The following is a 57,671-nucleotide window of genomic DNA, read 5'->3' on the forward strand; positions in this document are numbered from 1 at the left end:
CCACTCGTTAGTTGCGAAAAGCTACGTAAATAATTTTTAAATTTATATATGTGTTAAGCCCGCCTTATATACAATATTCGCACGCATTTAAAACACAGGGTATGTGAATATGAAAGTCGCGAGTAAGTCAATGATAGTGCTTATAGTCGCCTTGGCGTGTATTGGTTTAGTTATTACAAATCAAGGCTCTAATGGGCAAAGTGCGAATGCCTCGCAGGTTTCATTAGACGCTCCAGGGAGGAGTAGTATGCAACAGCTATTCAAACAACATCAGGCTACTTACGAAAGTCGACAACAGGCCTTAGCCGAGCTTGATGATGGCGCGTTACGTGAGCTTTTATCTTATGAGGCGCGTAACGCCTACTTTTCTACTATTAATACCTTTCACTTATACGGCCAGCCAGGTGATATTGAGTTTAGCTTACCGCGCGTATACAGGCTGTCTGATTATGCTGATGTAACATCATTGCAGCAGGCTTTTGTCGGCAGTATTCAAGCCTTTAACACGCATAATAACCCGTTATGTATGCGTCACACCGGCAACCAGGGCATGCAGATTCAGCGTCCTTTTCGCTTGCCGATACGTCACCGCGTTGACTATAAAAACATTGAACTCGCAAACGGTGAAATACTAACCTTGCCGGATACGCATCAGCGTGAAACCCAAGCTGAGCGAGTGATTCTGGCTGGCGATACCTATTGCTATCTTGGCCAGGATGAAGACGCCGAGCCGCCGGCAGTGCGCTTACAGGGTGAGTTTAAGGCCCAACTACCCAGCGACGTCATCACCTTCAATTTCAGTGCAAACGATGTTGGACAAACCTTCGAACAGGGTGGCGTGCGTGTTTTGCTAGAGGCTTTTGGCACTGTTTCATTCGCGTTGAGAATTGAAACCGACGAAGGCAGCACCATTGAATGGCTTGACCAGGATATAGTGACCGATGCCCAAGATAGCCAAGGTCACTATTTAGCCCATGTACAGAGCGAGCGTGATCCGCTTTATGTGTATGAACGCATCAATACTCTGTTAGATGATTTATTTCAACGCCTGGCACAGAACGATTTGGACTATGACACGGCGCTGGCCGAGCTAGAGGCGCTCGATAGCGAGCTTGCGGCTGCACGTGGCGATGCTCAGTTCGTTGCCAGTAGCTTTAACGGCCCCGTTGCGCAGGGGCAAGTGACGTTACTGGTTTACCGCGAAGATAGCCAAATCGTTGAGCAAGCGTTAGATATTCCGGTGCATAATATGCCGACGGCTCATCGGGCGGACGACGGTTTGGCGCAATTACCCGAGATTGAACCCACTGCACCCGTTTACTCAGGCCAACTACCCCTACGCGCTGAGCGCACCGAACTTGAGGCTGACGAATTAGCCGAGGCGGTGCAAGTGGCACGGCACTTAATGCCAGGAGACGTAAGCCACGTTGAACTTGATTACCCTGGGCAAGTCGCGTGGTATTACCCACCCGTGCAAAGCGACTTACTGATCGACCGTCGTAATCGCATGTGGATGCCGACCATGGCGCTTTTCGAGTTTTTCGATGTTGAGGGCAATCCAGTTAAAGACCCTGAGCAAAGCAACCTGCAAGCGGAAAAGCTAGGCTTTGAAGTAAATTCAAAAACGGTGCAGTCGATCCATATGATTGGGCGCTTCAACTATGACCCTGAGCGCTTTACGGGCGTACCCGTTAGAATGACCGCACAGGTTCATATGGCGCTGGCAAGTAACTTGACCAAGCAAGCATACGCAGTGGATGAATTACCCGTAGGGATGAGCTTTGAGCACAACCGTTTGGTGATTGATTACTCGGAATTTGAGCCAGTTGAGTCAAATTCGTCACCTAACTTGCGACGCAATCATGTATTTGCACGTGACGAGCAAGGGTATCTTTCAGAGATGACATTCCACAGTTTACAGGGCGCAGGACAATCAAGCGTCGATGTGTATTATTTTTACGGCCAGCCCTCTAGTATTGAGGTCTGGTATTTAGGTGAGCTGGATACGCCTGTGTACCCTATAGATGTGAGCCTTGATTAATCACGCCTATGCGAGTGCCAGGCCTGGCCTGGCACGTATTGTGGACGCAGCAGGCCCACTACATTTTGGGAGTTTTCGGGGTTAGGCCACCACCTCAGACCATATTGTTTGAGACGATGGCGTATATTGCACCGTCGATCCAGCCCACATTCGGAAAAAGGCTCGTCGTCTATCCAAATTAAAGAGGTTGAAAGATCTAATGCTTCTGCGGCTCGCAATTTCATTCCATTTTACGCTCTAACGTTTAAAATCAGCCGTGCCAAAGGCATCGGCTGGATTGTTAGATGCTTATCCTCTTTCCTCTTCGAGTCTTTTTGCAAACTTTGTTATTTCTCTTGCGAACTTTTTTAGAAATTTTGGGTCGGATGGTATTTCAAAACTAGTGTATGAATCTCCAGCTTTATTGCCAGCATAGTGCATTATTGCCGTTGCGTAGTCATACGTTATATAGATCCCGCTTGGGTTCATATTGAACTTCTTCTCTCTGCCAATAACCAGAACAGAAAAATCATTGGGAAGTGGAATAAAATGGCCTTTTTGATTTTTCAATGTCTACCTCTGACTGTAAATTATTTGACATCTAACGCCTAAGGCACCGGCAGCAAAACCAGAGCGAAGCGGCGGTTTCGATGTCCGGTGCCTTTATTTGTTAGGCGACGATGCTGGATATTTAGCGCCATATTACTTCGCCCGGACCATTACTACTTGGAAACTGCCACCCCATATGAGTTACAGTATTTATTACGGCACAGATTAACTCTACTGCATGCTTTTGAACCTGGTTCAGAAAAGCAACATCAATTGATGTTTCAAAAACCTCTTTCTGGCCATTTACAAAGAACGGAGTTGACGCCCCGTTACTATCTGGCATACGCCATGAGCCATGACACAAAACATTACGTATTTTCGATGCGGCTCGAAGGTCATTTATTAAGTCATCAAGATTCTCTATTGTCGCGTTTGAATTATCGCGTACAGATTTTCCGTAGGTGTTTATTAACGCGCCAAGCTGATCAGACAGGGATCTCTCTAGCTTAGGAACCCACTTTGAGTATGCTTCTTCGATTTCAGCTTCGCTGTACTCCGTAGTAGCGGTAAAAGCGAAAATAGCTTTTACCAACACTTCTTCGAGGAACCCAAATGTGGCAACTGTTCTACCCAAACACTCCCAAAATTCTGTCCCATGAGCATGTGTAGGAAAACCCACAGGTAGAGTGTTTTGATTTACGACGCTTTTGACTGGTTCCTTAACTGTCATCATGCCTCCGAGTTGAGTAATCGCCTAACGCCGCCATAAACGGCGCGAGCTTGCGAGCGTCCGGCGACCGTAGGGAGCGAATTTAATGGCTTTGTTATACCCACTGCACACTCTCAATGATGGGCTCCCCGCCGGTTCTCACCTTTACAAAAATGGCAAATTGGTACCCCAATTGCTCCTTAAAAGCATGTAGCTTTTCTAAATCGTAATCATCAGTCTCTTGACTGGTAGTCTTTTTCATCTCTATGACAACAAAGTTATCATCCGTACCTCGACGATGAACGATAATGTCTGGGAATACAGTCGTAGCCTGGGTGTCGTCGGACAGAACTCTTCGCCTTCTTATATTCAGCCTCTTTGGATCATCATGATTGCGATTGTATTCACAATCTACATTCCATCCGGGAAAAAATGGCTCCAGATAAGACGCCAGCCTATGAGAGATAGATCTTTCGTTAACATCCATAACGAGAATAGCACTGTCAGATCGCAGCAATTGCTCCAATGCGTTGTCCAAGGCCGACTCTACTATCTCTCTCACTGGCAGATTCCTACTAGCTATAACAGGTATTAGACGGCGCGTCCTATGATTGGATGAACGCGCCAGCATGTTTACTTAGCAAATGTAGCCTACCTTTTCGTGTATAACCACATGATTCTAAATTTAATTAATATTAATTAGACTCTATTTGCAGAATTGGCAATCTTGCGCATTTTGCAAATCCCAATAATTTTGTATGTATATCCACCGGTAGATAAACACCAAATGGATATGCAAAGCAGGCCTCCGAAACTAATGGATCTTGTGAAAGCTGTCATGCGGGTAAAGCGCAATAGCCCACGTACTGAAAAAACATACTGTTACTCGATACGTTACTTCATTCGGCATCATGGAGTACGACACCCAGCCAGTATGGGCCCTTCTGAAATCCAAGCTTTTCTGGAGCGCCTTACCGTAGCGGGATATGCAACTGCAGCTACAAAACCAAGCGCTTAATGCTTTAGTATTTCTGTATCGCCATTTCATTGATATGCCATTGGGTGATATTGGCACCTTTTCACGAGCTAAACGCCCGCGTCGATTACCTGTCGTGCTTTCTCACGAAGAGGTCATGCGCGTGTTAAATCGAGTGTGTGGGCCTATGAATTTGATGGCCATCCCCTGACCTGAGGAAGGAATTTGCCGGTGTGCGCAGCCTTTTAGGCTAAAAAGCTAAAACGAAACCACGCTACCGCCACGGCACAACCAGGTTACGTAAAACGCTCCAGTTGCGACCGTGTGTGACTCATTAACCATACCTTATTGATAAATTTGGCTTAGGTCACGTACCAATGCAATAAAGTGTTGCCTTTGAGGCCAACAGTTTGTGGGTTGCATTGATCTGGTACCGCTGCGCGGTACTTTCGCGGGTGCCTCGCTTCGCTCGTTACCACGCGCTACGAAAAGCCCTCGATCATTACCGGCTTACCGCTGGCCTTCCTTCGCAAATCCGATTAGCCTGCTAATTCACTATTAAGGGGTTGGCATGCAAGAGACAACTTCTCGGCAACGCTTGGCGGGCGTGCTGATTTTGCTTGGTTTGATCGCACAGATTATTGGTTTTACCGGCTGGTTGAGCACTGCCCATGCGGTGAGCTATTTGCTTTGGGCGGCAGTTATGTTGCTGTGGCGAGATATTCCTAAGCGTTCGCGCATTCAGGCCGGCGTGCTGATTGCGCTAGGCGCTGGCATGTTGCTGGTGGCGCGGTTTGTGTATGGCGCCGATGTCGATTGGCCTGCCATGTTGCAGGGCAACTCGTTTGTGGCGGCTATGTTGGTGGGCGTTAGCTTTATCTCGCTGATTGGTAAGCAAGGCAATAAGGGCGCAACGGGAAGCCGCGTGACTGGTGCGGGGGGTATTCTGCGTACTTGGTTGGGCGTTCACTTCCTGGGTACGATTTTAAATCTCTCTACCGTGTTTATGGTCGGCGATAAGCTCGCCCGGCGCGGGCCGCTGACGACGCCTCAGCTGTTGGCGCTTAATCGTGGGCTTTCCAGTGCGGCCTTATGGTCGCCTTTTTTTGCCTCTATGGGGGTAGTGATCGCGCTAGTTCCCGACGTTGAATACGCGCAAATTGCCGTGGTGGGCTTTCCCATGGCGATGCTGTCGGGGCTGTTAACCACCCTGGAGCTTAGGCGGCGGTTTGATCTCAGCGAGGTGGATGGCTACTCACTGGCACCGCGCAGCCTGTTAATGCCGGTAGGCATGGCGGCGTTGGTGATGCTGTTTCACTTTGTGCTCACCCCTGCCCTGACCATTGTCAGTATTATTACCTTTCTGCTGCCCAGCGTTGCGCTGCTAAGTAACCTCCCCCATGGGCCCAAATTTACCCTGCGACGGATTCGTCAGCACACCACTACGCGGCTACCCGCCATGCGCGGGGAGATTTCGCTATTTTTGGCGGCAGGTTTATTAACCATTGGCCTTTCGACACTGGTAACAGCAGCAGCTGGCAACGACTGGACGTTGTTCACCCGCTTTGGCGCACCCCAGGCGATGGTTAGCTTTGTAGCGATTACGCTGAGTGCACTTGCAGGTTTACATCCCATTATTGGGGTGTCGGTGTTGGCCTCAATACTGAACCTGCAGAACGGAGAACAGACCGTATTTGCGTTTGTAGCGTTAACATCTTGGGCGGTAGGCACCAGCGTGGGCCCGCTTTCGGGGATCAACCTGTCACTGCAGGGACGCTACGGAGTGAGCGGTTACCGAATGATGAAAAATAACCTCCTCTACGCAGCGGTAATGAGCCTGCTCTCGCTGGGAGCGATTGCAGGCGTCAGTTTACTGGTTAGCTAATCGATCAGGTCTCAACGATTTTGCTAGGGAAGCGGTAGAAGTAGCGATGTCCGCACTGGTGGCAAGGTTCCAGGCGCGCCACGGTGGGCAGCATCACCTGAGCATCGCAATGGGTGCAAGCCATTAGGCCGGGCGCGGCCATTTCGCCTTCGCAGTAGTCAGCGCGGGCGGCCTCTAAATCTTCCTCAAAGCGCTCGCGTTCGACCACGCTACGGTCGGCAATCGAAAGCAGCGACTCCGCCACACGACGTGAAAGGCCGTCAATATCGATACCCAGCCAGCTGGCCACCTGCTTGCCAGTGTCGGCCATGTAGTAGCGCATATCTTTCAGGTCACGCTCTACCCAGGCGCGCAGCAGGGCTAGCTCGTCTTTGGTGTACTCTTCCAGCTCCGCTTCAAACTCGACCGCGTCGTCCAGATCCTTCTGTAAGTTTTCCCAGGTTAGGTCGTTAGCGCCCCCCTGCATCCGCTCTAGCAAGCGTTCGTAGCCTTCGCGTAGGCGATTGTCATTCTGCTGTTCACTCATGGTGCCTCTCCTTTTGTCGACGCGTGCAGTTACCTATCATCGGCTTACCGTTCAAGGATACACCCGCATAGGATACAATCGACCTCACTTATCTGACAGATGTCATCTAACATTCACTTTGCGCCCCTTTTGGGCGAATACGCCAAGGCATTAATAAACCGATGGACGCACACTACAGCCCTCGTGATATCGAACGCGACGCCCAGCAGTACTGGGACAAACATCAGTGCTTCAAAGCCGTAGAGGACGCGAACCGCGAGAAGTTTTACTGCCTCTCCATGTTCCCCTACCCCAGCGGCAAGCTGCACATGGGCCACGTTCGTAACTACACTATCGGCGACGTTGTGTCCCGTTACCAGCGCATGCAGGGTAAAAATGTCATGCAGCCCATGGGCTGGGATGCGTTTGGCATGCCCGCGGAAAACGCCGCCATCCAGAATCAGGTGCCGCCCGCCAAGTGGACCTACCAAAATATCGACTACATGCGCAATCAGTTGAAGGCATTGGGCTTTGCCTACGACTGGAGTCGCGAGTTCGCCACCTGCGATACCAGCTACTACCGCTGGGAGCAGTGGTTCTTCACCAAACTGGTGGAGAAGGGCTTGGTGTATAAGAAGATGTCGACGGTGAACTGGGATCCGGTTGATCAAACCGTCCTCGCCAATGAGCAAGTCATCGAAGGCCGCGGCTGGCGCTCCGGCGCGCTGGTTGAGCGTAAAGAGATCCCGCTGTGGTTCTTGAAGATTACCGACTACGCCGATGAGCTGCTGGCCGACCTGGATAAAGTCGAGTGGCCCGAGCAGGTCAAAACCATGCAGCGCAACTGGATTGGTAAATCCCGCGGTGTCGAGCTGACCTTTGATGTTAAAGGCGCTGATGGTCAAGCCAATGAGCCGCTAGCGGTCTATACCACTCGCCCGGATACGCTGCTGGGCGTTACTTATGTGGCGGTTGCCGCTGGCCACCCGCTAGCCAAGCAGGCGGCCGAGCAGAACAGTGAGCTTGCAGCTTTCTGTGATGAGTGCGCCAGGGGTGGCACTTCCGAAGCCGAGATGGCCACCAAAGAGAAAAAAGGCATACTCACAGGTCATGTGGCGGTTCACCCGCTGACCGGCGATGAAGTGCCTGTTTACGTAGCTAACTTCGTACTGATGGAGTTCGGTACCGGCGCGGTGATGGCGGTACCCGGCCACGACCAGCGCGATTGGGAGTTTGCCACCAAGTACGGGATTGCCATCAAGCCGGTCATCGCTGATGAAAGCGGCCAGCCTGCCGACGTTTCTGAGGTGGCCTACGCTGAATACGGCAAGCTGGTCAATTCAGGTCAGTTTGATGGCCTTGATTTTGAACAAGCCTTTGATGCCATTGCCGCCAAACTGGCTGAGCTTGGTCGTGGTGAAGTCAAAACCAACTACCGCCTGCGCGATTGGGGCGTTGCCCGCCAGCGCTACTGGGGCGCGCCGATTCCGGTTAAATACGGCCCGGAAGGTCAAACCGTGCCGCTCACCGATGACGAGCTGCCGGTCTCGCTGCCTATGGAAGTCACCGTCGATGCCTCGGGTTCGCCGCTGAAAAAGATGCCGGCGTTCTCTGATCTGGGCGATGGCTGGACGCGTGAAACTGACACCTTCGACACCTTTATGGAGTCCTCCTGGTACTACGCGCGCTTCTGCTGTGCCGATAACACCGAAGCCATGCTGGACGAGCGGGCCAACTACTGGCTGCCGGTTGACCTCTACATTGGCGGTATCGAGCACGCCATTCTGCACTTGCTGTATGCGCGCTTCTTCCACAAGCTGATGCGTGATTTCGGCCTAGTGGATTCCGACGAGCCCTTCCAGCAGCTGCTGACCCAGGGCATGGTGATTGCGGAAACCTTCTATCGCACTACCGATAACGGCGGTAAGCAGTGGTTCAACCCCGCTGACGTGGAAGTGAAGCGTGATGACAAAGGCCGCCCTCTGAGCGCCATTTTGATGAGCGACGGCGAGCCGGTGGAGATGGGCGGCATCGAGAAGATGTCCAAGTCGAAAAACAATGGCGTTGATCCGCAGTCAATGATCGACAAGTTCGGTGCCGATACCGTGCGCCTGTTTATGATGTTTGCCGCGCCGCCGGAGCAGTCGCTGGAGTGGTCGGATTCGGGCGTAGAAGGCGCACACCGCTTCTTGAAGCGCTTGTGGCGTCAGGTCAACGAGCACTTGGCCGTCGGCACCCCCGGCAAGTTGGATACCAGTGCACTCAATGACGACCAAAAGGCACTGCGAAGGAAAACCCACGAGACCATCAAGAAAGCGAGCGATGACATTGGCCGCCGCACCACTTTCAATACCGCCATTGCTGCGGTGATGGAGTTGTCTAACGCCATCGGCAAGTTCGAAGATAGCTCTGAACTTGGTCTGGCGGTGAGTCGCGAGGCGCTGGAAGCCTGCGTACTGCTGCTCTCGCCGATTACCCCGCACCTGTGCCACAGCCTCTGGGAAGCGCTTGGCCACTCTGGCCCGGCCATTGAAGCACCGTGGCCAGCTCTTGATGAGACCGCCCTTACCCGCGATAGCATCGAGCTGGTGGTGCAGGTTAACGGTAAGCTGCGCGCTCGCCTTGAAGTACCTTCAAGCGCGGATAAAGCGTCTATCGAAAAACTCGCCATGGAACACGAAAACGTACAGCGCTTCCTTGAAGGGAACACCGTGCGTAAAGTGATCGTGGTGCCTGGCAAACTGGTTAACATCGTGGTGAGTGGATGAATCGACGCACTTTTCTAACCACAAGCATCGCCGCCTCGGCGGCGGTGCTGCTCAGCGGCTGTGGGTTTCATCTACGCGGCCAAGCATCGCTGCCTACCCTGCCGCCCCTGGCCTTAGAGGGCGATACCAATAGTGCCGTCGCCCAGCAGGTCGCCTCACGCCTCCAACAGCTAGGCACCCAGGTAGCCTCTGATGCGCCCTGGCGGGTTACGCTGGGCACACCCGCCTTAAGCGAACGCCGTTTGGGAGGTGATGGTCGGGCAAGCCGCGAACATGAGTTAGTGCTCAGCATTCGCCTCTCGGTACAGGAGCGAGCGTCCAATGCCTATCACATCAATAACCAGACCCTGTCGACAGATACACGTATTCGGGTCAGCGATGACGACCTGCTCAACCGCGAAACGCTGATGATGGAAGCGGAACAGACGCTTGCACGCCAGCTGTCTCAGCAAATCATTGAGCGTCTGACCTACGTTGAGGGCATGCAGTGAAGGTATTTGCTGATCAGCTGCCCGCTGCGTTGGCAAAAAAGCTTCCCCGCGTAGTGATTGTCGCAGGCGATGAGCCCTTACAGCATCGCGACGCCTGCGATGCGGTGAGGGCTGCCGCGCGTCAGGCAGGCGTTGAAGAGCGTGAAGTACTCGACGTTGAGCCCAATTTCGCCTGGGGTCGCTTGATGGAGATGTCGAGCAATCTCTCGCTGTTTGCGACCAGCAAGCTGCTGGAGTTGCGCTTAGGCAATCACAAGTTGGGCCAGGAAGGCAGTAAAGCGTTAGCGCAGTACGCCGAAACCCTGGATAACAGCGATGACGTTTTGCTTATTGGCATGGGCAAGCTGGACGCCAAGCAGCAGAAAAGCGCCTGGTTTAAAGCGCTGGATAAGCACGGCCTGTTTGTACCGGTATGGCCAGTGGACGCTTCCCGCTTAGGCTATTGGCTGCGGGATCGCGCTTCGCTGCACGGTCTACAAATTGATCTGGAAGCCGCTCGCCTGCTGGGTGAGCGCACCGAAGGCAACCTGCTGGCCGCCGACCAGGAACTGCAAAAACTGGCGCTGATTCATCCCCAGGGCACCCGCTTGAATGTCGAGAGCATCGCCCAGGGCGTGGAAGACAGCACCCGCTTTGATGTCTTCAATTTGGCCGATGCCTGCTTGAAAGGCGAGCCCAGCCGCGCTTCGCGCATTGTGAATGGCCTGCGCAGTGAAGGCGTTGAGGCGCCTATTGTGCTGTGGGCGCTTAGCCGGGAGCTACGCACTTTGCTTTCGTTACAACAGCACCTGGATCAGGGCCAGAGCTTTGAGCACGCCTGCAAAACCCAAAAGCCGATGATTTTCGATAAGCGCCGCCCCGCTTACCAGAAAGCGATTGGCCGCCTGCCCATGAAGCGTCTGCATAAATTGCTATTAATGGCACAACGTCTCGATTTAGCGGTGAAGGGTGCGGCCACAGTGCCGCTATGGCCTGGGCTGCACGATTTAGCCATGACCATGGCCGGTGGCCGCGGGCTGCTCTCAGAGTCGGCCTGGACCTATCGCATTAGTGCAAATAATTAGCACTTTGCATATTACGCTTAAAAATCAATCCATTTGTTTCTATACTCATTCCTTACCACCCCGACTAGTCTATAAGGAAGAAGACGATGAAAACATTGCGTGCTTACCTCTCTACTCTGCTGATTGCTGCGCTCGTTATTACCAGCTTGCCCGTTGCTGCTGCCCCCGCGGCACCTCAATCCATGGATTTGGTCTCTACCCAATCTGTTTTGGCAGCTGACCGTGCTGGCGCAGACCGCGAGCGTATCAACGAGATTCTGGCCCGCGCCGATGTGCAAGATCAGCTGCTAAAACAGGGTGTTGATCTAGATGAAGTCGAAGCCCGTGTTGCCGCTCTAAGCGATGCAGAAGCACAGCAGATGGCTGAACAGCTTGAACAGTTGCCAGCCGGTGCTGGCGTTGTAGGCGCTCTATTCGCCGTTTTCATTATTTTGCTGGTCACCGACATCCTCGGCCTAACCGACGTCTACCCATTTACTCGTTAATTAATAGGTAGCATATGACCTACCTGCTTACTAACGCCCGCTTTGCGGGCGTTTTTATTATGCTGCTACTCCTTAGTGGCTGTGCTCGGAATCCGGTATTACTGCAAAGCACTTATCAAGCGCTACCGCCCCATACAGAAATCACCAGCGTGCCGTTTTATGCCCAAACGGAATTTCAGTGCGGCCCTGCCACGCTGGCGATGGTGCTCAACCATCAGGGTGTCGATACTGGCGTTGACGAGCTAATTCCTCAGGTATTTCTGCCCGGGCGCGATGGCAGCGTGCAGCCAGAAATGCTGGCCACAGTACGGCGCCATGAGCGGCTCGCGTTTCCTATTCGCGGCACCATGGATGCCTTGTTAAACCATTTGGCAGCGGGCGACCCGGTGGTGGTCATGCAGAATTTGTCGTTGCCAATTTACCCAATGTGGCACTACGCCGTCGCCATTGGCTACGACCTACCCAGTGAAACGCTGATTCTGCGCAGCGGGGAAATTGAGCGGCATACGCTGTCGTTTAGCCGTTTCGATGCCACCTGGGCACGTACTGAGCGCTGGGGGTTTGTAGTGGCCGAGCCAGGTACACTACCGGCGGGTATTAGCGCCCGTAATGCCCTAGAAGCGATTAGCGCCTACGAAGAGACCCACGGGCCGCGTGCAACACTCTCAAGCTGGCAAGCGTTTGTGGCGCGTCATCCGGCTAACGCAATAGGGCAGTTTGCGCTGGGTAACGCATTTTATGCTGACCAGCAATCCGACAACGCTCGCAAGGCGTTTGAGCGGGCGAGCGAGCTGGATGCGTCAATGGGGGCTGCATGGCTAAATCTAGGCCTTTTACTGCTGCAAAATGATTCCCCTGAGGACGCGCGCGAGGCATTAACCCAGGCCGCATCCCTTGAAGGCAGCTGGCGAGAAAAAGCGCTCTCAGCCTTAAACTCTCTAAATAACGATTAAATATCAATCACTAACGGTATTATTAATAATAACGAGCATAACTATGATGCTGCGATTAGTAAAGTTGTGGGATAGCCGATACGGCGAGTGAGTGCTTAAGTTGCACAAGGATGATGTTTTTAAGCTGTTCATTGGATTACCTAACCATTAACGGGAGAGGTGCCATGTGGAACTGCACTGTGCAACGGAAGCGCTCTTTTGATCACTATCACTACGCTTTTTTATCAAACTTACTCTCGCCTGCTCAGCCGTATGCAGAGAGAGGCGGCATCACTGGCTGCTTGCTGATTATACTGTGATGATGATGCGTCGCTTTCTTCGTCAGCCTGGCGGGCGCTTAGCGTCCATTTTTGCTGCCCTCCTCTTCGCGATGTCGGCCGTGATGGGTAGCTACCTCTACAGTGCGTGCCAAAAAGCCAGTGCGGACTATACCTCGCTGATTAGTGACATAGTCTTGGCCCAGCAAGCCACACCTCAGTTACGTGCCGCCCTAGAGGAAAGCAGCCGCTTACCTGACAGCGAACATATTCAATACATTGATTATTTTATTTCACTCTCCAAGCAGCATTTAAATAACATACAGCGCAGTATTGAGCGCCATCGATATCTCATCGCGGATGTTAAATATCTCAACACGCATTTCAGCGAGCTTCATAGCCGCCTTTCAGACCTAAGACAGGAAGTACAAGAAGCCCAGCAGCGCCCAGAGCTTCGTGACCCGTTACAGAGCATGGCTATGGAGATCGGCGGCGCTCAGTCTTGGCTGTATAACCAACTGCTGGAAAAGGTTCGGGCCATATCCGTTCAACAGCGCTTAGTCATGCAGCGACTCTCGATCGCTGTAAGTGCCCTACTGGTGTTGATGGTCAGCGCGGCAACCACACTCTGCTTGGCGGTTATCTACTTGCGCCGTCAGCGCAACACCATGCATCAACTAATGCTAACCGATGAACTGACCGGGCTATATAACAGGCGCCACTTGGTCAATGTCACCTCCGCCACGCTCATTCAGGCACAGCGTGATCAGGCACCGTTGAGTCTAATGCTGCTGGATATCGATCACTTCAAGAAAATCAACGATACCTATGGGCACCCCATCGGCGACGAGGTGCTACGCCAGATTAGCAAGCAGCTTCGCCTACTATGTCGTCCATCGGATACATTAGCGAGAATTGGTGGCGAGGAGTTTTGTTTATTGATGCCCAACACTGCTACCTATGATGCACTTCAGGTAGCAGATCGGCTGCGCCGTGAGATTGAAGTTAATACGCTGACTGATGGAGTGCGGCACGCCAGCCCAACCATTAGTATTGGCGTAACGACCTGTCAAAGTGGCTCGTTGACATTTGAACAGCTGTACTCGTTTGCCGACAAAGCGCTCTACCAAGCTAAAGCAATGGGGCGCAACCGCGTTGAAAGCCTGCTGCCCCCGAATGCACCCTCACCCTATAACGCCCCACTAACTTACACTCTTACCATTATTGGCGAGCCCAGCGACTCTTAATTCTCGACGGTACAGGGAAGCTGGGGTTAGAAAACCCGGTTTAAACCGTTCTGCGCAGCCACCCGGTAGGCTTCTGCCATGGTGGGATAGTTAAAGGTGGTATTCACAAAGTACTTAAGCGTATTGGCATCACCCTCTTGCTGCATGATCGCTTGGCCGATATGCAAAATTTCCGAGGCCTGGTCGCCGAAACAGTGAATGCCGAGGATTTCCAGGGTGTCCTGATGGAATAGAATTTTAAGCATACCCACGGTATCGCCCGTAATCTGCGCCCTGGCGGTATCTTTGAAGAAGGCTTTGCCTACTTCGTAAGGCACTTTTGCTTCCGTGAGCTCACGCTCATTGGGGCCGAAGGAGCTAATCTCAGGGATGGTATAAATCCCGGTGGGTACATCACTCACAAAGCGATACTCTTTATCAAGCAACTCATTGCACGAATTCAAGCCCTGATCGTAGGCCGCGCTCGCCAAACTCGGCCAGCCAATCACATCACCCGCCGCGTAGATATGGGGAACCGCGGTACGGTAGTGCTCATCAACACTTAATTGACCACGCCCATTAGCCGTTAAGCCAATATTCTCAAGGCCTAAACTGTCGGTATTACCGGTTCGCCCGTTGGCCCACAAAAAAGCGTCGGCGCGAATTTTCTTGCCCGATTTGAGGCGCACAACGACGCCTGATTCATCGCCCTCAACACTTTCATACTCTTCGTTATGTCGCACCAAAACCCCGTGCTTACGCAAATGGTAAGAGAGCGCATCACTAATCTCATCGTCCAGAAATGATAGCAGGCTATCTCGGTTATTAATGAGATCAACTTTGACACCCAGGCCCGAAAAGATTGAGGCGTACTCACAGCCAATCACCCCGGCACCAAAAATTATAAGGGTTCTCGGAGTGTGCAAGAGGCTTAATATGGTGTCAGAGCAGTAAATACGCGGATGGCGGAAGTTGATATCCGCTGGGCGATAGGGGCGTGAACCAGTGGCAATCACAAACTTCTTAGCCACTAGCTCTTCCATACCTTCCTGACTATCACGAACCAACAGGGTATGCTCATCTTTAAAACGGGCAACACCGTGGAAAAGATCAATACGGTTACGCGCATAAAAAGTCGTGCGCATCTCTACTTGCTTATCGATGGTACCCCGGGAGCGCTCCATCACTTTGGGAAAGGAGAACCAGCGTGGCTCACCAATATCGCGGAACATACGGTTGGTGTTGAACGCCATGATCTGTTTAACCTGATGACGCAACGCTTTGGACGGGATAGTCCCCCAGTGAGTACAGTTGCCCCCTACCTGCGCCTGCTTCTCAATAATCGCAACACGCTTGCCATGCTTGGCCGCATTGATAGCAGCGCTTTCCCCCGCTGGCCCCGTACCGATCACCACCACATCGTAATTGTGAACCGCCATACTCACTGCGTCCCCTGTTCCCCGTTAAAAACACACCCTTCCACACGCAAGATTTACGCATGGATTTACTGCAAATGGATGGACACGTAGACCTGCATGCCTTTATCTCAACTCACGCTTTACCGGCGTGTAGCATCGTAGCCCAAATCGGCACCGCGGCTCTCATCGCTACGGCGGCGCACGCCACCGCGCTTACGGTTCTCTTCTTCACAAACCTCATCTTTGCCACCGCAAATATCGCAGCCATCTTTCATGCCGATTTGATTCAAACCGCCGCAAGAACCGGCAATCGGTTTGCGGCCCATAATGACGCCGACGGCCATCGCACCCATAATCAGTGCCATAAAACCGAATACCAGTAGCCAAATCGTCATATCAACCTCCCAGCATCACATTGCTTAGCTTTAAATTATTGGCCTTACCTGACGACAATAGCTGTCGGGATAAGTGCCTCACGGTCATTCATCATTACCACCATTATACCTTAGCCGGGACTTACTTATCAGCGCAGTGATGTGTCATTAACGCTGCCTATCATCAAACACCCATTTGTTCGCGCATGCATATAAAAAACGGGGCCAGCCCAAAAGGCCAGCCCCGCTTAACATTGCACTCGATCTACATCGAGGAATTAGCCACCGAAATCATCCAACAGGATATTTTCCGGTTCAACGCCCATATCAAGCAACAGCTTGATAACAGAGGCGTTCATCATCGGGGGCCCACACATGTAGTACTCGCAATCTTCAGGTGCTGGGTGATCCTTTAGATAGTTTTCGTACAGCACGTTATGGATAAAGCCTGTCGGCCCTTCCCAGTTATCTTCCGGCTGAGGATCGGACAGTGCCAAATGCCACTCAAAGTTGGGGAATTCTTCGGCTAACTGGTCGTACTCTTCGTTGTAGAAGGTTTCACGCCAGGAGCGAGCACCGTACCAGAAGGTGATCTTGCGCTCTGACTTCAAGCGCTTTAGCTGATCGAAGATGTGACTCCGCATTGGCGCCATACCCGCACCGCCACCGATAAAGATCATTTCGGCATCGGTATCACGGGCAAAGAACTCACCGAACGGCCCCATCACGGTAACCTTATCGCCCTCTTTAAGGCTGAAGACGTAAGTCGACATCAAGCCGGGGGGATGGTCAGTACCGGGAGGCGGCGTGGCAATACGGATGTTGAACTTGAGGATACCCTTCTCATCCGGGTAGTTCGCCATGGAGTAGGCGCGAATCACTTCCTCGTTGTTCTTATGGGAAATTTTGAACATATCAAATTTTTCCCAGTCGCCCCGGTACTCCTCTTCAATATCAAAATCAGAGAATTTGACATCATAAGGGGGGGCAACCAACTGAACGTAGCCACCGGCGCGGAAGGCGACTTCTTCACCCTCTGGCAGCTTGAGATTCAGCTCTTTGATAAAGGTGGCAACGTTGGGGTTAGCAATAACCTCACACTCCCACTTCTTCACACCGAAGACTTCTTCAGGCACTTCGACTTTCATGTCCTGTTTCACAGGAACCTGACAAGAGAGGCGCCAGCCCTCTTTCTTCTCACGCATAGTGAAGTGTGACTCTTCGGTCGGCAGAATAGAGCCGCCGCCCTCTTCCACACGGCACTTACACTGGGCACAAGAACCACCACCGCCACAGGCGGAAGAGAGGAAAATGCCGTTAGCGGCAAGCGTGTTTAACAGCTTACCACCGGCCTGGGTCTTCAAAGTGTGCTCTGGGTCGCCGTTGACCTCTATGGTCACGTCCCCGCTACTCACAAGCTTGCTGCGCGCTGCCAGAATGATCGCCGTTAAGCTAATAACGATGACCGTGAACATGACAACACCGAGCAAGATGACTGTTGTATCAACCATGTCGGTTTCCTATTGCTGGGGGTTTTCTATTACTCAGCGGTGTATGACACCGCTGAGAAAAACCGGCTCCGATTAAAGCTGAATGCCTGAGAAGGACATAAAGCCCAACGACATCAGCCCCACGGTGATGAAAGTAATGCCCAGTCCTTGAAGACCGCCTGGCACATCGCTGTACTTTAGCTTTTCACGAATACCTGCCAGGGCGGCAATGGCCAGCGCCCAGCCAGTGCCCGCACCAAAGCCATATACCACGGCTTCACCAAAGTTATAGCTCCGCTCAACCATGAACAGAACGCCACCAAGGATGGCGCAGTTAACGGTAATCAGCGGTAGGAATACCCCTAGCGCGTTGTAAAGCGACGGCACGTACTTATCAAGGAACATCTCCATGATCTGTACCAGCGCAGCAATAACGCCGATATAGGAGAGCAAGCCAAGGAAGGACAAATCAATATTTTCAGCACCGCTAATACCGGTCCAGGTCAACGCACCTTCCTGCAGCAAGAAGGTATAGACAAGGTTGTTAACCGGCACAGTAACGGTCAGCACCACAATAACCGCAATGCCCAGGCCAATCGCAGAGGAGACTTTTTTGGACACTGCCAAGAAAGTACACATCCCCAGGAAGAAGGCCAGTGCCATGTTTTCAACAAACACCGAGGCAACAAAAAGACTCAGATAATGTTCCATGTTACACGGCCTCCTTGGGCTTGGTGTTTTCCTTCATTTTGAACTCATTATCTTCTACTTGCTCAGGGTTAACGGCACGTAGCACCCAAATCAGTAGACCGATAATAAAGAACGCCGAAGGCGGCAGTAACAGCAAGCCGTTGGGTACGTACCAACCACCGTTTTGTACAGTTTGCAGGATGGTAATACCGAATACGCTACCTGCACCCAGCAGCTCACGGAAGAAACCTACCACCATGAGAACAAAGCCATAGCCCAGACCGTTGCCGATACCGTCAAGAAATGACATGCCCGGCGTATTGGACATCGCAAAGCCTTCGGCGCGACCCATGACGATACAGTTAGTGATGATCAACCCCACAAAGACCGAGAGCTGCTTGGACATCTCATAGGCATACGCTTTGAGAATCTGATCAACCACGATAACCAGTGAGGCAATAATCGTCATCTGCACGATGATACGAATCGAAGAGGGAATATGATTCCTGATCAACGATACGAACAGATTTGAAAATGCCGTTACGAAAATAACCGCCAGCGCCATAACGAGCGATACGCTCATACTGGTGGTTACCGCAAGTGCCGAACAGATCCCCAGAATTTGCAGCGCAATGGGGTTGTTCTGGAAAATCGGCGCCGTTAAAACGCCTTTTGCATTTACGTCCGCCATGATCAGGCCCCCTCAACGTCTTCGAAGTTGGTATCGGTCTCTTCGGCGTCTTCCGGCTCAGTACCGCTGCGGAATTTAGCCAAATAGGGACCGAATGCTTCTTCGCTCAGCCAGAATTGCAGCATATTTGTTACGCCGTTACTGGTCAGCGTAGCGCCAGATAGCGCATCGACTTCGTATTCGCTGCTAGCACCACCCTTGGTTAGGTGAATTTCCGGTGAGAGGTCGCCCTCTTCATCGTAAATTTTCTTACCTTCCCACTGAGCCTGCCAGCGCGGGTTGTTAACTTCAGCGCCTAGACCGGGAGTCTCGCTGTGCTCGTAGTAGGTGATACTGACGATAGTGTTCCCATCACCCTCTACAGCCAGGAAGCCACGCATCAAGCCCCACAGCCCCTGACCACGAATCGGCAACACGATCTGTTGCGGATCATCTTCATCGCCAATCAGGTAAACAGTGGCATAGTTTTCGACCCGCGAGAGGCCGGCAATATCGGTATCGCCAGAGAGCGTGCGCCCCGAGGCCGGGTCACGAGCGGCTTCAAAGCTGTCGTAAGTATCCGGATCAAACTCATCGGAGTACTCACCCGTGTCGAGTTCGACAACCCGGGCGGTGATCTCTTCACTAAATACCTTTTCAACGTCCATGCCGGGTTCGTAAAGCTTGGCAACGTTTAAGATATTGGTTTTACGATCCAGCTCCTGGTTAAGCTGCTGCATGGGTCGCAAAGCGACCGCTGCTGTCGAGACAATGACGGAGCACACAATACAAAGCGAGAACGCCACTATCAGGACTTTCTTGATGGAGTTGTTACCTTGTGCCATTAGGCAGTCTCCTCGGCCGGTACGCCGGTACGCTTAACGCGACGCTTAATGTTGGCCTGGACGAAGAAATGGTCAATCAGCGGTGCAAACAGGTTAGCGAACAGAATCGCCAGCATGATGCCTTCCGGGAAAGCCGGGTTCACAACGCGAATCAGCACCGTCATCACACCAATCAGCGCACCAAACAGCAGGCGACCTTGATTGGTCATCGAGGCTGATACGGGGTCGGTGGCCATGAACACCATACCGAAGGCGAAACCGCCAATCACCAGATGCCAGTACCACGGCATGGCAAACATCGGGTTGGTGTCAGAGCCGATCAGGTTAAACAGCGTGCTGGTTACCACCATGCCCAGGAACACACCCAACATGATTCGCCAGGAGGCAATCCGCGTCCATAGCAATACAGCAGCGCCGATAAAGATCGCCAGTGTCGATACCTCGCCCACAGAACCGGGGATAAAGCCCAGGAAGGCATCCCACCAGCTGAAGGCGTCGGTCAGCGCAGACATACCGTCCTGGAACGCCATAGAGAGCGCCGTGGCACCAGTGTAACCGTCGGCGGCTACCCACACAGAGTCACCTGAGATTTGCGCTGGGTAGGCAAAGTAAAGAAATGCACGGCCCGTTAGCGCGGGGTTCAAGAAATTCTTACCCGTGCCACCAAAGATCTCTTTACCGATCACCACACCAAAGGTGATACCTAGGGCAACCTGCCAAAGCGGAATAGTCGCCGGCAGAATCAGGGCAAACAACACCGAGGTAACGAAGAAGCCTTCGTTGACTTCGTGTCCTCGCTTGATCGCAAACAGCACCTCCCAAAAACCACCGACCACAAATGTGACCAGATAGATGGGGAGGAAGTAGGTTGCGCCGAGAACAAAATTTGCCCAAAGGCTATTTGCATCATGGCCGGACGAAAGCGTCATCATAATCGCTTCGCGCCAGCCTCCCATAGAGGCGTAGCCCGCATCAATGGCAGTGTTAGCCTGCCAGCCAGCGTTCCACATACCGAACAGCATCGCTGGGAAGGTACACAGCCATACGGTAATCATGATGCGCTTAAGATCGACACCGTCACGCACATGAGCAGTGGTCTTGGCCACGCTCGGCGGCGTGTAGAAAATCGTATCGACTGCTTCAAACAGCGGATAGAACTTTTCGTACTTTCCGCCTTTATGGAAATGCGGCTCGATATTTTGGAGTGTCTGTTGAATACCCATCATCAGGCCTCTTTCTCGATCATGGTGAGATTGTCACGCAGGATAGGGCCATATTCGTATTTGCCAGGGCAAACATACGTGCACAGCGCCAGATCCTCTTCGTCCAGCTCCAAACACCCAAGCTGCATGGCAACCTCAATGTCGCCCACGATCAGCGAACGCAGTAGCTGAGTCGGCATGATATCCAGCGGCATCACCGTCTCATAGGCACCTACCGGCACCATAGCACGCTCGGAGCCATTGGTAGACGTAGTCGGTGCATAGTTGCTTAGGCCCTTAATCTTAGAGATATAGATGCCTAATACAGAGTGACGATTAGCACCGGGAGAGAGCCATCCCATAAAGGTGCGCTTATTGCCCTCTTCCAGCAAGCTTAGTTGATTGCTGAAGCGGCCAAGGAAGGTCAACTTACCCTCAGCGGCAAAGCCAGAGAAAACAGAGCCAGAAATTACCCGGGTGTCATCGGGTTTGATGACTTCATCGGCCAGGAGTTCATCTGTACTAGCGCCGATACGGGTACGGATCAGACGCGGATTTTCAGCGCGCGGGCCACCAATGGCAACCACGCGGCTCATATCCAGTTTCCCTTCTACAAAGAACTTACCGAACGCGATAACGTCCTGATAGCCGATGTGCCACACTTTTTTATGCAGTGCGACCGGAGATAGGTAATGGATATGCGTACCGACTAGTCCGGCAGGATGAGGGCCGGCAAAGCTTTCCGTTTTCACACCGTCAACATCGCCGCCCGGAATGGAGGCATTTTCGCCCGTACATAAGAAGACGTTGCCCTCGGTCAGGCGCGCTAACACCTTGAGGCCATCCTCGAATGCCTGCGCCTGTTCATTGATGATCAGTGCAGGATCAGGGCTAAGTGGATGGGTATCCACGGCGGTTACAAAAATATCGGCCGGGGTGCTATCAATGGCCGGTGTGCGCGAGAAGGGACGGGTGCGCAAAGCAGTCCACAGTCCCGACTCTACCAGTTGGTCGACCACGACCTGACGTTCAAGCTGCGCTAAGGCATTACGATCGTGAGCAGCGAATTCGACCGCTTCCTCAGTTTCGTCGACTTTGATCACGACAGATAGTAAACGACGTTTTTCGCCACGGTTTATTGCAAGCACTTCACCGGCAGCGGGCGCTGTATAGCGCACACCATCAATTTTCTTATCGGTGAAGAGCAATTGGCCCAGTTTGACCTTATCCCCTTCCTGAACTTCCATGGTTGGCTTCATGCCAACGTAGTCAGTACCCAGGATTGCCACGTGGCGCACAGGCCGCGCATCTTCAATACGCTGCTCGGGCGCTCCCGTGATGGGGAGATCCAGGCCTTTTTTGACTTCGATCATAGTCTCGCCCAGTTGTTGGATCGGATATACGAAGGTATGGGGTTCGAATGCTTATTTTCTGCTCAGCGAATTGTTGTGTTCTGCTCAGATTGTTACCAGTCCGGCCCAAGCAGCACTTGAACCACCCCGAAAAATCCCTCGTATTATAAAGACAAGCGCGTCCAATGACCACATCCCTGATGACCACCAAAAGTGCTATAGACATTAATAAAAGGCTTGAAAACGGAAAACAAAACGCCACCCGAAGGTGGCGCTGAACGTTTACTGGGCGCGGTAGGCCTTTATGGGAGGCTTCCAATACGCGCGTAATTAGTGCGGCAGCTTTAAGAACCGCACGTTAGACATCTGCTGCAGGATACGCACGACCTGGCAGCTATAACCAAACTCGTTGTCGTACCACACATAAATGACCGCCTGATGGCCGTTGGCAATAGTCGCCTTGGCATCGACAATGCCCGCATGGCGGTTACCCACGAAGTCCGACGACACCACTTCTGCAGAGTCAACATAGTCAATTTGCTTCTGATAGGCAGACTCAATCGACATCCGGCGCAGATAATCATTGAGCGCCACGGAGTCAGTCGTTTTATCTAGAGTCAGGTTGAGAATAGCCATAGAGACATTGGGAATCGGCACGCGGATAGCGTTGCCGGTCAGCTTGCCCTCGAGTTCAGGCAGCGCCTTAGATACCGCCTTGGCAGCACCTGTCTCGGTCAAGACCATGTTCAGCGCCGCACTGCGGCCACGACGATCGCCCTTATGGTAGTTATCGATCAGGTTCTGGTCATTGGTGTAAGCATGCACGGTTTCCACATGACCATTGACCACACCATACTCATCGTTAAGTACTTTTAGCACCGGCACAATCGCATTGGTGGTACAAGAGGCAGCAGAGACGATGAGATCACTGTCGCCAATGGATTCGTGGTTAATACCGTAAACAATGTTTTTAATATCACCTTTACCCGGCGCCGTTAGCAGCGCTTTGGCAGCGCCCTTACACTGTAGGTGCTGGCCCAGGCCCTCTTCATCGCGCCAGATACCGGTATTATCAACAATCACCGCGTTATCGATAGCGTACTGGGTGTAGTCAATCTCACTGGGCGAATCGGCGTAAATCACCTGAATAACATTGCCGTTAACCGTCAGCGTGCGCGCCTCTGCATCCACCATGATGGTACCGTCAAAGGGCCCATGCACGGAGTCGCGACGCAGCAGGCTGGCACGCTTTTCCAAGTCTTTCGCCACATCGCCACGGCCGCGAACCACAATAGCACGCAAGCGCAGCAGGTTGCCGCCCCCCGCTTTCTCCACCATCACTCGGGCCAGCAAACGACCAATGCGACCAAAACCGTAGAGCACAACGTCTTGTGGCTCTCCAGTGCTGGCTCCCGGCTGATAGCCATCAATAATCTCGTGCAGCTCTTTACGCAGGAAGGCGTCGACATCCCCACCGCCCTGATTCTTGAACATTACCGCCAGCTTTCCCACATCCACATGGGCAGGGCCAAGATTCAAAGCGACCATCCCCTTCAAAATGGGGTAGGTATCCTCAACCAAGAGCTCAGTGCCTTCTATTTTACGCACAAAACGGTGGTCTTTCAGGATACGAATGACCGACCGTTTAATAAGCGAACGTCCGAACATGGTGGCAACGACGTTATTCTGACGATAGAGCTGCCCTACTAACGGGATCATCTGCTCCGCCAAGGCTTCGTTGCCTTGCCAATCTTGAAAAACGTTTTCGAGCGCTTGCTGACTCACGTGCGGCCTCATCAGGTAGTGGGAACGAAGTGTGCATTATCCGGGGCAAGCTTCGGGGCCGCAATGAAAGGATAGTCGCACAACATGTAGGGGTATTACAGGAATGCCAATCTCACTACAAACCCCCTTTCAATACAGATTAACCCGCTACCTTAAGCCGCGGCACTCTAACTGAAACCGGTGATCGTGTATGATCTCCCTTCCGTTTCAGCGCAAAACGATATCTTGCTTATGCCGACATTCTCACTGCTCGAACCGCCCCAACCTCAAGGGACTCGCGATACGCTCTACTGGACATCGCCGCCGGGTAGCGCGACTGCGCTGGCACTCTCCCGTGTTGCCGCTAAAGCCCCGCTATTGGTGATCACTCCCAATACGGCCAGCGCGCAGCGCCTTGAACAAGATCTCTATTTTTATAGCGATGTACCGGTACTGCCCTTTCCCGACTGGGAAACACTGCCCTACGATAGTTTTTCGCCCCACCAGGATATTGTCTCGGCCCGGCTGCGCACTCTACGCCAGTTGCAAGACGGCGTACGCGGCATTGTGCTGGTGCCGATCAACACGCTGATGCAGCGCCTTCCACCGGTTGAGTACATTGCCGGCCGGGTAATGACGCTCAAAACCGGCGAGCGCTTAAATCGCGAAGTGTTTCGCGAGTCACTCTCCCGAGCAGGCTATCGTGCCGTTGAAACGGTTTACGAACCCGGCGAATACGCCATGCGCGGCGCGCTGATTGACCTGTTTGCCATGGGTATGGACGAACCGATCCGTATTGATCTATTCGATGATGAGATCGATACGCTGCGCCACTTCGACCCTGGCAGCCAACGCTCGACTGACAAACTAGAATCGCTAGAACTGCTCCCCGCTCACGAATACTCGTTAAGCCGCAGCGCTATTGCCTGCTTTCGGGAGCAGTTTGAAACCCTGTTCGACGTTGACCCGCGGCAATGCCCGCTTTACAACGATGCGCTAAAAGGCATTCCGTCACCGGGGCTTGAGCACTACCTGCCGCTGTTTTTCGAGCAGACCGCTTCGCTGTTTGACCACCTGACCGACGACACCCGGGTAGCGCTACTGCCTGGGGTTTTTGAGGCGGCTGAGCAGCACTGGCAGTCGATCGACGCACGCTATGTCAATTTGGGCGTTGACCCAACCCGCCCGCTACTGCCTCCGCACCGGGCGTTTTTTCCGGTCAACGATGTGTTCGCGTCGATTAAAGCCCGCCCACGTATTGAGCTCACCGAGGATAGCGAGCAACGTCACGCGCAGCAGCCTGATGCTGCGCCGCTGCCTACGCTCTCTATCAATGCCCGCGCCAAGCAGCCATTGGCGGAAATATCGGCCTTCTTAAGCACCCACACCCAAACCCGAGTGTTGTTTGTGGCGGAGTCCCGGGGTCGTCGGGAAGCACTGGAAGAGATACTCGTACCGCTTAAACTCTCGCTACCCCACACCGATAGCTTCCACGACTTTATCGCCAGCGACCACCCTTATGCCATTACCGAAGGCTTGGTGGACAGCGGCCTATGGCTGGATAACCCAAGCGTTGCGGTGATAAGCGAAACGGAGCTGTTTGGTGACGTGGTGCGCCAAAGCCGTCGTCGTGAGAAAGCCACGGATGATAACGAACTCGCGGTACGCCACCTTTCGGAGCTTCGCGAAGGCGCGCCAGTGGTGCACCAGGCCCACGGTGTTGGCCGCTATTTAGGCTTGGAAACACTAGAGGCCGGTGGCCAGGCAAATGAATTCCTGGCGCTCTCCTATGCCGATGGCGCCAAGCTTTATGTACCCGTCGACAGCCTGCATATGATCTCCCGCTACAGCGGCGCCGGTGACGAACTGGCCCCGCTGCATAAACTCGGTTCGGATCAGTGGGAGAAAGCCCGCCGTAAAGCGGCCGAGAAGATTCGCGATACCGCCGCGGAGCTGCTGGATGTGTACGCCCGCCGGGAAGCCCAGCAAGGGGTGGTCTACGAATCCCCTGGCGAAGAGTATGTTCGCTTTGCGGGCAACTTCCCGTTTGAGGAGACCGCCGATCAGCACGCGGCGATTGAAGCAGTCATCAGCGACATGACCTCGCCGCAGCCCATGGATCGTGTGGTATGTGGCGACGTCGGCTTCGGCAAAACCGAAGTGGCCATGCGCGCTGCATTTCTGGCCGTGCAGTCTGGTCGCCAGGTGGTGGTGCTTGTACCCACCACCTTATTGGCCCGCCAGCATTTCGAGAATTTCCGTGACCGTTTTGCTGACACTGCCGTCAATATTGGCCTGATCTCCCGCTTCACCAGTGGCAAAGAGGCCACCCAGACGCTGGAGAGCATTAAGAGCGGCCAAACGGATATCGTCATCGGCACCCACAAGCTACTCGCCAAGAGTGTTGAGCTGCCCAAAATGGGGCTGCTGATTATCGATGAGGAGCACCGCTTTGGTGTCGCGCAAAAAGAGAAGCTCAAAACGCTACGCGCCGAAGTCGATATTTTGACCCTAACCGCTACTCCGATCCCGCGCACGCTCAATATGGCCATGAGCGGCATCCGCGATCTGTCGATCATTGCCACGCCACCCGCTCGGCGCCTATCAGTCAAAACCTTTGTCCAGCAGCACGACACCAGTATCATCAAGGAAGCTCTGCTGCGCGAGATACTGCGCGGGGGGCAGGTGTATGTGCTGCACAACGAAGTCAAAACCATTGAGAACAGCGCCGAAAAGATCCGCGAACTGATCCCCGAAGCACGGGTCGCGGTCGCCCACGGACAGCTCCCCGAGCGCAGCCTGGAGCGGATCATGTCGGACTTCTATCACCGGCGCTTTAACGTGTTGGTATGCTCGACTATTATTGAAACCGGCATTGATGTGCCCAGCGCCAATACCATTATTATCGAACGCGCTGACAAGTTTGGCCTGGCTCAGCTTCACCAACTGCGGGGCCGGGTTGGGCGCAGCCACCATCAGGCTTACGCTTACCTGTTAACGCCACCGCCCAAAGCGATGACCCGTGATGCTATCAAGCGATTGGAAGCGATTAGCGCGTCCGATGATCTAGGCGCAGGCTTTACCCTGGCCAGTCACGATATGGAGATCCGTGGCGCAGGTGAACTGCTGGGGGATGAGCAGAGCGGCCAGATGGAAACCATCGGCTACACGCTCTATATGGAGATGCTGGATCGCGCCGTGAAGGCCATTCGAGCGGGCAAAACGCCCAATATCAATGCGCCTTTCAATACCGGCGTGGAAATTAGTCTCAACCTTCCTGCACTGATTCCGAGTGATTATATTCATGATGTGCAGCAACGCCTGGTGATGTACAAACGGATCGCCAACACCCAGAGCGATAGCGAGCTTAAAGAGTTACAGGTTGAGCTGATCGATCGCTTTGGCTTACTCCCCAACCCGCTGAAAAACCTGATTCGCCAAACCAAGCTTCGCCACCGTGCTGAGCAGCTCGGCATCAGCAAGATCGAGGCTGGGGAAAGCCGCGGCAGAGTTCTGTTTGATAGCAGTACCCAGGTGGATCCTTTAACCCTGGTGAACCTGATTCAGACGTCACCAAAGCACTTCCGTTTAGATGGATCTGACACCTTACGATTTGAATTACCAATGGAAAGTGTCGACAAGCGCTTCCAGCAGCTTGAAAACCTGCTTAGCACCCTTAATCAAAAAGTAGCGGCGGCGTGACGCTTGGGGCAAACTTGCCAGTAGCCATGGCCAATTTGGTCAACAGCCGTTAATTGATCTCAGTGGCCCAGCAACGCGCATCAGCAGTGAATTAACACATTAGGAACGACCATGAACATTCGCAATACCTATACCCTTTGGGGCCCTACCAGCCTAGCCGTGCTACTCGCCGCTAGCCTGATGAGCCCCGCTTTTGCGCAATCAGCTGATGAGCAAGCCGATAGCGCCAACCAAGAGCCGGTGCAAGAACTGCAGGCTCAAGACAACTCACAAGAATCGCCGCAGGCGCAAGCACCGGAAATCAGCATCGACGCCGTCGATAGCGCAAGCCAGGTTGCTGAGCGGGATGAACTGCCCCGTGGTCACTTCCGCCTACCAGAAACAGGTGATGTGATTGGGGAGCGCTACACCGTCGTTGTCGAAGACCCCAAACAGACCCTGATAGACATCGCACGGCGCCACAATATTGGCTATGAAGAGATTCGCATGGCCAACCCGGGTGTCAGCCTCTGGGTGCCAGGCGCAGGTACTGAGGTGGTAATTCCGGCCCAGTACATCCTGCCGCCTGCGCCGCGCGAAGGTGTTGTCGTTAACCTTTCTGAGCTGCGTCTCTACTACTATCCTGCCGATAAACCTGGCATTGTCGAAACCTACCCGGTGAGCGTTGGCCGTGAAGAGTTCGCCACCCCCGTAGGTATCACACGTACCACGGTTAAGGTTAAAGACCCCGCCTGGGCCCCACCGGCCTCCATGCGTCGCGAAGCGGCTGAACGCGGCGAGCCTGCCCCGTCGGTAGTGCCACCCGGCCCGCAGAACCCCCTTGGCGAGCACGCCATTCTACTGGCTATGCCAAGCTATCTGATTCATGGCACTAACCGCCCGGATGGCGTGGGCATGCGCGTCAGCCGCGGCTGCATTCGTATGTACCCGGAAGACATAAAATCGCTCTATGAGCGTCTGCCCAGCGGCACCCAGGTCAACCTGATGGACGCGCCGTTCAAAGCAGGCTTTGCTGCCGACGGCACGCTGTTTGTGCAGTCATTCCCGCAGCTAGAAGAGAACGTAGAGGGCTTTGAGCCACTTCTTAATGCCCTTGAGCGCGTCACAGAGTTGACTGACAGTGACGTTGAAATAGATGCCGAGCGGATTCAGCGCGCCGTAGAAGCCCCTGACGGCCAGTTTATCGCCCTCTTTGGCCCTCAGGCCCCCGAGCCAGAACCAGAACCAGTAGAGCTTATTGAAGAGCTTAAGCTCAGCGCCGCCACTGACGGCGATAAAGACGCTTAAAGGCAGAAGTACATAAGAAGTACGTAGCAACAAAAAACCCCGCCAAGGCGGGGTTTTTTGCGCAGCTAGTAAAATAATCTAATTGTTTGGCGCCTATGACGCCCTGCTTTCGATATCTTAGCTAACTACATCCAGCAGCTGCTGAGAGAGTCTGCTGACTCGCTCAGCAGCCCAAGCAGAATTACTTCTGCATGGAGCGCTGGAACATACGGTTCATTTCTTCACGATTCTGCTCAGACATCTGCAGTGCAGCCTGCGCATCGCGCTGGGCTTGGTTTGCAGTGTTCATAGCTTGTGAAGCCATGCTGCGTGCTTCTGCAGCGTCAGCCTGTGCAGATTCTGCAGTCATGCGAACTTCTTCCAGCGCGCTGGTAGAAGCACAACCAGCAAGAATTGCCAGTGAAGCGGCAGCAGCAGTCATCTTCAGAGTAGTTTTCAGAGTCATAATGTTCTCCTTGAGTCGTCCTTGGGTACTACGTTAAGGGTATGACAAAAATAAGGTTACGCACTTGAATAACATGCTTAGCTTAAATTTGTCTACCTGCGGTGCAGGTTCTTTTCAGTGACTTGTGCTGCAAAGCACGCAAGTCAAACGCTGTTTTATAATAGACTACAGCGGTTGTCTATAGCCACTTGTTTAAAACCTCGAACTTCCATCAACGGCATTAGCTTAACGGATCACTACACGAGTGCCAACACCCACGAGCGCTACCAAGCGATCAATTTGCTCGTTGGTAACGGCGACACACCCTTGTGTCCAGTGATAGCGACCATGAATGTCTGGATCTGCGCTACCCAGACCGTGAATCCCAATCGCCCCACCCAGCGCCGTATTTTGCGGCGGGTGGCCATAACGTCGATAGTAGTCGAAGTAATCATCATAGTCTGTTTGGGAATAAATACCTTTCTCCAGTGCCATTCTAGCGTGCACCGGCGTTGGGTAATCAATACCAATAAACGTACGCCATTGGCTTTCGTAATTAAAACGGTTGATATGAAATTCGCCCATGGGGGTCACATTATCGCCACGAACCCGCTGAGTTTTAGCCCCAGCCCGGCCAAGTGATACAGGGGAAAAACGCTCCATCAGCGCATTACCCCGATAAACACTGAGAGAGGCCTCCTTATCATCCACCAGCACCCACACCTCATTACTGTGGCGCGGCACATGGGCGCGACTAAGCAACGTTTGCACCAGGTCAGTTGGTGCAGCCTGCCCTGGCTCAGTAATGACTGGCGCAGTGACAGCAGCGCTGGCAACGGCTGGGAGGCTCAGCGCCATGGCTAAAAATCGACGGCGATTAACTAAAAACATGGCAGCTCTCGAAGCAAATTAGCCCGTGGTTGGCCGACTAGGCACATCTGGTGGCTGTTATACCTTATTCCCACATCTGCCGTTAGTAATTTCGTCATATACGCGGCTACCGTACCCCAAAAGCCATGCCCCATAATCCACTGATAAAAACGCATTAAACGCCCTGCAACTCTTCCATACTCGCCATTATATGGCGTATTTCAGAATTATGCCCTTGAGCCAGAGCGTTGAAAAACTCCTCTTCAGGCTCAATTTTTGCCCGCGAAGCGCGATGTTCGTATAGTGCTTGCAGACGCTGGTGAGCCGCTGTTGCTGTTTTCATTGCATCGTCTATTGAGCCAGTGACCGTCTGCTCTGCCATACGCTCAAGCTCCGGTGGCTGAGGAAAATCACTCGAATCATCGAACCATAACTCCATCACTTCTGAATGATCAGAGCCGTCACGAAAGAGATCTTCAAGACCCGTTTTCATTTTCAGTTCGCGACTGGCCAGGTAATTAAACACCATCTCTAGGCGCTCATTCTCTGTTTCGCCGGCAGCTTCGCTATACTGGCGCGCCATACGCGCATGAAACCCCGCCGCCCACTCGATTAAATCTTTCACCTGGTTATAGCGCATCATGATCTCCTTTCTTGACTACTTGAGCGACGCCTAGCAATAAACATCCTACCACTCCAGACTGGTCTCCCGCAGCGCACCTATTTCAGCCTTGGCTGCCTGGAGCTTATCCAGTAACTGCTGACGCAAACTAGTCGGATTACCCACCGCAATCATAGCGGGATTATGAGCCGTGCGCCGGGCTGCACCATCATCACTATGCAGGCGTTCCAGTTGAACCAGTAGCCAATTTAGCCAGCTTTCCGGCTGCGCGGCTAAATCACGTAGACGCTGTAACTCGGCTAACGCAGGGCCATCCTGGGCCAACAACACAGACCAACGGTGCTCTGGCAGGCGGGCATGTTCGGTCACTTCACGCAACAGCGACTCTAACGCCAGCTCAAACAGCGCTAAAGCGCTCTCTTCCAATGCCATCTGCCGCGCGGGGGCATGCTCATCATCCCCTGCAGGCAACATTGCCAGTAGCTCCGCTTGGTAGAGTAGCTGATTGGTACGTGCGCGTGCATTCACTTGCGCTTGTCCTCCACATGCCATTTACCGCCGTCAAACATCGCCTTCCAACCAGTGGCCTTACCCTCTTCGTCGGTCATCACATACTGCTCTTTACTCTTACGCGAGTAACGGATTTGCGCAGGGCGGCCATCTGGGTCTTCGCTGGGCGCTTTGAGAATAAAGTGATACTTCTCAGGCAGCTCGTCGGCATGCGCCTTCAGCTCTTTCACTAGCGGTGGCCGCGTTTCGCGATTTTTCGGAAACTTGCTGGCAGCCAGAAACAGTCCGCTTGCTCCGTCACGTAGCACGTAGTGGTCGTCAACTTTTTGACAGGCCAGTTCCGGCATCGGGATAGGATCCATTTTTGGCGGCGCCACTTCGCCACTCTTCAACAGTTTACGAGTATTTTTACACTCACTATTGGTGCAGCCAAAATACTTACCAAAGCGGCCTGATTTCAACTGCATCTCAGAGCCACACTTATCGCATTCGATAATCGGGCCGTCGTAGCCCTTGATTTTGAATTTTCCGCTCTCCACTTCATAGCCGTCGCAATCGGGGCTGTTACCGCAGATGTGTAGCTTGCGCGTTTCGTCGAGCAGGTAATTGTCCATCGCCGTGCCGCACTTGGGGCAGCGACGCTTGGCACGCAGCGCATCAGTTTCGGCCTCTTCCCCCGCATCTTCAGCCACCGCTTCTTCACCTGGAATCAGGTCAATGGTGGTTTTGCAGCGCTCTTTGGGCGGTAAATTGTAGCCACTACACCCCAGGAAAACCCCGGTAGACGCAGTGCGAATCTGCATATGACGGCCACAGCGTGGGCAATCGATATCCGTTGGCACTGGCTGATTGGGCCGCATGCCATCTTCGCTCTCTGCCTTGGCCAGCTCTTCCTTAAACTCCTCGTAGAAGGCGTCTAGCAGCGCCTGCCAGTTACGTTCGCCTTCGGCGACTTCATCCAGGCTATCCTCCATGCGGGCGGTAAACGAGAAGTCCATCAAATCAGGGAAGGACTCTTTCAACCGCTCGGTGACGATATCGCCTAGTTTTTCAGCGTAGAAGCGACGGTTTTCGAGCTTCACATAGCCACGATCCTGGATCGTCGAGATGATCGAGGCGTAAGTTGAAGGCCGACCAATGCCCTGCTTCTCAAGCTCTTTGACCAGGCTTGCTTCGGTGTAGCGCGGCGCGGGCTTGGTGAAGTGCTGCTGAGGATCGAGAGCTTCCAACGCCATGGGCGTTCCCTTAGGCAAGTCGGGCAGGCTCTGATCTTCATTTTTCCCACTGGGCTTCATCACCCGGGTATAACCATCAAACTTCAACACGCGGCCTTTAGCGCGCAGCTCATAGCCATCGACTTCGACACTCAAGGTGCTGGACAGGTACTCTGCGGGGGTCATTTGGCACGCCACAAACTGGCGCCAGATCAATTCGTATAGACGCTCCGCATCGCGCTCCATACCGGCCAGGTCAGAGGCCTTACGCTCAACGCTGGAGGGACGAATCGCTTCGTGGGCCTCTTGGGCGCTCTCTTTGCTACTGTAGCGATTAGGCGCTTCTGGCAGGTAGCGCTCGCCAAACTCTGAGCCGATATAACTGCGTGCACTCTCCACGGCATCTTTCGACAGGTTGGTGGAGTCGGTACGCATATAGGTGATGTAACCCGCCTCATAGAGGCGCTGGGCCATGGTCATGGTCTTTTTGACTGAAAAGCCTAACCGACCACTCGCTGCTTGCTGCAGGGTTGAGGTAATAAAGGGCGCCGTGGGTTTAGAACTAGTGGGCTTGTCTTCACGCGAGGTAATCGCCAGCTTGGCTTTGCGAAGCTGCTCAATACGCGCCAGGGTGTCTTTTTCGGAGGTGGGTTTAAAGGCTTTGCCATCCTGGCGTACCAGGGCAAAACGCACCAGCTCGCCCTCGGGTGAGGCCAAGTCCGCGTGCACGTCCCAAAACTCTTCAGGAATAAAGGCGCGAATTTCCCGCTCGCGTTCGACAATCAGACGTACCGCGACAGACTGCACGCGACCCGCCGACAACCCGCGCGCCACTTTCGCCCACAACAGAGGCGAAAGCATAAACCCCACCACACGATCCAGAAAGCGCCTGGCTTGCTGGGCTTCTACCCGCGGGATATTGAGCGCACCAGGTGCCTTAAAGGCGTCCTGGATAGCATTTTTGGTAATTTCGTTAAACACCACTCGCTTATAACGGCTGTCGTCCCCACCAATGGTCTCGCGCAGGTGCCAGGCGATGGCCTCCCCTTCGCGATCCAAATCCGTTGCGAGATAGACAGCGTCAGCTTTCTCCGCCAGCTTTTTTAGTTCGGCAACGACTTTCTCTTTTCCGGGCAGCACCTCATAGCGGGCTTCCCAGCCGTTGTTAGGGTCGATCCCCATCCGCCGAATCAATTGATCCTGGTTTTTACGCTTTTTATACGCTTCTTTCTCTTCCGCCGACATCTTACGTGTCGCTGCGGCCTGGCGTGCGCGCTCCTTGGGGTCGGAGGCTGCCTTACCTGAGCCGCTGGTCGGCAGGTCACGAATGTGACCCACGCTCGACTTCACGATGAAATCGTTGCCGAGATATTTGTTAATCGTCTTCGCTTTCGCTGGCGACTCGACGATGACCAGTGACTTGCCCATAGTGCTCCACTTTCCTAATGCACGGGCTGGCTAGCACGTGCTCTGAATTCGGTGCCGTATCGTCGGGACGAAACCGCCCATTAAACAAGATACGGATGAAAAAAATGCGCCTACCCTACCCCAGCCCTTGGTGAAGCGCCAGTGGCAACCAAGCCGCAGGGGGAATCCGGAGTTTTAAGACGTAGTTTCTCGACAGACTTTTAAACATGCTTTTAAACGCGCTTCTAAAGACATCGTTTTAGACAAAGAGTAGCTAGACACTAGACTGCCACCGCCATTACAGCAACCCAAAAACGACTGAAACAAACAAAGCGCCCCCACCAAATAGGCGGGGGCGCGGTGATCTAAGGCACTGTTTTAGCGCTTAGGGGGCGTTTTTTTTCGTCCAGTAGGAGTTGCCGGTTTAGCCGTTGGTTCACTGGTCGAATCGCTCGCCGCAGCCGGTACAGGCGTAGGTTCCTTTCGAGCTGGAGGCACTGACTCGTTAACCCCGGGCTGCTCAACAGCCGCTGGAGCACGCTTAGCTGACGGGGCCGAGGAAGGCTTGGCCTTAGTGGCTTGTGGCTTCTCAGCACTCGCTGGCTTCTGTTCAGCGGCAGGCTTACTCGCTGCTGGCTTGCTCTCGACCGCTTTATTCTCTACCGACTTGCTGGGCCTAGCCTTATCAAATAGCGCTTTAATCTGAGCAAAACGCTCAGCGGCATGTTCAGTAAGCTCCCCGCTGGCGGCAAATACATGCTCGAGATGGCTTATATAGCCATCGATATCGGCGTTACTACTACCTGCCAGTAGAGCAGGCAACGAATTCAACGCCTGCTTCCTATCCAGCTTCAAGATAAAGAACTGCTCGCGCACCAGGTTTTTAAAATCGCTCAGTTTGATACCTGGCTCCAGCTCTGCACGGGAGGCACGCAGCCGCTTAAAGTTACGCTCATCCGTGGCTGGCGCGCCACCAAGTACGTAGATAAGCGAGCGCATAACCGCCTCATGGGCACTACCCTGGGCAATTTTCTCGCGAAGCGCTTCCTGGCGCTGTTCAATAAAGCGACGATGCTCGGGTTCAGCGCCAGGGCGGCGGCGATGCACATGGGCATCGCCATACAGTCCAACGGCAGCCTGCAGCAGTGGTTGGCCGTAGATATCCATAAACAGTTTTTCGGTGCTGCTATCGCGTACATCGCGCATAGCGTTGAGACCGGCCACCAACTGATCAGACCCCATGGTTTCAAGCGCTTTAAACAGGTTGTCTTGCGCTACCGGGTGACGATTCTTGCGCACGGCTTCCGCCATGACCGGTAGCGGTACTGACAGCGGGTTACGGTCGGAGAGCAGCTTGTAGCCTAGCCGAATCGGGTGCATACGACGAATAAAGCGGGCTGACTCCGGCGTCATGATCGCTTTTAGCCAGGGCTGCATAAAGAGCCGGTACATTCCCAGGTTGATCTCGGATATGCGCGCCACGGTGGCAAAACGACGGTCATCCTCAGGTTTGTGCATTACTGCCTGATCCAGCTCTTCAAAGTTGCGCGGCATAAATTCGAGCAGATAGTCACGCTCGAACAGTTCGGCATCTTCGCCCTTTTCGGCCGGGGATATGGACGTTTCATACAAGCCTGGCGGCAGTACGTCAATGTAATCCATATTGGCAGTGAACTCGGTATGCTCTTTACGCGACACACTGCCCGATACAAATATACCCAAGTGGCCAGTGGTATCGTGCTGGCAATAAACAATGGTTTGCTCGTTCGCAATGATGTCGTCTTCGTTTTCATACAAGTCACGAATCCAACCCAGAGCTTGAGGAGGCGGGGTAATATCGTCCCCACGCGAGCAGAACACGACCACTGGCGAGCGCACATTGCGCAGGTCGATTCGACGCCCATCGCGGGTCACCAACTGGGCGGTAGAGAGTCGATTGCCAACAAACAGATTATCGACAATATACTGAATCTCTTCACCGCCCAATACGACATGCCCACCCCACCAGCGCTCAAAATCGAGGTAACGGCCAGCTTCGGTATCGATGTTGTCGTAAAGGTGATACTGCTTTTTCCAATAGGTGTTGGCTGGATTGAGGCGCTCAAAATTCTGCACCAACCAGGCACCGTCAAACAAACCATTGCCTATGTCGCTGGTGAGTTCCGTAATCCAACTGCCACCCGCCATACCACCGGTATAACGCATTGGCGCTTTGCCATGCTCGCCAGCCCAGTAAGAGAGCGGTGCACCGGCAATCAGGATAGGGCCGAATACGTCCGGCTCCAAGGCTGCCGCCATCATGATTTGCCAGCCCGCCTGGCAATTGCCCACAACCATTGGTTTTTCGGTAGTTTCGGGATGAAGTTCGATCACATGGCGAAGGAACGCAACTTCAGACTCAACGACGTCTTCGACGGTTTGGCCCGGCTCAGGAAACGGCAAAAAGCCAATAAAATAGCAAGGATGCCCCGCTTTAAGCGCCACGCCCAACTCACTGTCCGGCTTAAACCCGCCAATCCCTGGCCCGTGACCTGCACGAGGATCCACCACGACAAAGGGGCGCTTTTGTAGATCAATCTCCGTCCCTTCGTGAGGCAACACACGCAACAGCTCGTAGTTGGTTGGCCGTGGTAGCTTACGACCATCCATGAGCACTTCAGTCTCAAACCCCAGCACATTGGGCTTGGTTTGCTCCATATGCTCAAGGTACTGATTACCACGTTCGCGCATCACATCCAGATAGAGAACGCTACGCTCCATGCTGTCGCGCCAGTATCCGAAGGCAGCGCGACCAAATCCGAACGGGTCGAAAAAAGCTGAGATCGCATCGCTACCGGGCACCATGGTGGCGTCACTATTCTGTTTCGACCACGCGCTTGTAAAAGCGCTAGCTGGGAACAAAGAGGTGGTCAGAGGATTGGCAAGAAAGTTCATAGGGTCTCCCGTTGGGTTGATGCACAAGCACCAGACCCGAAAGCAATAATGCTGCAATGCAATATAGTCTAGTCCACTACGTGCACTACGTCGATCTTTAACCCTGACAATTACGCCTTACACGACTAATTAAGCCCTGTTTAGGCAGCGCTAAAGATTCAGTGTTAGCATGCTTTGCCCTGGCGATTGAGCCTGATTTTGATATTACTCTTTAAACGTTTAAGGGTGCCCACTACGAGGTAGCTATGTCATCCCCCAACCTGCTCAATCGCCTTACTTTTCGGCAACTTCAGGTCTTCCAAGCGGTGCACCGGCAGCGGTCATACTCCCGTGCAGCTGAGCAGTTGGGATTGACCCAGCCCGCGGTGAGCGCACAAATACGTCAGCTAGAGCTGGCATTAGGTCAGCCACTTTTCAATTACGCGGGCAAAACCCTGCATTCGCTACCTGCCGCCGACACCCTCGCCCACTCAGCGCGAGAAATTTTTGGTCAGCTTTCGCGGCTGGAAATGAACCTATCGGATATTAACGGCAAAATTAGCGGGGAACTTAATATCGCAGCGGTCTCCTCAGCCCAATATGTAGTGCCTTATTTACTTGCCCGTTTCCGCGCTCACTATCCGGAGGTGCACGTTCGCTTAAAGGTGTGCAACCGTCGTCAGGCGCTCGAGCGACTCACGGAGCAGCAGGATGATCTCGTCATCATGGCGATGGTTCCTGAAGATGAACGCTTAGTGGTCATGCCGATTATTGATAACGAACTGATCGCCGTTGTCTGGCCAGAGCATCCGCTACTTTCGATGCCACAACCCTCATTAGCGGACTTCGCTCGCCACTATGTTCTAATGCGCGAACCCGGCTCTGGTGTGCGCAACGCCTTTGAGCAGATGGCAGCCAGTCAGCAGGTTGCCCTTCCCCACTGCATCGAGCTGGGCACCAACGAGGCAATCAAAGGCGGTGTCATGGCCCACTTGGGCGTAGCCGTGCTGCCACGCTTGGCAGTTCAGTTGGAGCTTGAGCAGGGGTTACTTTTTGAACTGGGGCTGCCCGACTTCCCCATCCACCGCTCTTGGTGCACGGTCTATACGCGGGAGCGCTTACCCACACCGGTCGCCGAGCTCTTTTTAAGTTTTGTTCGAGAGCACTTGCCCGATTACCGTCGCCACTTTCAGGCGCCCTCCAGCCCCCTGCCCAGCCATGGGGTAGCCTGTTTGCCGATACTTTCACCCTGAAAGCGAGTAACGGCTTACGGTGTCTTGTCGACGACGAGATATGTTACATTAGTGGACACTAGGGCGATAAAATATCGCGCATACTTGGTATTAATTAGGTAACAATTGGCAGGTTTTGGAAGGGCGACCCCCTTTCATGCCTTTGGCCTACCGCACAGAAGAGAGGCTCTGTCCCTATGAGCAATACCCCCTCGCAGCGCGTGTCCAGCGGTGAAAAATACCGTAACGAACGTGGCATGTCGGTGATCAAGGATGGCATGAAGCAGCGCAAAGCGCAGGCTGAGCCTTCTTCTGTTGAGCTTGAGCGCAAGCCCAAGTGGCTGCGGGCACAGATCCCAGGGGGCGAGCGTTTTGAGGCGGTCAAGAAGAACGTCGCCACCCATCGCTTAAGCACCGTATGTGCCGAATCCCACTGCCCCAATATGGGCGAGTGCTGGAGCAACGGCACTGCCACGATCATGCTAATGGGCTCGGTATGCACCCGCGCCTGCAGGTTCTGCGCGGTGGATACCGGCAACCCCCAGGGCTGGCTGGATCAAGAAGAGCCAGAAAACACGGCCAAATCCGTAGAGCTAATGGGGCTGCGCTACATCGTACTGACTTCAGTAGACCGTGACGACCTAGACGATGGTGGCGCCACCCACTACGCCAACTGTATTCGTGCGATAAAAGCGCGCACCCCAGAAGTGGTCGTGGAAGCCTTAACCCCCGACTTCGATGGCGAACTCAAAGCTATCGAACGCGTCGTCGATTCTGGTCTACAGGTATTTGCCCAGAATGTGGAAACCGTGGAACGTCTGACAGCTCGCGTGCGTGACCGACGGGCAGGTTACCGTAAAACCCTTGATGTACTTGCCCATGCCAAGCGCTACCGTCCTGACATCATTACCAAAACCAGCCTGATGCTGGGCTTGGGTGAAACGGATGAAGAGATTTTGCAAACCTTTGACGATCTTCGCGAAATCGGTGTGGATATCGTCACTCTCGGCCAGTACCTTCGCCCAACCAAAAATCACCTATCGGTGGAGCGCTGGGTAACGCCGGAAGAGTTTGATCGCTATCGAGTGATTGGCCTGGAAAAAGGCTTTATGGAAGTACCTTCAGGCCCGCTGGTACGCTCTAGCTACCGTGCCGACAGGGTGTTCGAGAAAAACAACCTGGGGCTCGCCTCACCTGCCGCAATTCCCGGCCAGGAGCAGGAAACAAACCCCAATATAATTCCAGCGCTCAATGTAGGGTAAGCCTAAACCTAGCGCCATCAGGGAATTCCCAGATGGCGCTTTGTCACCAAATGCCAAGCATCCCGCCCCCCTCAGGCTACCAACCTATCGACCTGAAAGGGAGAAGGTGGCGCTCCTTTAAAGCGGCGAACGCTCAACACTGACCATCTCGCGGTTTAATCTTAGAGCTAATGCTTCAGCCAATTGTTCACCCACCCGGTGCTCGCTTGGCAAAGTGACCAAGTCGGCCAGCTTCACCATGGGCATGCCCGCATAGCCACAGGGGTTAATGCGCAAGAAAGGCGCTAAGTCACCGTCTACATTTAACGCCACGCCGTGAAAGCTTGCTCCACGCCGAATACGCAAACCAAGTGAAGCAATCTTCGCCTCCCCCGCCTCGGTCATCACATAAACACCGGGCGCATCCGGCCTTGCCCGGGCACTCACGCCATAGTCGCTTAAAACATCAATCACGGCATTTTCCAATGCAGTGACTAGATCCCGAACGCCAATTTTGCCTCGCCGTACATCCAGCAGTGGATACAGCACGACCTGACCTGGGCCGTGATAAGTAACCTGGCCGCCGCGATCAACGTGCACCACCGGAATGTCGCCAGGCAGTAACAGATGTTCAGGTTTACCAGCCTGTCCCTGGGTAAACACCGGGTCGTGCTCAACCAGCCAGAACTGATCCGGCGTTTGCGCATCTCGAGTATCCGTTAGCGCGCGCATGGCCTCCCACACCGGCAGGTAGGCTTGGTGTCCCAAGTCGTACAGCTCAATCGGTGCAGGGCTATCCACAGTCACACCACCATATGCACACGGCCGGTGGCCTTAAGATCCTCAAACAGCTCCTTAATGTGCTGCTCTCCGGTCGCCCTAATCACCACTCGCACCGATTGAAAGCGGCCATTGCGACTGTCGACTACCTGCATCGCAGTTGCATCGAAGTCGGGGTCGTGGCGCACAATCACTTGGCACACGCAGGCAGGGAAATCCTCGGCGGCATCACCGACAACTTTTAACGAGTAATCACAGGGAAAAGTGATTTTCGGCGGCTCCTGAGCCGCCGGTTGGCGCAAATCACGCAGCCCCTGGGGAGCATCTTTTTTCATAACAAGCCTATTTCGTAAAGACACCGTTCATTACAGATACACAGCACAACCATTCATCGTTCAGTTCGTTGTACTGATTAATCGGTAAAACTACTAATCAAGTTACTAAAGAAGCGCTGAACCTGATCGAACAGGCGCTTGAACAGGCCACCCTCTTCGATGTTTTCCAGTGCTACTAGGCGACGCTCGCCGACCACTTCTTCACCCAAATGCACTTCCAGCGTGCCCACCTCGTCGCCAATGGCTATGGGCGCCTGCAAGTCTGGATTGAGGTTGAGACGCGCGCGTAACTCTTCATTACGGTTGCGCGGTAAAGTCATAAACACTTCTTCATCCACACCGACGCGCAGCTCGTTGATATCGCCGCCCCAAACCCGTGGCGTTGCCAGTACGGCACCACGCTCATAAAGCTTCATGGTTTCGAAAAAGCGGAAACCATAGCTGAGCAGCTTTTGGGTTTCCTGAGCGCGCGCTTCGTCAGAATTGGTTCCCATGACCACCGAAATCAAACGCATATCATCACGCTTGGCCGATGACACCAAGCAGAACCCCGCTTCAGTCGTCCAGCCAGTTTTCAAGCCATCTACAGACGGGTCACGCCATAGCAGACGGTTACGGTTGGGTTGGTCAATACCGCCATAAGAGAAAGTGCGATGGGAGTATATTTCGTAGTGGTCGGGATAATCATTAATAATATGCTGGGATAACTGTGCCAAATCATGGGCCGTTGAGTAGTGGTTTTCAGCTGGCAAGCCAGTGGCATTTTGGAAGTTGGTGTTATGCATGCCCAAACGTGTGGCATGCTGATTCATCAGATCCGCAAAGGGCGTTTCACCGCCCGCCAAATGCTCTGCCATGGCCACGCTGGCATCATTCCCTGAAACGATAATAATACCGTGGAGGAGGTCATCCACTGAGACTTGATCACCCACCTCGATAAACATTTTCGAGCCACCGGTACGCCATGCGTTCTCACTAATATTAACCATATCAGTGAGATTAATGGTGCCACGATTAAGTTCACGCTCCACTAAATAGGCGGTCATCAGCTTGGTCAAACTCGCCGGAGGCAGACGTTCATCGGAGTTATGCTCTGCCAGTATGCGGCCACTATTCGCATCCATGAGTATCCAGGAGCTTGCCGCTAACTGGGGAGCGGCAGGAATAATGGTTTGTGGTTGTGGAATGACCGGTTGAGGAGTTGACTGGGCACCGGCGGGCACGGCAACGGTCACCACAACAGCAAAGAGGCACAGGCGGGCAGAGCGACCAATGGATGTAAACACGTTCATAACGTCAGTCTCACTTACTTGAAAGCTTGATTAAACAGCTTATTTGTAAAATACGGCGGCGCGTAAGACGCGCCACAAGAAATAAATTAGGAGGAATGAATTATCGCACAACAAAGACCTGGGGGAACCCTGCTTGGCGCAGTGTTTCTCGCGCCTGAAGCTCTTGACCCGAAGCGATGGGCCCCACTTGAACTCGATAAACATCCGCATCGTTCATAATCCGCACCGTGTGGGGCTGCTCACCTTCTAAACGCTGCTGTAACTGCTGGGCACCTTCCGGATTACCTAACGCCGCAATCTGTAAATAGACTACGTCACCTGTTTCATTTTGGCCTGATGGCGACTGCGTCACTGGCGCTTGAGACGAGGGTGCAGCTGTTGTTGGCGCAGACGCCACGGGCTGAACAGGCACAGGTGAAGCGCTGGATCCACTCCGTGACGCCTCCGAGACGCTTGCCTGCGCGGGAGCGCTACCGCCTCTGCCCCGATCGGCTAGCCACTGCTCAGGGTTGATTGCTTCCACTTTCACGGAACCGGTACCATTGTCGAGGAAGCCTAGGCGGGCGGCTGCCGCATAGGAGAGATCGATCTCCCGGTCACTATGGAAGGGGCCACGATCATTTACCCGAACAATCACCGACCGCCCGTTATCCAGGCTGGTAACCCGCGCAAAGGTGGGTAGAGGCAACGAACGGTGCGCCGCCGACATTTTATACATGTCGTAGATTTCACCGTTTGAGGTCGCGTATCCATGAAATTTTTCACCGTACCAGGAAGCCGTACCGCGCTTCTCATAGCCCGTTGCATCTGGCAGCACATGGTAGGTTTTACCCCATACCTCATAGTTAGGGCGGTTACCTGATCGAGAAGGCTGCTCGATGCGCGGCTCGGCATCAGGCACTTTAGTAACATCCGGTGGCTCAAGGGGGTAAGCATCGCCACTCATAGCATAGCGACCGCTGCTACTACTGGCCGCCGATGGCGTAGGGGCGGCTGATGGCTTACTGGAGCCAGGCGCGTCTACTCGTTGGGTTTCATTACTGGCACAGCCGGCGACCAGGGCTAATAAAGCGATCATGCTCCCTGCCCGCTGGGCCATCGTCAGTTTGCTATTCATGCCTCATCCTCATGCAGCTCAGCAATCGCTTCCGCCAACTCAGTGACGGCCATGGCGTAGAGGTGACTGTGGTTGTAGCGGGTAATGACGTAAAAATTATACTCACCTAACCGGTACCGGGTATCCCCGTCAGCGAATTCAAGCGCCAGGGGTATGACCAACAAATTATCATCAAGAGGCTCTTCAGCCTCAATACCATGGCCAGCCAACTGCGCAACACTCACCCTAGGAGGCGACGTTTGATTAAATGAGAGTTCCTGCAGTAGCTCTACGGGTAGTACCTCTGGCCCCCTTGCCTGGTGGTAAATATCCCCACCTGGCTGCCAGTTATGCTCAGCAAAGTAATTGGCAACACTGCCAATCGCATCGACCGGGTTCTCCCAAAGATCCCGCCGCCCGTCGCCATCGAAATCAACGGCATAAGCTTGGTAACTGGTGGGAATAAACTGCGGATAGCCCATGGCCCCTGCGTAAGAGCCGCGTAGCTCGGTAGGGTCGACCTCCTGTTCGTAGGCGATGCGTAAAAAAGCCGCTAGTTCACCGCGAAAAAAAGTGCCCCTTGTCGGGTGGTGAAACGCCAGCGTGGCAAGCGAGTCCAGCACTCGGTGCTGGCCTTTATGTCGGCCATAGTAGGTTTCAACGCCAATGATGGCAGCAATAACCTCTGCAGGTACGCCATAGGTGTTTTCGGCTCGCGAGAGGGCATCGGCATGTGCGTCAATGAACGCCACTCCCTCTTCAATACGCTGCTGGGTCAGAAAAATATCGCGATACTCATGCCACTTAAGGCGACGCTCCGCGGCCCCTTCCATGGCATCCAATACACTCTGCGTGTATTTAGCCTGCCCTAGCGCTTCTTCCAGCCAAGCCTGGGGAAGCCCTTGTTCGACCAGCTCTCCCATCAGCGCTTGGCTATCAGCATTCTGCTGAGGTGCAAAATGCTGCGGAACAGCGAATTGTGATCCTTGTGACGGCTGATCGGCAAACGTGGTTGTTGTCCAGCACATCAACGCGGCCAACACATAGCAGCTCGTCTTTCCTTGAACCTTGTTCATTGGTTCTCCACTGTTGAGCTATTCATTCCAGAAACACCCATGCCTAAGCTTTTCATTGACGAGAAACAAAGCGTTGCTTGAGTGGGGCAGCGTTACCTACCGCGACAGCAGTCGACGATGAGCATGTATCGACATGAGAATACCGAAACCCGCTAACAAGGTCACGCTTGAGGTGCCGCCATAACTCACCAAAGGCAGCGGCACCCCTACCACGGGTAAAATGCCGCTCACCATGCCCATATTGACAAATACATAGATGAAAAATGTTAAAATGATACTCCCCGCTACTAAGCGGCCAAAGGTATCTTGTGCTGAGCTTGCCATCCACAAACCACGGCTCACAATCAATAGGTACATGAACAGCAGCGCCAGCATACCGACCAAACCAAACTCTTCACCCAAGACAGCAATAATGAAATCGGTATGCCGCTCAGGCAAAAACTCTAACTGGGACTGGGTGCCCTGCAGCCAACCTTTGCCCCATAGACCGCCACTGCCAATGGCGGTGGTGGACTGAATAATATTCCAACCTGACCCCAATGGATCGCTTTCAGGGTTGAGAAACGTCAATACCCGCTGGCGCTGGTAGTTGTGCATATTCATCCAGAGTAGCGGCACCGCAGCAGCCCCCAGCGCGGTAATAAACCCGATTAAACGCCACGATAAACCCGCCAACAGCACGACGATCAGGGCAGCGCTGGACACCAGCAGCGAGGTGCCTAAATCTGGTTGGATCGCGGTGAGCACCACAGGAACGCCAATAATAACCCCGCATACCACAATATCGCGTAGGCGCGGCGGTAGCTCGCAACGATTTAGATAGGCGGCGACCATTAACGGGGCCGCCAGTTTCATCATTTCCGATGGCTGAAAACGTATCACGCCAGGGATCACTAGCCAGCGCTTAGCCCCCATGCCCACATCGCCTACCACATCTACAGCAATCAGCATGGCAACGCCAATGCCATACGCCAATGGCGCAAAGCGCAAAAAGGTCGATGGCGAAAACTGTGCAATAATCACCATCCCTACCAGAGCGATAAGAAAGCGCACGCTCTGGGCAATCACTGCATCAATCGATTGCCCAGAGGCACTGTAAAGAACGATCAAACCACTCCCCATGAGCAGCAATAGCAAACCCAGCAGCCAGGGGTCGAGATGGACTCGCTCCCAGATACTCTTGCGCCTAGCGATGCCACTTTCGGGTGGGCGTACAGGATGGCCGCGCATTGATCGCGCTATATAATGCCAAGGCATGATTTAGTTACCCTCCACATTGGCATCATCTTCTTCCAGTACTTCGCGCACTTCCTCAACATCGGGGGCATCGTCTTTGAGCAACCATGCATCCGCCATTGCCCGCGCCAAGTGGGCCGCATGGGTACTACCGCCGCCAGCATTCTCGACAATGACGGAGACGGCAATCTGAGGATCTTCCAGCGGGGCGAAGGCCATAAACAGCGCGTGGTCACGTAGCCGCTCGGCCAACTGATCGGCGTTGTAGCGCTGATCCTGCCCTAGCGAAAACACCTGTGCCGTGCCTGATTTACCGCCCATTCGGTACTCAAGGCCGACACCAGTTCGGCGGGCAGTGCCTTCACGGCCACTCATCACTTTCTCCATACCGCTGAATACGCGATCCCACCAGCTATCATTGGCGAGCTCAATGTCATCTAATGTATCCGGCAGATCATGTGGCACTGGGGTATCGCCAATCTGGCGGGCCAGCCTCGGCTTTACCCAGTGGCCGCGATTGGCCAGGGTTGCCGTGGCGCTGGCAAGCTGAAGAGGTGTTACCTGCCAATAACCTTGCCCAATCCCCACTGAGAGAGTTTCACCGGGGTACCAGGGTTGATTGAAACGGCCACGCTTCCAATCTCGCGAAGGCATCAAAGCGCCACTCTCTCCCTGAACGTCATGGGCTACGCGCTGACCAAAACCAAAATTACTCATTTGCTCATGCAAATTATCGATGCCTAAATCATGCGCCAAGGTGTAGTAGTAAGTGTTATTGGAGACGGCCAGCGAGCGTTCCATATCGACACGCCCATGTCCCCACCGCAACCAGTTGCGGTAGCGACGTGAATCATTAGGCAACTGGTAGTAACCGGGGTCATTGATGGTGCTTTCGGGGGTGATTACCCCTTCCACTAAACCCGCGAGCGCCAGAAACGGCTTAATCGTAGAGCCGGGAGGATAATGACCGCGAGTTGCACGGTTGAAGAGAGGCAGATCAAGGTCTTGCTGCAAATCACGATAAGAAGCAACGTCAATACCAGTGACAAACTGGTTACTGTCAAAACCCGGTGTCGATACCATGGCGAGAATCTCACCGGTGCTCGGCACGATAGCTACAATGGAGCCGCGACGGCCATCCAGCAATTCGTAGGCGAGTGTTTGCAGTGACTTATCCAGGGTTAGGGTTAGGTTCTTACCAGGTACCGGATCGGTTCGCCCAAGCTCCCGTAAGACTCGACCGCGAGCGTTTGTCTCAACTTTGCGTAAGCCCGCCTGACCATGAAGCTCCTCTTCGTAAAAACGCTCAACCCCTGTCTTACCGATAAAGTGAGTTCCCGCATAGCGCCCCGCATCCAGCGTTTCCATCTCTTCGGCGTTAATACGTCCGACGTAGCCCAGCGTATGCGCCATGATTTCGGCATCAGGGTAATAGCGCAGCGGCTGAGCCTCTATCTCTACCCCAGGCAGGCGGTGACGATTCACCGCCAGACGCGCGATTTGCGCTTCGCTTAAGTCACTGGTAAGGAGAGCTGGCTGGAAAGGCCGCTGGCGTTGGCGTGAACGTACATTAAATGCTTCAATCTCCTCTTCAGGCAATTCAAGCAAGTCGACTAATAGCGCCAGGGTTTCATCTAGATTATCGACACGCTCGCGCACCAGCGTGAGGTTGTAGGTGGGACGGTTTTCAGCCAGCAGAACACCATTACGGTCATAGATCAAACCGCGGTTCGGCGGCAGCGGCTCGACGCGAACCCGGTTATTTTCGGAGCGCGTACTATACATATCATGCTGGACGATCTGTAAATAAACCAAGCGACTCGTTAGCAAGCAGGCAAGCACAAACACCACTAGCACCGCGAGTAGCGCTCTAACACGAAAAATACGCAGTTCTTGCTCGGAGTTTTTTAGCGTGTTGGGGCGCTTGAGCATGGCAACGATGACTCTCAAATCAAACAATCAAATCAAACAAAAGGCGCAGCAGGTCATCACAGGGATCGCTCACCCTGTGATTCAGCATTAGCGGTGATAAGGGTGACCTATCAGTAATGTCCAGGCGCGGTAGAGTTGCTCGGCAAGCATGATCCGCACCAGCGGATGGGGCAGCGTCAGCGGGGAGATCGACCACTTTTTATCAGCCATCGCCGAGAGCGAGGGCTCAAGACCATCTGGCCCACCCACAAGCAGCACAATATCGCGCCCGGCCATGCGCCAGCCGTCGGCTTCTTGTGCCAGCTGCTCAGTGGTCCATGGCTTACCTTTGACTTCCAGGGCTACCACGTATTCGTCGCCACGCAGCTTATCGCGAATACGCTGCGCCTCTTGGGCGCGCGCTTTCGCGATATCTGCATTTTTGCCACGCTGGCCGAGGGCAATTTCCTCTATCTCGAGATTAAAATCTCTCGGCAGCCGTTTGCGGTAAGTGTCGACGCCCTCTTCTACCCACCCAGGCATTTTGCTTCCCACCGCTAACAGCCGGATCCTCATGACATGCTGGCTCGCTCTTGAAAGCGCTCAAGCGATTCACCAATGGCCCCAGAATCGCTGGGGAGATCAGCCCACAGCCGCTCCAAATCATACAGCGTGCGCGCCTCGGGCATCATCACATGGACAACAACATCGCCCAGGTCAACCAGCACCCAATCGGCGTTATCGCCACCTTCAACGCCCAGCGGCCCCAGCCCTGCGGCCTTAGCTTTTTCCACGACGTTTTGTGCCAGCGCCGCCACGTGGCGAGTTGAAGTGCCGCTGGCGATCAGCATGAGGTCAGTTACCTCGGTTAATTTGGCAACATCCAACTGCGTGATGTCACGTGCTTTCAGTTCTTCTAGCGCGTCAACGACTAGGTTTTTCAATGTATCGATGTGCATGACTCCTAAAGACAACCTTATTGGTTAATCGGTCAATAAAGCCGGCCATTGTAACGGCTTCTTTGATGACTGCCAGCGCTATTCGCACTGACGATAAAGACCGCCCTGCTCAATGGCTCGTTCAACGGGATCTGGCAGCAAGTAGCGGACACTTTTCCTCGCTTCTAAACACTCACGAACATAGGTTGCAGAGATCGCCATGAGCGATGGCAACTCCAACGGTAAATAGCCTCCACAGGGCTGCTGCATCAATGTCTCTATGCTATCGACTCTGCGCTGCTCGACCAGTTCCCTTAATGGTGCCGGTAGCGGGTCGCCATACCCCGGCCTGGCAATTACCACCAGGTGGGCAAGTTCGAACAGGCGCTCAGGTTGGTGCCACTGGGCGAGTCGTAAGAAGGCATCATAACCAATCGCCATTACCAGTCGCGCTTGATCACCTACTTCGCTACGCAGCTCAGCCAGGGTATCGGCACTATATGAAGGGCCGTCGCGGCGTAGTTCGCGGTCATCAGCGATCAGCCCTGGGGTATCGCCAATACCCGCTGTTAATAACGCCAGCCGCTGTTTCGCAGAGACTTGGGGGCGCCCGCGAAGCGGCGGCTGTTGAGCGGGTATCATGTGCAGTCGATCAAGCGACAGCGCCTCATACAACTCTACGGCACTGCGCAAATGCCCCAGATGAATAGGATCAAAGGTGCCGCCTAGCATGCCGATACGTAGCTCCGTTTGACTCATACAGGCTCCCTATCCATACCCATACCATTCATACCAGTACCCTGTTCACAACAACACCCTATTCACGCACCTGGCCGTCACCAAATACTACGTATTTCTGCGTGGTTAGTCCCTCTAATCCAACAGGGCCACGGGCGTGAAGCTTATCGGTAGAAATACCAATTTCGGCACCAAGCCCGTACTCAAAACCGTCGGCAAAGCGGGTCGAGGCGTTAACAATCACCGAGCTGGAGTCGACTTCCGCCATAAAGCGACGTGCCAACGAGTAATCCTGAGTAACAATGGCATCCGTATGGTGAGAGCCGTACTGCTCGATGTGGGCAATTGCTTCATCGATACCATCGACTACTTTTATTGCCAGTACGGGTGCCAAATATTCGGCATACCAATCGCTCTCTTCGGCTGCCCCAGCCTGGGGCAGCAGTGCCTGGGTTCTCTTGCAGCCACGCAGCTCGACCTCATGCTCGGCATAAGCACGGGCTAACTCGGGCAGTAGCAGATCCGCAACCGGGGCATCCACCAGCAGCGTTTCCATGGTATTGCAGGTGCCGTAGCGATGGGTTTTTGCATTGACAGCAATGGCTAACGCCTTGGCAGGGTCAGCGGTAGTATCGATATACACATGGCATACGCCGTCGAGATGTTTAATGACCGGTACGCGGGCATCACGACTAATACGCTCAATCAACGACTTGCCACCGCGGGGAATAATCACATCAACGTATTTCGGCATACTGATCATTTCCCCCACCGCCGCACGATCAGTGGTGGCTACCACCTGCACGCTGCCGACGGGCAGGCCCGCATCCGCTAATCCCAACTGGATACAGGCGCTAATGGCAGCATTTGACTGACTGGCTTCAGATCCGCCGCGCAAAATACAGGCGTTGCCTGATTTCAAACACAGGCTTGCCGCTTCCAGGGTCACATTCGGGCGCGACTCGTAAATAATTCCAATGACACCCAGCGGCACGCGCATCTTGCCCACCTGGATACCACTAGGCCGATAGCGCATATCGCCAATTTCACCCACTGGATCAGGTAAACCCGCTACCTGCTGTAACCCCTCAATCATGGCGTCAATACGCGCGTCGTTCAGGGCTAAGCGGTCTAACAGCGCACTCTCCAGGCCATTCTGGCGGCCACGCTGTAAATCTTCAGCGTTGGCGTCCAGTATTTGGCCTCGTGCTTCAGCCAAGCGTTTCGCCATGGCCAACAGAGCACGGTTTTTTACCCCCGTATCCGCCCTGCGCAGTTCGCTAGCGGCACGCCTCGCCGCCTGCCCCAAGGCCTGCATATAGGCGGGCACATTTCCGGCAGATAAGTGCTGAAGGGCCTCGTCTTGGAACGGTGTTGAAGCGCTCATAGTGTCTCCGTGCGGCAGGGTGCTTTAATTTTTTAATTAACCGAATGTAGCTGTTTTCTACGTTTTGCTTATGTTACGCCATTTCGCCGTTATACTGAGGTCGATTAAGGCACTAATGTGTCGAGCACCTTTATTATCCTACAATTACTTTACTTGATGAGATACATCTGGTTATTCAGGACGAATAATAAGTCACCATGCAAAGCAAGTACAAAATCCGCCTACTACGGGCCAATTTACTAGCCGCGGCCGTAGCCGTGGCATTATGGACACCTGCCACGCCCCCCGCTGCGGCCCTAGCGCTGTGGCTATCCGTCGGCTGGTTATTTATCGCCGCGCTAATGCTTGATTTTAGCCACCGCCGCTCACGGGGGTTACCTTGGCAAATTGTGCCGGGCGCACTGCTACTGGGTTTAATTGCAGCGGCCCCAGAGCGGCACGGCATTTTAATCTGGGCATGGGCGGCAATGCTGGTTCTACCACAAAATAATTGGGTAGCTGCGTTCAATCTCAGTGCTGGGCTGGCTAGTTCTGTAATGGTAGCGCCGTTGCTGGATTGGCCTGCTTTTATTCTACTGATTTGTTCGCTGCTGATACTGAGCCTGCTTGCGCTTTCCAGGGCACAGCAACTTATCGATATGAATGGCTCGATTCGTCAACGCCTGCGCTTGATTCCAGGCCTTAACCTATGGGCTGGTGAGCAGTTGCTGCGCGATATCAGCCGGGAGCAAACGCGCTGTGAGCGAGAAGGTGTCCATGCAGAACTGTTTATTTTACATGTAAAACGCCACCAGCTATGGCCAACGGCGCAAAAGCTGTGCGAACTAACCTACGATTTTGAAAATGTTTACCGCTTAAGCAGCACAGCGCTGGCGACAGTGATTCTCGCCAGCTCACCTAAAGAAACCTCGCAACGACGCAGCCTGCTCCTCGCCGACTTACCCGACAATATCGCTAGTGAACACCTTGCGTTAATCGATATAGAACCGGCAATGCTTTCGGTGCATGAGATCAGTAAACTACCGGCTGAACGGGTGCGAGAGACAATATGACCGAGCACTATATTCCCAAGCGGTTAATGACGCTCGCTTATACCGCCAGCATCTCACTCATGACAGGCTACGCGTTCTGGCTATATGCCATGGGAGATTACCGCGACCTGCTGATACCCACCTTTGTAACCCTGCTGCTAATGGCAGCCCTGTTAATGCATATCGGGCATGGAGTAAAAAGCTACTTACCGCGCATTATTCTACTTTGCGGAACCTATTCGGTCGTCTTGGGCGCTTTCTATTATCAGCCTCAGGTATCGCCTATTTGGCTAGGCCTGCCGATTACGGCTGCTTTTTTACTGTTACCACTATGGGCGGCGTTACTGGTCAACATCGGGATTGGGCCATTCTGGTGGCTGCTCCCCTCGGTCTCCTCAGCCCCCCCGACCATTATCGTTGGCTATGCGGCCTTGACGCTGCTTCTCGCCCTACCCCGCTGCGAGCATGCTCGCCGTCAGGCACTTCTGCGGGCGACAGACCCCAATGACAGCGACTGCAGCGCCTATCACATCGATACACTAAAAGAACGCCTATATAGCGAGTTTCAACGCGCTGCCATGCTCCATCAACAGCTCGCGGTGCTAGTACTGCATTTACCGCAGCTGGATATGGCAGAAGAGCAGTTTGGCCACCGGGCAAAAGCAGCACTGCTTGGGGCGCTATGTAGTGAAGTGAATAGCCGTTGCCGCGACCATGACGTGCTTGGGCGCGCGGACAGTGCCACTTTTTGGCTCGTTCTACCTGACACGAGCGAAAGCGGTGCGCTGCTAGTACGCGAACGCTTGCAAAGAGCACTTTCACAGCGAGTATTAGTAGAAACCGGCCAACTGGAAGCACGTATTGCCGCTTGCCTACCTAGCCGTAAAGAATACTTCGAGCACTATATAAAGCGCCTGGAAACACGCGGCGCCGCCCTAGCCAACGTCAACAGACCCTAGATCTTCCAATTCAATTTTCTGACGCTGGAGTGCTCTGTGCCGCTAGCTGACATGCTCCAATCATTAACGCCATCACCACCCCTTATCATCTGCCTGGTATTGGTAATTTCATTAGTAGAATCACTTGCCCTAGTGGGGTTGCTGGTACCAGGGGTGGTGTTAATCACCACCGCAGCTTCCCTGGCAGGCCACCAGGATATCGGCCTAGCGTGGTTACTCGGCGCCGCCTTTATAGGCGCTGTTTTAGGCGATGGGGTCAGTTTTTCGCTTGGCTTCAAGCATCGAGAGCAGGTCACACAGCGATGGCCACTGTCTCAGCACCCCGAATGGTTAGGTCGCGGGGCGCGCTTCTTTCAGCGCTATGGCATCTGGTCGGTGTTTATTGGCCGCTTTGTCGGTCCGGTGAGGCCAATAATTCCACTGGTGGCAGGCATGATGCAGATGTCACCAAGGACGTTTGTTTGGGCCAACCTAACCTCTGCGGCGCTGTGGGCACCAGCTTATGTACTGCCTGGGTACTTGCTGGGACGTACCTGGCAGCACCATCTAAATCTACCGCCGGGTTTAGAGACGGCACTACTCATATTCGCTGCGATAGTTGTCACGCTTGCCGTCATTTTCTCGTGGGGCCGACATCAGGCGACAAGGCATGGGCGACTTTACCGGGCGATTGCCGGAAGCATTCGGCGCGTACCGCTGCTGCGTCGACCATGGCTTGCGATGAGCCAAACCGGCGATGTGCCCCTGGCCTCGCTACTACTGCTGGTCATAGCGTTAGGCAGCCTGTCTGGCTGGACATTGCTGATCATTGCCCACCACGGCCCACTCGAAATGGATCTGCTCGTTCAGCAATTGTTCACCATGTTTCAGAGTGATTTTTCTGACCTAGCGGGGAACATATTTGCCCGAATTGGCGATACCCTGGGCGTTATCGCTTTAATGCTGCCTTGGGCGGCGTGGATGCTGTTGAGCAGGAGATGGGAGGCTTTACTGCACTGGTGTGGCGCGTTTGCCGGTGTTGCCCTGTTAAACACATTGGGCAAAGGGCTGTTTGGCCGTGCTCGCCCAGATACGCCGGACTACTTGATGGGCTCTTTCTCCTATCCGAGTGCCCATACGTCAACCGCCGTGGTGCTCTTCGGCCTTGCAGCAGCCTTCGTGGCGGCCGAGATACCCCGTCAAAAACGCTTTTGGGTCTATTGGATAGCCCTCGCACTGGCGCTGCCCATGGCGCTATCACGGCTGGCGGTCGGCGTACACTGGTTCAGTGACCTGGTGGGCGGCGCCTTACTCGGTCTGGTCGTCTGCGCACTCACGCTGCTGCACTGGCAGCAGCAGCCACGCCCGCCTATGCGGCCCTGCCCTTGGCTACTGCTCAGCGTTGCATCGCTAGTGCTTATTAGCGCCCGAGTAGGGTTGCTGCCACCCGTTTAATGGCTATTTACCCCAGCGCCAACCATAAACCAACGCCAATCATCAGCGTTCCGGCGATACGGTTAAGCAAACGAACATTGCCGCTTTTACCCAGCACACTGCGCAACGTTTTACCACCAGTGGCATAGACCAACATGCTGGCAAACTCGATGGTCAAGATGACCGCGATGAGCAGGCTGAGCTGCCCTGGTAATGGACGGCTACTATCCAGAAAGGGGGGGAGTAACACCATAAAAAATGCCCACCCTTTGGGGTTTGCCACTGCGGTAACAAATCCCTGCATGGCTAACTGTAGAGGATTTGCGGGCGGCCCTGCATCCAACTCACTGGGGATCGCCATGCGCCCACGGGAGCGCCACATCATAATGCCCAAATACCCCAGGTAGGCGCCGCCCACCCACTTAAACAGCACAAACAGCTCTGGCTGTCGCAGCATTAACGCTGCCACCCCTGCGCCAGCGGCCGCCGCCACCAAGCCAACGCCCAGTAACTCACCGATCATCATCCACAGCGTACGTTTAACGCCTTGGGTCATGCCCAGCACCATGGCGAGGGTCATGCACATGCCGGGGGTTAGCGAAACAAACAGAAACGTTGGCACAAAAACCGAAAGCGTGGCCCACGACATCATAGATCAGTCATCCTTATTTGCGACCTCACCCCAGCGAGGAACCAGCGAGTGCTCGATGCCTAGCTGATTGAGGATACGCGCGACAATAAAATCAATCAGATCATCAATGCTTTGTGGGCAGTGATAAAAGCCTGGGGCGGCCGGCAAAATGACCACGCCCAAGCGGCTCAATGTCAGCATGTGCTCCAAGTGAATCGGCGAAAACGGGCTTTCTCGCGGCACCAGCACTAGTGTTCGGCGCTCTTTAATCGCCACATCTGCCGCCCGCTCAATCAGGTTATTACTGGCCCCCGTTGCCACGGCGGAAAGCGTGCCGGTAGAGCATGGACACACCACCATGGCAGAGGGGGCACCAGAGCCTGACGCCACCGGCGCCATCCAGTCCTCACGGCCGAAGCAGCGGATCTGACCGGGGCGCGCCCCACTGCGCTCACTCAGCGCCTCAGCTAAGCGCTGTGGCTGCGCGGGCAGCTCAATATCTGTTTCAGTGGCGACGACCATGTGCGCGGCTTTCGAAATCATGACCCACACTTCATGCCCTGTGGCGACTAATACATCGATCAAGCGCAAACCGTATTGCGCCCCCGATGCACCGGTGAGCGCCACGGTAATCGGTTTTTTGAACGCGGTATCGGCGTTAGCTGTCACGCTTCCCCCTCCTTGGCTGCTGCCAATGCGGCGAGCAAGCGTTCATGCACCCCCTCAAAGCCGCCGTTGGACATCACCACAATGCGATCCAAAGGTGATGCTTGAGTGACCACAGCGGCCACCAGCGCATCAATATCGTTAAACAACTCGGCATGCGCGCCCTGAGTGGCGACCAGCTCGTCCATCGACCAGTCAAGCCCGGCGGGCTGGAACCAAAACACGCCATCAGCGTCAGCCACGCTTTCAATTAAGCGCTCGCGCAGCGCGCCTAGACGCATCGTGTTAGATCGCGGCTCAATCACCGCCAGCAGGCGGCCTTTAGTGGTCGATGCACGCAGGCCTTTGAGCGTCGCGGCAATCGCCGTGGGATGATGGGCGAAATCATCGATAACCTGAATGCCATTGATTTCCCCACGCACTTCCTGGCGCCTTCTGGGGGTTTCAAAGCGCGCCAATGCAGCACAGCCGCGGGCTAAATCAACCCCACACAAATGCGCCGCCGCCAGTGCGGCCAATGCATTGCGAGCGTTATGTTCGCCGGTGAGCGACCACTCAACCACCCCATCTTGCTCTTGACTAATCGCATGGCCCTGCTTATCACCGCTATAAATGACCTGGAAGCGACTGGCATCGGCGCGCTCTAGCTTTAGCTGCCATTCGGACGCATCCTGATCACCAAAATGAACTACCGGCGTCCAAACGCCTAGCTCTAATACGCGTTCAAGTGCGGGCTGCTCATCGGCGACTAGCAAGTGGCCCTGGCTTGGCACAGTTCGCACCAGGTGGTGGAACTGGCGCTCAATAGCGGCCAGATCGGAAAAGATGTCGGCGTGGTCAAACTCAAGATTGTTGAGGATCGCGATATGCGGGCGATAGTGTACAAACTTGGAACGTTTATCGAAGAAGGCGGTGTCGTACTCATCAGCCTCTACTACGAACGGCGCTTGTGGATCTCCCAACCGGGCCGACACGCCAAAGTTACGCGGCACTCCACCAATTAAAAATCCCGGCTTTAAGCCGGCACTCTCCAACAGCCAGGCTAGTACACTCGCGGTGGTGGTCTTTCCGTGGGTGCCTGCCACTGCGATGACGCGACGACCGGGCAACACGTGCTCTGCCAACCACTGCGCACCCGAGATATACGGCAAGCCGCTGTTCAGTAGCGCTTCAACCTCGTCATTGCCTCGCGACAGAGCATTGCCCACCACAACGAGATCCGGCGATGGCGACAGATGCTCGGCATGGTAGCCCTGCATTAAGGTGATGCCCGCATCAGCCAATTGGGTGCTCATCGGAGGGTATACGTTCTGATCGGAGCCACTCACCTGGTGCCCCATTTCACGCGCCAGCAGCGCCAGGCTCCCCATAAAGGTGCCACAGATACCCATAATATGCAGATGCATGGCTCTCGCCCCGTTAATCGCCAGTAAACTCATTCAATAAAAGCCAAAAAATGGCGTAAAAATAGCTAACTAGCCTAGCATGTTGACACTATTTGCTCATCACCTCATCGCTAAAAACGGCGGCAATGCGCCTCCCAAGTGACAAATCCCTCTAGTTGTTGCAGGATGCGGCCACTGTTTACTAATGATGATCAACACTTTCTTCCCACTCGTCACGCTGATGTGAGCCAGCATCAGCAAAGGAGTCTTTCAATGCGCATTTTAATTCGCTATTTTTTCCGCGGCCTTCGCTTGGTGCTTGCCCCTGTCATGCTGATTTCCGAGAAGCTATCTACGCCTAAGTCAGTGGAGCGTACGCCTGAAGAGCAAGCTAAAGTGGATCAAGCCTGCCAGAATCTAGCGCTGTACCAATTCCGCACCTGCCCTTTTTGCATCAAGGTGCGCAAAGAGATAGCACGATTGGGCTTAAACATTGAAGTACGTGATGCGCAACTTGATCCTGCCCATAAGCAGGCGCTCTTGGAAGGGGGCGGCAAAGTCAAAGTGCCCTGCTTGAAAATCACCCACGACGATGGTCGTGAAGAGTGGATGTACGAATCAGACACCATTAATGCCTGGCTGCACCAACGCTTTGGCTAAGGCCTTTCTGCTTGGCATGGGTGCCCTCTCAAACCTTTTCACCAGGTCGGCGTAAGTCGACCTGGCGGGTTAAAACTCTATTTTTTGTGCCTCAACATCGAATGCCACGTCAATCTCAATGCCCTCTTCAAGACTTGCTGGCTCACCTAACGCCACTTGCAGCGCCATTAACCCCTCTATTTTACCAGCCACATGAACCGCTTGGCTGGTACGTTCATAATGCGTCAGCGTAACGGCCACATCGCCACCCTCCGAGGTAAATAGTGGCGGAGAAACAGAAGTCCCAATGGCGTAGATAACCACCGCATTGGTCAGTTGCTCTTCCGCCACGGTCAGGCTAATCGAGAGTGCCTCATCACTTTCCCATGCCTCGCCGTCAACAGAGCCAGTGATGTCAATGTTGATATCGTCGCCTAATTCTACGAATGAGGCATTCGAGTCACTGCCATGGCTTAACACAAACCACTCGCGGCGCTCACCCTCCAGCGACCCTGTGATTTCAGGCGTTGCTTGTCCAGAGGCGCCTAGCTCGGTGGTAAAACCGCTTGTAGGTAGCCAAGCAGCCAACAACGCTATCCCAACTTGTCTCCACATAATGCTTTTCCATCCTGTTATGCATGGCTTTCTACTTACGACTTTTGTCTAAAAAAAAGCCAGTGGCGTGCCGCTCTTAGCCTCATCATTCAGTAGACGAATGATGCCTGTCATTATTTCGATTGTGTGACGCGATAGGCACTCTCTATGTTGTAAGCCTAGGTTGTACGCCTGTGTTGTAAATAGGTATACGAACTGTCCGTGTCTGTTTTGCTGGTGCTTTCTGGTTGTAGCAGTGCTCCCTGCCTCGAAAATGGCGGCAAAACGAACAATAAACAATGACCTAAGGGAACGATAATGACGCTCAAGAAAACCTTACTGGCTTCCGTAATTGGTGCAGTGGTAGCGGGTACGGCGCTGCTGCCGATGACCGCAAGTGCTGAAACTCTGCGCATTGGCTACTCCGCTGACCCTGAAACCCTCGATAT

At 53.9% G+C, this 57,671-nt stretch carries 52 protein-coding genes (1 of these 52 cut by a window edge); 18 read left to right on the forward strand and 34 right to left on the reverse strand.

Annotated elements, in window-relative coordinates; all coding sequences use genetic code 11:
- Nucleotides 1-247: 247 nt before the first annotated feature.
- The gene (locus ACFIOZ_RS12265) at nt 248-2,041 is read left to right on the forward strand and encodes a hypothetical protein (RefSeq protein WP_386078001.1); all 1,794 of its coding nucleotides are present in this window, start codon (nt 248-250) and stop codon (nt 2,039-2,041) included.
- 288 nt (nt 2,042-2,329) lie between these two features.
- Here the strand turns inward: ACFIOZ_RS12265 and ACFIOZ_RS12270 are convergent, their stop codons facing one another.
- From ACFIOZ_RS12270 to ACFIOZ_RS12280, 3 genes are all read right to left on the reverse strand, one after another.
- Entirely contained in the window at nt 2,330-2,590 is a 261-nt protein-coding gene (locus tag ACFIOZ_RS12270) for a hypothetical protein (protein ID WP_386078003.1), read from the reverse strand.
- A gap of 121 nt (nt 2,591-2,711) precedes the next feature.
- Complete coding sequence (locus tag ACFIOZ_RS12275; RefSeq protein WP_386078006.1) at nt 2,712-3,299, reverse strand: hypothetical protein; 588 nt, start codon at nt 3,297-3,299, stop codon at nt 2,712-2,714.
- A 94-nt stretch (nt 3,300-3,393) separates the two neighbouring features.
- Entirely contained in the window at nt 3,394-3,816 is a 423-nt protein-coding gene (locus ACFIOZ_RS12280) for a hypothetical protein (protein ID WP_386078009.1), read from the reverse strand.
- 300 nt (nt 3,817-4,116) lie between these two features.
- Here ACFIOZ_RS12280 and ACFIOZ_RS12285 point away from each other — a divergent pair, with 300 nt between their 5' ends.
- Together ACFIOZ_RS12285 and ACFIOZ_RS12290 are read left to right on the forward strand one after the other, a co-directional pair.
- Nucleotides 4,117-4,296 carry a phage integrase N-terminal SAM-like domain-containing protein gene (locus ACFIOZ_RS12285; RefSeq protein WP_386084070.1) on the forward strand — a complete coding sequence of 60 codons (180 nt, stop codon included), beginning with the start codon at nt 4,117-4,119 and terminating at the stop codon, nt 4,294-4,296.
- Nucleotides 4,297-4,825: 529 nt separating this feature from the next.
- Nucleotides 4,826-6,139, forward strand: coding sequence for a hypothetical protein (locus tag ACFIOZ_RS12290; protein WP_386078012.1), 1,314 nt, complete (start codon nt 4,826-4,828; stop codon nt 6,137-6,139).
- Nucleotides 6,140-6,143: 4 nt separating this feature from the next.
- Here the strand turns inward: ACFIOZ_RS12290 and ACFIOZ_RS12295 are convergent, their stop codons facing one another.
- Nucleotides 6,144-6,665, reverse strand: a complete 522-nt coding sequence (locus ACFIOZ_RS12295) for a zinc ribbon-containing protein (protein ID WP_386078015.1) — start codon at nt 6,663-6,665, stop codon at nt 6,144-6,146.
- Nucleotides 6,666-6,826: 161 nt separating this feature from the next.
- On the opposite strand from ACFIOZ_RS12295, the gene leuS reads away from it, so the two are divergent.
- The 6 genes from leuS (at nt 6,827) to ACFIOZ_RS12325 (ending at nt 13,909) form a co-directional block, all read left to right on the forward strand.
- Nucleotides 6,827-9,412 (forward strand): leucine--tRNA ligase, encoded by a 2,586-nt coding sequence (gene leuS, locus ACFIOZ_RS12300; protein ID WP_386078018.1) that lies wholly within the window; start codon nt 6,827-6,829, stop codon nt 9,410-9,412.
- Nucleotides 9,409-9,903, forward strand: a complete 495-nt coding sequence (locus ACFIOZ_RS12305; RefSeq protein ID WP_386078020.1) for a hypothetical protein — start codon at nt 9,409-9,411, stop codon at nt 9,901-9,903. The genes leuS and ACFIOZ_RS12305 overlap by 4 nt, the downstream gene beginning before the upstream one ends.
- Nucleotides 9,900-10,967: a DNA polymerase III subunit delta gene (gene holA / locus ACFIOZ_RS12310; RefSeq protein ID WP_386078023.1), complete on the forward strand. Its 1,068-nt coding sequence runs from the start codon at nt 9,900-9,902 to the stop codon at nt 10,965-10,967. Before ACFIOZ_RS12305 ends, holA begins: the two co-directional genes overlap by 4 nt.
- Before the next feature lie 86 nt (nt 10,968-11,053).
- Nucleotides 11,054-11,452, forward strand: a complete 399-nt coding sequence (locus ACFIOZ_RS12315; RefSeq protein ID WP_386078025.1) for a PA2779 family protein — start codon at nt 11,054-11,056, stop codon at nt 11,450-11,452.
- A gap of 14 nt (nt 11,453-11,466) precedes the next feature.
- Nucleotides 11,467-12,405 (forward strand): PA2778 family cysteine peptidase, encoded by a 939-nt coding sequence (locus tag ACFIOZ_RS12320; protein WP_386078027.1) that lies wholly within the window; start codon nt 11,467-11,469, stop codon nt 12,403-12,405.
- 304 nt (nt 12,406-12,709) lie between these two features.
- A complete protein-coding gene (locus ACFIOZ_RS12325) occupies nt 12,710-13,909 on the forward strand; it encodes a sensor domain-containing diguanylate cyclase (RefSeq protein WP_386078030.1) in 1,200 nt (399 codons plus the stop codon).
- Between the two features lie 26 nt (nt 13,910-13,935).
- Here the strand turns inward: ACFIOZ_RS12325 and sthA are convergent, their stop codons facing one another.
- The 9 genes from sthA to ACFIOZ_RS12370 form a co-directional block, all read right to left on the reverse strand.
- Entirely contained in the window at nt 13,936-15,327 is a 1,392-nt protein-coding gene (sthA, locus tag ACFIOZ_RS12330; protein WP_386078033.1) for a Si-specific NAD(P)(+) transhydrogenase, read from the reverse strand.
- A 119-nt stretch (nt 15,328-15,446) separates the two neighbouring features.
- A complete protein-coding gene (gene nqrM / locus ACFIOZ_RS12335) occupies nt 15,447-15,701 on the reverse strand; it encodes a (Na+)-NQR maturation NqrM (RefSeq protein WP_022523176.1) in 255 nt (84 codons plus the stop codon).
- 257 nt (nt 15,702-15,958) lie between these two features.
- Nucleotides 15,959-17,191, reverse strand: coding sequence for an NADH:ubiquinone reductase (Na(+)-transporting) subunit F (gene nqrF / locus ACFIOZ_RS12340; RefSeq protein ID WP_133732373.1), 1,233 nt, complete (start codon nt 17,189-17,191; stop codon nt 15,959-15,961).
- 72 nt (nt 17,192-17,263) lie between these two features.
- Nucleotides 17,264-17,881, reverse strand: coding sequence for an NADH:ubiquinone reductase (Na(+)-transporting) subunit E (gene nqrE / locus ACFIOZ_RS12345; RefSeq protein WP_009286984.1), 618 nt, complete (start codon nt 17,879-17,881; stop codon nt 17,264-17,266).
- A 1-nt stretch (nt 17,882) separates the two neighbouring features.
- Nucleotides 17,883-18,551 carry an NADH:ubiquinone reductase (Na(+)-transporting) subunit D gene (locus ACFIOZ_RS12350; protein ID WP_071693461.1) on the reverse strand — a complete coding sequence of 223 codons (669 nt, stop codon included), beginning with the start codon at nt 18,549-18,551 and terminating at the stop codon, nt 17,883-17,885.
- A gap of 2 nt (nt 18,552-18,553) precedes the next feature.
- A complete protein-coding gene (locus ACFIOZ_RS12355) occupies nt 18,554-19,375 on the reverse strand; it encodes a Na(+)-translocating NADH-quinone reductase subunit C (RefSeq protein ID WP_386078039.1) in 822 nt (273 codons plus the stop codon).
- Nucleotides 19,375-20,601 (reverse strand): NADH:ubiquinone reductase (Na(+)-transporting) subunit B, encoded by a 1,227-nt coding sequence (locus tag ACFIOZ_RS12360; protein WP_386078041.1) that lies wholly within the window; start codon nt 20,599-20,601, stop codon nt 19,375-19,377. Before ACFIOZ_RS12360 ends, ACFIOZ_RS12355 begins: the two co-directional genes overlap by 1 nt.
- On the reverse strand, nt 20,601-21,950 hold the full coding sequence (locus ACFIOZ_RS12365) for a Na(+)-translocating NADH-quinone reductase subunit A (RefSeq protein WP_386078043.1): 1,350 nt from the start codon (nt 21,948-21,950) through the stop codon (nt 20,601-20,603). Before ACFIOZ_RS12365 ends, ACFIOZ_RS12360 begins: the two co-directional genes overlap by 1 nt.
- A gap of 309 nt (nt 21,951-22,259) precedes the next feature.
- Nucleotides 22,260-23,714, reverse strand: a complete 1,455-nt coding sequence (locus tag ACFIOZ_RS12370) for a glyceraldehyde-3-phosphate dehydrogenase (protein WP_386078046.1) — start codon at nt 23,712-23,714, stop codon at nt 22,260-22,262.
- A 231-nt stretch (nt 23,715-23,945) separates the two neighbouring features.
- On the opposite strand from ACFIOZ_RS12370, the gene mfd reads away from it, so the two are divergent.
- Nucleotides 23,946-27,395 (forward strand): transcription-repair coupling factor, encoded by a 3,450-nt coding sequence (gene mfd, locus ACFIOZ_RS12375; RefSeq protein ID WP_386078049.1) that lies wholly within the window; start codon nt 23,946-23,948, stop codon nt 27,393-27,395.
- A gap of 111 nt (nt 27,396-27,506) precedes the next feature.
- A complete protein-coding gene (locus ACFIOZ_RS12380; RefSeq protein WP_386078052.1) occupies nt 27,507-28,682 on the forward strand; it encodes a L,D-transpeptidase family protein in 1,176 nt (391 codons plus the stop codon).
- Between the two features lie 181 nt (nt 28,683-28,863).
- Here the strand turns inward: ACFIOZ_RS12380 and ACFIOZ_RS12385 are convergent, their stop codons facing one another.
- The 6 genes from ACFIOZ_RS12385 to ACFIOZ_RS12410 all read right to left on the reverse strand — a co-directional run bounded on the left by ACFIOZ_RS12385 (nt 28,864) and on the right by ACFIOZ_RS12410 (nt 36,663).
- Entirely contained in the window at nt 28,864-29,127 is a 264-nt protein-coding gene (locus tag ACFIOZ_RS12385) for an Lpp/OprI family alanine-zipper lipoprotein (protein ID WP_022523170.1), read from the reverse strand.
- A 225-nt stretch (nt 29,128-29,352) separates the two neighbouring features.
- Entirely contained in the window at nt 29,353-29,997 is a 645-nt protein-coding gene (locus ACFIOZ_RS12390; RefSeq protein ID WP_386078054.1) for a L,D-transpeptidase family protein, read from the reverse strand.
- Nucleotides 29,998-30,151: 154 nt separating this feature from the next.
- Nucleotides 30,152-30,616 carry a 2-hydroxyacyl-CoA dehydratase gene (locus ACFIOZ_RS12395; protein ID WP_386078057.1) on the reverse strand — a complete coding sequence of 155 codons (465 nt, stop codon included), beginning with the start codon at nt 30,614-30,616 and terminating at the stop codon, nt 30,152-30,154.
- A gap of 48 nt (nt 30,617-30,664) precedes the next feature.
- On the reverse strand, nt 30,665-31,126 hold the full coding sequence (locus ACFIOZ_RS12400) for a DUF6586 family protein (RefSeq protein ID WP_386078060.1): 462 nt from the start codon (nt 31,124-31,126) through the stop codon (nt 30,665-30,667).
- Complete coding sequence (topA, locus tag ACFIOZ_RS12405; protein WP_386078063.1) at nt 31,123-33,750, reverse strand: type I DNA topoisomerase; 2,628 nt, start codon at nt 33,748-33,750, stop codon at nt 31,123-31,125. The genes ACFIOZ_RS12400 and topA overlap by 4 nt, the downstream gene beginning before the upstream one ends.
- A 357-nt stretch (nt 33,751-34,107) precedes the next feature.
- On the reverse strand, nt 34,108-36,663 hold the full coding sequence (locus ACFIOZ_RS12410; RefSeq protein ID WP_386078066.1) for a DUF3141 domain-containing protein: 2,556 nt from the start codon (nt 36,661-36,663) through the stop codon (nt 34,108-34,110).
- A gap of 245 nt (nt 36,664-36,908) precedes the next feature.
- On the opposite strand from ACFIOZ_RS12410, the gene ACFIOZ_RS12415 reads away from it, so the two are divergent.
- Nucleotides 36,909-37,895, forward strand: coding sequence for a LysR family transcriptional regulator (locus tag ACFIOZ_RS12415; RefSeq protein ID WP_386078069.1), 987 nt, complete (start codon nt 36,909-36,911; stop codon nt 37,893-37,895).
- Nucleotides 37,896-38,071: 176 nt separating this feature from the next.
- The gene (gene lipA / locus ACFIOZ_RS12420; protein WP_386078071.1) at nt 38,072-39,136 is read left to right on the forward strand and encodes a lipoyl synthase; all 1,065 of its coding nucleotides are present in this window, start codon (nt 38,072-38,074) and stop codon (nt 39,134-39,136) included.
- A gap of 117 nt (nt 39,137-39,253) precedes the next feature.
- Here lipA and lipB read toward each other — a convergent pair whose 3' ends face one another.
- From lipB to ACFIOZ_RS12475, 11 genes are all read right to left on the reverse strand, one after another.
- Nucleotides 39,254-39,916 carry a lipoyl(octanoyl) transferase LipB gene (gene lipB / locus ACFIOZ_RS12425; RefSeq protein ID WP_386078073.1) on the reverse strand — a complete coding sequence of 221 codons (663 nt, stop codon included), beginning with the start codon at nt 39,914-39,916 and terminating at the stop codon, nt 39,254-39,256.
- 2 nt (nt 39,917-39,918) lie between these two features.
- The gene (locus tag ACFIOZ_RS12430) at nt 39,919-40,230 is read right to left on the reverse strand and encodes a YbeD family protein (protein ID WP_088699921.1); all 312 of its coding nucleotides are present in this window, start codon (nt 40,228-40,230) and stop codon (nt 39,919-39,921) included.
- A gap of 77 nt (nt 40,231-40,307) precedes the next feature.
- Nucleotides 40,308-41,522, reverse strand: coding sequence for a D-alanyl-D-alanine carboxypeptidase family protein (locus ACFIOZ_RS12435; RefSeq protein WP_386078076.1), 1,215 nt, complete (start codon nt 41,520-41,522; stop codon nt 40,308-40,310).
- Nucleotides 41,523-41,622: 100 nt separating this feature from the next.
- Nucleotides 41,623-42,639: a septal ring lytic transglycosylase RlpA family protein gene (locus ACFIOZ_RS12440; protein ID WP_386078079.1), complete on the reverse strand. Its 1,017-nt coding sequence runs from the start codon at nt 42,637-42,639 to the stop codon at nt 41,623-41,625.
- Nucleotides 42,636-43,694, reverse strand: a complete 1,059-nt coding sequence (gene mltB, locus ACFIOZ_RS12445; RefSeq protein ID WP_386078081.1) for a lytic murein transglycosylase B — start codon at nt 43,692-43,694, stop codon at nt 42,636-42,638. The genes ACFIOZ_RS12440 and mltB overlap by 4 nt, the downstream gene beginning before the upstream one ends.
- A gap of 96 nt (nt 43,695-43,790) precedes the next feature.
- The gene (gene rodA, locus ACFIOZ_RS12450; RefSeq protein ID WP_386078084.1) at nt 43,791-44,951 is read right to left on the reverse strand and encodes a rod shape-determining protein RodA; all 1,161 of its coding nucleotides are present in this window, start codon (nt 44,949-44,951) and stop codon (nt 43,791-43,793) included.
- A 3-nt stretch (nt 44,952-44,954) separates the two neighbouring features.
- Nucleotides 44,955-46,862, reverse strand: a complete 1,908-nt coding sequence (mrdA, locus tag ACFIOZ_RS12455; RefSeq protein ID WP_386078087.1) for a penicillin-binding protein 2 — start codon at nt 46,860-46,862, stop codon at nt 44,955-44,957.
- Nucleotides 46,863-46,949: 87 nt separating this feature from the next.
- Nucleotides 46,950-47,417 carry a 23S rRNA (pseudouridine(1915)-N(3))-methyltransferase RlmH gene (gene rlmH, locus ACFIOZ_RS12460; RefSeq protein ID WP_386078089.1) on the reverse strand — a complete coding sequence of 156 codons (468 nt, stop codon included), beginning with the start codon at nt 47,415-47,417 and terminating at the stop codon, nt 46,950-46,952.
- Entirely contained in the window at nt 47,414-47,800 is a 387-nt protein-coding gene (gene rsfS / locus ACFIOZ_RS12465; protein ID WP_088699914.1) for a ribosome silencing factor, read from the reverse strand. Before rsfS ends, rlmH begins: the two co-directional genes overlap by 4 nt.
- A 78-nt stretch (nt 47,801-47,878) precedes the next feature.
- On the reverse strand, nt 47,879-48,538 hold the full coding sequence (gene nadD, locus ACFIOZ_RS12470; protein ID WP_386078091.1) for a nicotinate-nucleotide adenylyltransferase: 660 nt from the start codon (nt 48,536-48,538) through the stop codon (nt 47,879-47,881).
- A gap of 58 nt (nt 48,539-48,596) precedes the next feature.
- Nucleotides 48,597-49,904 (reverse strand): glutamate-5-semialdehyde dehydrogenase, encoded by a 1,308-nt coding sequence (locus ACFIOZ_RS12475; protein WP_386078094.1) that lies wholly within the window; start codon nt 49,902-49,904, stop codon nt 48,597-48,599.
- Between the two features lie 197 nt (nt 49,905-50,101).
- On the opposite strand from ACFIOZ_RS12475, the gene ACFIOZ_RS12480 reads away from it, so the two are divergent.
- From ACFIOZ_RS12480 to ACFIOZ_RS12490, 3 genes are read left to right on the forward strand one after another with little or no spacing between them, the layout of a single operon-like run.
- Nucleotides 50,102-50,956, forward strand: a complete 855-nt coding sequence (locus ACFIOZ_RS12480) for a hypothetical protein (protein WP_386078096.1) — start codon at nt 50,102-50,104, stop codon at nt 50,954-50,956.
- Nucleotides 50,953-51,894: a diguanylate cyclase domain-containing protein gene (locus ACFIOZ_RS12485; protein WP_386078099.1), complete on the forward strand. Its 942-nt coding sequence runs from the start codon at nt 50,953-50,955 to the stop codon at nt 51,892-51,894. The genes ACFIOZ_RS12480 and ACFIOZ_RS12485 overlap by 4 nt, the downstream gene beginning before the upstream one ends.
- A gap of 36 nt (nt 51,895-51,930) precedes the next feature.
- The gene (locus ACFIOZ_RS12490) at nt 51,931-53,328 is read left to right on the forward strand and encodes a bifunctional DedA family/phosphatase PAP2 family protein (protein WP_386078102.1); all 1,398 of its coding nucleotides are present in this window, start codon (nt 51,931-51,933) and stop codon (nt 53,326-53,328) included.
- A gap of 7 nt (nt 53,329-53,335) precedes the next feature.
- Here the strand turns inward: ACFIOZ_RS12490 and ACFIOZ_RS12495 are convergent, their stop codons facing one another.
- Genes ACFIOZ_RS12495 through mpl form a run of 3 tightly spaced genes read right to left on the reverse strand, consistent with a single transcriptional unit; the run spans nt 53,336 to nt 56,010 of the window.
- The gene (locus ACFIOZ_RS12495) at nt 53,336-53,959 is read right to left on the reverse strand and encodes a LysE family translocator (protein ID WP_386078105.1); all 624 of its coding nucleotides are present in this window, start codon (nt 53,957-53,959) and stop codon (nt 53,336-53,338) included.
- A 3-nt stretch (nt 53,960-53,962) separates the two neighbouring features.
- Nucleotides 53,963-54,607, reverse strand: coding sequence for a flavin prenyltransferase UbiX (locus ACFIOZ_RS12500; protein ID WP_386078107.1), 645 nt, complete (start codon nt 54,605-54,607; stop codon nt 53,963-53,965).
- Nucleotides 54,604-56,010 carry a UDP-N-acetylmuramate:L-alanyl-gamma-D-glutamyl-meso-diaminopimelate ligase gene (gene mpl / locus ACFIOZ_RS12505; protein WP_386078109.1) on the reverse strand — a complete coding sequence of 469 codons (1,407 nt, stop codon included), beginning with the start codon at nt 56,008-56,010 and terminating at the stop codon, nt 54,604-54,606. The genes ACFIOZ_RS12500 and mpl overlap by 4 nt, the downstream gene beginning before the upstream one ends.
- Nucleotides 56,011-56,262: 252 nt before the next feature.
- On the opposite strand from mpl, the gene ACFIOZ_RS12510 reads away from it, so the two are divergent.
- Nucleotides 56,263-56,649, forward strand: coding sequence for a glutaredoxin family protein (locus ACFIOZ_RS12510; RefSeq protein ID WP_386078111.1), 387 nt, complete (start codon nt 56,263-56,265; stop codon nt 56,647-56,649).
- Nucleotides 56,650-56,718: 69 nt separating this feature from the next.
- On the opposite strand, the gene ACFIOZ_RS12515 is transcribed toward ACFIOZ_RS12510, so the two are convergent.
- Entirely contained in the window at nt 56,719-57,243 is a 525-nt protein-coding gene (locus ACFIOZ_RS12515) for a hypothetical protein (RefSeq protein ID WP_386078113.1), read from the reverse strand.
- A gap of 297 nt (nt 57,244-57,540) precedes the next feature.
- On the opposite strand from ACFIOZ_RS12515, the gene ACFIOZ_RS12520 reads away from it, so the two are divergent.
- Nucleotides 57,541-57,671: the beginning of an ABC transporter substrate-binding protein gene (locus ACFIOZ_RS12520; RefSeq protein ID WP_386078116.1), read on the forward strand. The gene runs 1,450 nt beyond the window's last position; 131 of the gene's 1,581 nt are visible here — the first part of the coding sequence; its start codon is at nt 57,541-57,543; the stop codon falls past the right edge of the window.

Source organism: Vreelandella sp. F11 (genome assembly GCF_042466685.1).
Lineage (GTDB): Bacteria > Pseudomonadota > Gammaproteobacteria > Pseudomonadales > Halomonadaceae > Vreelandella.

Bases quoted from the DNA above. Each gene is read 5' to 3' on its own strand.
- ACFIOZ_RS12385 (WP_022523170.1), bottom strand. From the start codon at position 29,127: ATGACTCTGAAAACTACTCTGAAGATGACTGCTGCTGCCGCTTCACTG.
- ACFIOZ_RS12290 (WP_386078012.1), top strand. From the start codon at position 4,826: ATGCAAGAGACAACTTCTCGGCAACGCTTGGCGGGCGTGCTGATTTTG.
- mfd (WP_386078049.1), top strand. From the start codon at position 23,946: ATGCCGACATTCTCACTGCTCGAACCGCCCCAACCTCAAGGGACTCGC.
- lipA (WP_386078071.1), top strand. From the start codon at position 38,072: ATGAGCAATACCCCCTCGCAGCGCGTGTCCAGCGGTGAAAAATACCGT.
- ACFIOZ_RS12275 (WP_386078006.1), bottom strand. From the start codon at position 3,299: ATGACAGTTAAGGAACCAGTCAAAAGCGTCGTAAATCAAAACACTCTA.
- ACFIOZ_RS12480 (WP_386078096.1), top strand. From the start codon at position 50,102: ATGCAAAGCAAGTACAAAATCCGCCTACTACGGGCCAATTTACTAGCC.
- ACFIOZ_RS12295 (WP_386078015.1), bottom strand. From the start codon at position 6,665: ATGAGTGAACAGCAGAATGACAATCGCCTACGCGAAGGCTACGAACGC.
- ACFIOZ_RS12515 (WP_386078113.1), bottom strand. From the start codon at position 57,243: ATGTGGAGACAAGTTGGGATAGCGTTGTTGGCTGCTTGGCTACCTACA.
- mltB (WP_386078081.1), bottom strand. From the start codon at position 43,694: ATGAACAAGGTTCAAGGAAAGACGAGCTGCTATGTGTTGGCCGCGTTG.
- topA (WP_386078063.1), bottom strand. From the start codon at position 33,750: ATGGGCAAGTCACTGGTCATCGTCGAGTCGCCAGCGAAAGCGAAGACG.
- ACFIOZ_RS12390 (WP_386078054.1), bottom strand. From the start codon at position 29,997: ATGTTTTTAGTTAATCGCCGTCGATTTTTAGCCATGGCGCTGAGCCTC.
- ACFIOZ_RS12320 (WP_386078027.1), top strand. From the start codon at position 11,467: ATGACCTACCTGCTTACTAACGCCCGCTTTGCGGGCGTTTTTATTATG.
- mrdA (WP_386078087.1), bottom strand. From the start codon at position 46,862: ATGCTCAAGCGCCCCAACACGCTAAAAAACTCCGAGCAAGAACTGCGT.
- ACFIOZ_RS12365 (WP_386078043.1), bottom strand. From the start codon at position 21,950: ATGATCGAAGTCAAAAAAGGCCTGGATCTCCCCATCACGGGAGCGCCC.
- ACFIOZ_RS12415 (WP_386078069.1), top strand. From the start codon at position 36,909: ATGTCATCCCCCAACCTGCTCAATCGCCTTACTTTTCGGCAACTTCAG.
- ACFIOZ_RS12395 (WP_386078057.1), bottom strand. From the start codon at position 30,616: ATGCGCTATAACCAGGTGAAAGATTTAATCGAGTGGGCGGCGGGGTTT.
- ACFIOZ_RS12475 (WP_386078094.1), bottom strand. From the start codon at position 49,904: ATGAGCGCTTCAACACCGTTCCAAGACGAGGCCCTTCAGCACTTATCT.
- nqrE (WP_009286984.1), bottom strand. From the start codon at position 17,881: ATGGAACATTATCTGAGTCTTTTTGTTGCCTCGGTGTTTGTTGAAAAC.
- rlmH (WP_386078089.1), bottom strand. From the start codon at position 47,417: ATGAGGATCCGGCTGTTAGCGGTGGGAAGCAAAATGCCTGGGTGGGTA.
- ACFIOZ_RS12265 (WP_386078001.1), top strand. From the start codon at position 248: ATGCAACAGCTATTCAAACAACATCAGGCTACTTACGAAAGTCGACAA.
- ACFIOZ_RS12305 (WP_386078020.1), top strand. From the start codon at position 9,409: ATGAATCGACGCACTTTTCTAACCACAAGCATCGCCGCCTCGGCGGCG.
- mpl (WP_386078109.1), bottom strand. From the start codon at position 56,010: ATGCATCTGCATATTATGGGTATCTGTGGCACCTTTATGGGGAGCCTG.
- ACFIOZ_RS12360 (WP_386078041.1), bottom strand. From the start codon at position 20,601: ATGATGGGTATTCAACAGACACTCCAAAATATCGAGCCGCATTTCCAT.
- rsfS (WP_088699914.1), bottom strand. From the start codon at position 47,800: ATGCACATCGATACATTGAAAAACCTAGTCGTTGACGCGCTAGAAGAA.
- ACFIOZ_RS12380 (WP_386078052.1), top strand. From the start codon at position 27,507: ATGAACATTCGCAATACCTATACCCTTTGGGGCCCTACCAGCCTAGCC.
- leuS (WP_386078018.1), top strand. From the start codon at position 6,827: ATGGACGCACACTACAGCCCTCGTGATATCGAACGCGACGCCCAGCAG.
- ACFIOZ_RS12430 (WP_088699921.1), bottom strand. From the start codon at position 40,230: ATGAAAAAAGATGCTCCCCAGGGGCTGCGTGATTTGCGCCAACCGGCG.
- ACFIOZ_RS12495 (WP_386078105.1), bottom strand. From the start codon at position 53,959: ATGATGTCGTGGGCCACGCTTTCGGTTTTTGTGCCAACGTTTCTGTTT.
- ACFIOZ_RS12285 (WP_386084070.1), top strand. From the start codon at position 4,117: ATGCGGGTAAAGCGCAATAGCCCACGTACTGAAAAAACATACTGTTAC.
- ACFIOZ_RS12440 (WP_386078079.1), bottom strand. From the start codon at position 42,639: ATGAATAGCAAACTGACGATGGCCCAGCGGGCAGGGAGCATGATCGCT.
- nqrM (WP_022523176.1), bottom strand. From the start codon at position 15,701: ATGACGATTTGGCTACTGGTATTCGGTTTTATGGCACTGATTATGGGT.
- rodA (WP_386078084.1), bottom strand. From the start codon at position 44,951: ATGCCTTGGCATTATATAGCGCGATCAATGCGCGGCCATCCTGTACGC.
- ACFIOZ_RS12355 (WP_386078039.1), bottom strand. From the start codon at position 19,375: ATGGCACAAGGTAACAACTCCATCAAGAAAGTCCTGATAGTGGCGTTC.
- ACFIOZ_RS12485 (WP_386078099.1), top strand. From the start codon at position 50,953: ATGACCGAGCACTATATTCCCAAGCGGTTAATGACGCTCGCTTATACC.
- ACFIOZ_RS12410 (WP_386078066.1), bottom strand. From the start codon at position 36,663: ATGAACTTTCTTGCCAATCCTCTGACCACCTCTTTGTTCCCAGCTAGC.
- nadD (WP_386078091.1), bottom strand. From the start codon at position 48,538: ATGAGTCAAACGGAGCTACGTATCGGCATGCTAGGCGGCACCTTTGAT.
- sthA (WP_386078033.1), bottom strand. From the start codon at position 15,327: ATGGCGGTTCACAATTACGATGTGGTGGTGATCGGTACGGGGCCAGCG.
- ACFIOZ_RS12510 (WP_386078111.1), top strand. From the start codon at position 56,263: ATGCGCATTTTAATTCGCTATTTTTTCCGCGGCCTTCGCTTGGTGCTT.
- ACFIOZ_RS12315 (WP_386078025.1), top strand. From the start codon at position 11,054: ATGAAAACATTGCGTGCTTACCTCTCTACTCTGCTGATTGCTGCGCTC.
- ACFIOZ_RS12350 (WP_071693461.1), bottom strand. From the start codon at position 18,551: ATGGCGGACGTAAATGCAAAAGGCGTTTTAACGGCGCCGATTTTCCAG.
- ACFIOZ_RS12435 (WP_386078076.1), bottom strand. From the start codon at position 41,522: ATGAACGTGTTTACATCCATTGGTCGCTCTGCCCGCCTGTGCCTCTTT.
- nqrF (WP_133732373.1), bottom strand. From the start codon at position 17,191: ATGGTTGATACAACAGTCATCTTGCTCGGTGTTGTCATGTTCACGGTC.
- ACFIOZ_RS12325 (WP_386078030.1), top strand. From the start codon at position 12,710: ATGCGTCGCTTTCTTCGTCAGCCTGGCGGGCGCTTAGCGTCCATTTTT.